Raw genomic sequence first — 55,235 nt, forward strand, 5'->3', positions numbered from 1 at the left:
AGCCGCTCCCGTGGTGCGCGTTCTCGCCGCCTCGCCCGGCATCTTCCTGGTGCCGGCGCCGGGCGAGACCTTCGGCCTCCTGTCCGGCCCCGGCCGCGGCATGGTCGTCCTGGCGGAGGCGGACGGCACCCTCGAACTTCAGGTGGCGGCGGCGATGCCCGGCGGCAGCCTTTCAGCCGAGGTCGAACTTGCCCGCGTCGAGGCGCCGCGCCCGCTGGTGGCGCGCGGCGGCCCGTCGCGCAGCGAGCTGCCGGAAGGCGGCGCCGAGTTCCTCATCCGCGCCCATGTCTCGCAGCGCGGCGACGTTTCCGCCGGCCGTGGCGCCTGGATCGGCGGCCCGGAGGCGCCGGGCCGGATCGAGGGCCTGGAGATCCGCCTCGTCGGCGGCGCGATGCCGCTCGAATATCAGGTGGCGACCGGCGGGCGCACCGGCGGCTGGTCGGGCTGGTTCCCGGACGGCGCCTATGCCGGCTCGCGCGGCAAGGCGGCGCCGCTGATCGGCCTACGCATCCGTCTGAAGGAGGAGGCGTCGCCCCGTCTCGCGCTCCAGGCGGAGGCGCTGTTTCTCGGCGCGGCGCCGCTCAAGCGGAGCGGGCGCGAGATCGAGCTCGTCGGCCCCTCGCCGCTCGACCCGCTGGTCGGCCTGCGGCTCGATCTGACGAGCGCCGCGACGGGTGCCGGCGAGGCGCCGCTTCCCGAAACGGCGGCCAGGACCGCCTCGCGCCTGCGCGTCTTCCGCCGCGCGCCCTCCGACGCCGAGGCGGCATGAGCGCCCGGGCGGCGCTGACCGCGCGCCATGGCTGAGATCTATTCGAGTTCCGACGGCGCGCCGCTCTCCTCGCTCTCGCAGGAGGCGATGGACCATATCAACCGCGTCCTCGCCGATCTCGGGCTCAACGGCACCGGCGAGCCCGGCATCCATGCGAGCGACGCCGCCAGCATCACCGCCGCCGACGGCGACAAGGCGATCGTCGCCGCGATCGGCGATGGCGGCCATGTGCATATCGACGATGGCGGCCATTCCGTCGCGGTGGTGCTCGGCAATGCGGGCACGGTCGAGCTCGCCGGCTCGGGCGACGACACGGTCTTCGCCAGCGACGCCGGCAATTCCATCACGGCCGGCGGCGGCACCGGCGCCCTCCATGGCGGCGCCGGCAACGACGTCCTGTCGGGCGGCACCGAGGGCGGCCATCACGCGTTCTTCGCCTCCGGCGGCATGGATACGCTCGTCGGCGGCAACGGCATGGACACGCTCTGGGGCAGCGGCTCCAGCGTCCTCGTCGGCGGCGCGAACGGCCATACCGAGATCCATGCCGGCATCGGCGGCGCCGACACGATCCGCGCCGAAGGCGGCTTCGACACGATCCATGGCGGCGGGGCAGAGATCACCGAGACCGGCGGCCATTCGCTGATCCAGACCGATGGCGACGTCGTGGTGGCGCGCGGCTCGCACGACACGATCGACGGCTCGGCCTCCGCCCATGCCGCGAAGATCGACGTCTACGGCACGCATTCGACCATCTATGGCGGCGCCGGCAACGACACGATCACGCTGCACGACCTGACCGGCGCCCCCGCCCAGGTCTTCGCCGGGGCCGGCGACGATTCGATCTTCGGCTCGATGGGCGGCCACGCCACCCTGTCCGGCGGGGCGGGCGACAACAGCTTCTTCACCTATGGCATGGGCGACAGCCTGGTCGGCGGCGACGGATCGGACATCTTCGCCATCGCCCATGGCGGCACCGGCCACGACACGGTGGATGGCGGCGGCGGCGACAACACCGTCAGCTTCGAGGACCGCTCCTTCGCCGACGCGCATTTCGCGACATCCGACCACTCGACAGTGGTGAGCTTCGACGACGGCTACAGCGCGACGCTGAGCAATGTCGAGCATCTGCATTTCAAGGACACGGTCTACAACATTTAACCTGCGGCGTTGCAGACTGACGCCGGACGGCAGGAACGGGTCGGCGGCGGATGGAGGCAGGAGCGAGCTTTGCGGAATGGCGGCGGCTGGGCCTGGCGGCGCGCCAGGACGGCCGGCGCGAGTCGGCGCTCGCCGCCTTCCGGGAGGCCACCCGGCTGGACGCGGCCGAGCGCTGGAACCGCAACGACATCGCCCTTGAACTCCTCGCCCTCGGCCGCATCGACGCGGCGGAAGGCGAGGCGCGCGACCTTCTCGACGCCGCGCCCGGCTTCGCGCCGGCCCATCGCACGCTCGGTCTTCTCGCGCGCCGGCGCGGCGAACGGGAGGCGGCGCTCGGCGCGTTCCGCACGGCGGCAACGGCCGATCCCCGCGACCTGTGGAACCGCCAGGACGCCGCCGCCGAATGCCAGGCGCTCGGCCGCCTGGACGAGGCGGAGGCGGACTATCGCGCTGTCGCGGCGGCGGGTCCCGGCGCCCATGCCCTGCGCGGCCTCGGCCAGATCGCCCGCCAGCGCGGCGCGGCCGAGGAGGCTCTCGTCTGGTTCGAGGCGGCGGCGCGGCTGCGCCCGGAAGACCCCTGGTTCGCGCTCGATCGCATCGCCGCCTTCCGCGCGCTCGGCCGCCTCGCCGAGGCGGGAGGAGCGGCGCGCGACCTCGCCACCCGCCATTCCGACTTCCTGCCGGGTCTCCTCGAACGCGCCGACATCCTGGAGGCTTCGGCCGAACGGGAAGCCGCCCGCACCCTCCTCGCCCGCCTTCTCGTCACCCGGCCGGATTGCGGCGAGGCCTATCGCCGCCTCGCGCGCCTCGCCCTTCACGACGGCGAGACGGCGACGGCGGAGCGTCACCTGCGCGCCGCGCTGGCGATCGGCGCCGGGGACGCGACGGGCGCGGTCGAAATCCGGCTCGAACTCCATCAGCTGCTGCGCCGGAGCCAGGGACCGGAAGCGGCGCGCCCCCTCCTCGCCGAGGCCGAGGCGACCCTGCCGGACCATCCGCGCCTCCTCCTCGCGCTCGGCGACGACCGGCGCGAGCGGGGACATCTCGCGGAGGCCGAGACCTTCTACGACCGGGCGCTCGCCGCGCGGCCGGGCTTTGCCTGGGCGCTGATCGGCAAGGCCGCCATCGCCCGCGAGCGGGGCGATGCCGAGCCGGCGCGCCGGCTCTATGCCGAGGCGATCCGCCTCGATCCGGCGGAGGGCTTCGCCCAGCTCGAACTCGCCGCGCTCCTGCGCGACGGCGGCGACTGGTCCGGGGCGCGCGAGGTGCTCGCGACGGTGCCGGACGCCTCGCCGCGCCTCCGGGCCGCGCGGATGGCGGAAGGCCTCGTCCGCCGGGCGGCGGGCGACTGGCCAGGGGCCGCCGCCGCCTTCGACGCGGTCGCCGCGCGCTTTCCAGACTTCGTCGAGGCGCTGGTCGAGGCTTCGGACGACTGGCTTCGGGCCGGCCGGGCGGAGGAAGCCGAGGCGCGTCTCGCCGAGGCGGAGCGGCGCGCGCCGGACCATCCGGCGCTTCTCGAAGCCCTGGCGCGGCGGGCGCTCCTTCGCGACGATCTGGCGGACGCGGAGCGCTGCCTCGCGCGGGTGACGAGCCTCGATCCGGCGCGGCTCTGGCCCTGGCTGGCGCTTGCCCGGCTGCGCGCCCTCGGCGGCGCGGCGGCTGCGGGCCTCGCGCTCTTCGACGGGGCGGAGGCGCGCTTCGGCCCGCGGCCCGAGATCGCCCTCGCCCGTGCCGAACTCCTGCGCCAGATCGGCGCGCCGGACGAGGCGCGCCAGGCGATCGAGCGCGCCCGCGCCGCCTTCCCGCATCATGTCGGCCTCCGTCTCGCCGAAGCCGGCGCGCGGATCGAGGCAGGCGAATGGCAGGCGGCCGAGGCACTTCTGGATGCCCCCCGCTCCGGCGACGGTCCGGCGGAGGGCCGCCGCCAGTTCCATCTGTCGCTTCTCGCGGCCCAGCGCTGGGACTTCGCGGAGGCGATCCGCCGGGGCGAGGCGGCGGTGGCCGCGCTGCCCGGCGACGGCTGGCCGCGCAACCGGCTCGTCCATGCCGCGCTGCTCGCCCTCGATCTCGACCGCGCCGCCCGCCACCTCGACGGTCTCGCCGCGCTCGAAGCCGGCGCGAGCGCCCTGAAGGGCAAGTCGGCGAACCGGTCGCAGAGCCATTACGGCCAGCTCCTCGACGAATTCCGCCTGGATGCCGAGGTGCTGGCGGACTTGCGGACGGCCCTCGCCCATCCGCCCGGCGAGCGCCTCGCGCGCCTTGCCGCGATCGTCCGCGCAGCGCCGGACAGCACGGCGGCGGCGGTGCAGTTCTTCATCGAGCGCCGGCGCGCGGCGCGTCCCGCCCGTCCCGCGCCCGTGGGCTCGGCGATCCCGCCGACGATCCACCAATATTGGGACGAAGCGGTGCCGCCGCCCGATCTCCAGGCCTATATCGCCTCCTGGCAAACCCTGAATGCAGGCTTCGAGCATCGCCTCTGGAACGCGGCGAGCGCGCGCGAGGTCTTGCACGGGAGCCCTGTTCCGGGGGCTCTCGCCGCCTTCGACCGGGCGCCCGAACCGGCGATGAAGGCCGATCTCTTCCGGCTCGCCCTCCTCTTCGCGGAAGGCGGCGTCTATGCCGACGCGGACGACCGGTGTCTGCGCGCCATCGCGCCGCTGGTCGGGCCGGAGCGCGGCTTCGTCGCCTATCAGGAGGATCTCGGCTCGCTCGGCAACAATTTCGTCGCGGCGACGCCCGGCCATCCGATTCTCGGCCGCGCGCTGGAACTGGCCGTCGCCGCCGTCAATCGGGGCGACGCGGACATTCTCTGGCTCGCCACCGGCCCCGGCCTCCTCACCCGCGCCGCCGCAGAGAGTCTGGCGACGCGGCCGGAGATCGAGGCCGGCTTCGTGCTTCTCGACCGGTCCGAATTCCTGCGCTTTTCCGCCATCCACTGCCTCGCGGCCTATAAGGCGACGGAGCGGCATTGGAGCCGCACCGCCTTCGGCCGCGCCCGGCCTCAGGCGACGAGGGCGCGCTCGGCCTGAGGCAACAGCGCCCGGCGCGCGGCAAGGCGCCGACGGATCGCGCCCGGCACCTGGCGGGCGGATTTCGCGCGCGGCAGGTCCATCTCGGCGATCGCCCGCGCGCCGTCCTCCAGCGCCTCGCGCTCCGCCCAATTGTCGAAGGCGAGCCGCTCGGGATTGTCGACGAAACTCTCGGCCGCCAGCCCCTCGGCCAGCACCAGCGCATGGCGGGGCAGTTCGATATGGAAATAGCGCAGCCGGGCCGGCCCGTCCCGTTCGCGCAGCACGGCGGTGCCGTCGACCAGCGCGCCGGCATGGATGAGGACGCCGTCGATGGCGACGGCATGATCCGGCGACAGGCGAAGGTCGCGCGCCGGCACGCCCGGCGCGATCGCCCCGGCGCGGATGCGGATCGGCAGGGTGCGGAGCGGATCGCCCGTTCCGGCCTCCACTGTCTGCCGGCCGATCCAGCGCACGGTCTCGGCGCCCCCGTCCGCGAGGCGGACCTGATCGCCGGGCCGCAGATCCTCCACCGCCACCGCGCCGGACGGCGTCGCGATCAGCGTGCCGGGGCAGAAGCAGACCGGCGTGACCGGGCTGAAGGCGTCGCCGCCCGACGTCGCGCCGATCGGGCTGGAGAGGATCGAGGCCGGACCATCCGCCGCGCCATGGGTCGTGGAGCCGGCCGAGAAGGGCGAAGCGCCGTTCGAGCCGGTGCCGCCGCCCGAAGCGGAGGCCGTGCCGATCGAGCCGGCCGAACCGCTGTCCGAGGACGAGCCGCCGGCACCGCCGCCATTCGCCGCCGCCGTCGCGGCGTCGCCGCTGCTCCCGCCGCCGCCAGAGGAGGTGGCACTCGAGGCGCCGCTCTCCCCTCCGCCACCCGAACCCGTGCCAGTCTCGCCGGTGCCGGAACCGGACCCTTCGCCGCCGGACGAACCGGAACCCGTGCCGCCGCCTTCGGACGAGGCCGAGGATGCCGATGCGCCCGAGCCTGTCCCCGCCGCGCCCGCCTCCCCGCCCCGGCCGCCGCTTTCGCCGCGTGCCGAGGCGCCGTTGCCGCCGGAAGAGTCGCGTGAGCCGATGCCGGTGCCGGTGCCGCCGGACAGCCCGCCGGCCGCCTGTTTCATCGTCGCGCCGCTGCCCGAGGCCGCCGCGCCGCCGCCGCCGCTCGCCGCCGTGTCGCCGGCGCCGTTGCCCTCGCCGCGCGCGGCGGAGGCGCCGTCGGCGCCGCGCTCGGCCGCGCCCGGTCCCTGCGCCGTGGCGGTTCCGCCCGCGGCGCTCTCGGCCTTCGCGTCGCTCGTGTTGGAGAGCGTCGAGCTGGCGGCAAGGCCGCCCGACATCAGAACGCCGGCCGCGCCGGAACCGCCCGACCGGTCCTTCGAATCGAGGGACTCGCTGTCGCCGGACGAAGACTGGTCCGTGTCCTTGCTGCTCATCGGCCGTCGGGGCTCCGGATCCTCGGCGTTTCGATCAAGGATGCCTCGGCAAGGGCCGGTCTCCAAGCGGAACCTCGAATCGTCGCAAGCAAAGCATGAACGCCGCCAGCCTTCGGAAAGCGACAGGCGTCATGCTGCGGTCGAACCACCACCGGACGGAACGACGGACGCGACTTGGAGACCCTGGCGGAGATCTGGCGAAGCCTGCCCTTCGGCGATTCCGCCCGGCATGCCGAGGCGCTGACGCTCGGCGCGACGCGCCTCCTGCGCGCCGGCCGGCCGGGCGACGCCTTCGAGCTGATCGACCGGCGCTGCCGCCTCGCCGAGCGGCCGCGCGCCGCCGATCTCGCCATTCGCGCCCTCGCCGCGCGGCTCTGCGGCCTGCCGGACGAGGCGGCGGCGGATCTGGCGCGGGCGGAAGCGGCCGACCCGCTCGACGGCTTCGTCGCGCTGACGGCCCTGCGCCTCGGGGCGGGCGACCCGGCGGCGCGGCGGATCGTCGAGGCGCCCGGCGCCTCGACCGAGGCCTTGCGCGCGGCGCTCTCCCATCTCGTCGGCAAGGGCGAGGCCGTCGCCGCGCTCGATTGTCTGGACGGCCGGCTGACCGGCTTCGCCGCCTGGCCGGCCGCCGCCACGGTGGACCTCGACTGCCTCGGCCCCGGCGGGCTCACGACGACGAGGCTCGTCGGCGATCCCCGCCTGCCTTTCCTTAGCGAAGGCGTCGCGGCCTGCCATGTCGACCTGCGCCCCGGCTTCGATCCCGAGCGCTTCCGTCTCCGGGAGGGCGAAGCGCTTCTTCTGGAGGACCGGCTCTGGCCGCGCCGCGCCCGCGCGCTCGGCGGCTCGCGTGCCGGTCCGCCGGCGACGCCCCCGGCCCGCGCCGGGCTCGGCATCGTCGTGCCGGTCCATGGCGACGCAGAGGCGACGCGCGCCTGCCTCGACGCCCTCCTCGCCGAGACGGCGGGCGTGCCGAACGCTGCCGTCGTCCTCGTCGACGACGCCTCGCCCGACCCGGATGTCGCGCGTCTCGCCGACGAGTTCGCGGCGGCGGGCCGCGTCCGCCTCGTGCGCAATCCGGCCAATCTCGGCTATGCCGGCGCGGTGCGGCGCGGGCTCGAAGCGCTGGGGCCGGCCCGAGACGTTCTCCTGCTCAATGCCGACGCGATCCTGCCGGAGGGCGCCCTCGCCCGGCTCGCCGAGGCGGCCTATTCGGCCCCCGATATCGGCTCGGTGACGCCCTTCTCCAACAATGGCGAATATGCGAGCTTTCCTCGCCATGCCGAAGCCGCGCCCGCCCCGACGCCGGCCGAGGCCCGGCGGATCGACGCGGCGGCGGCGCGCCTTCATGCCGGGCGGGTGGTCGATCTGCCGAACGGCACGGGCTTCTGCCTCTTCGTGCGCCACGACGCGCTGGCCGCCGCCGGCGGCATGCCGGAAGCCTATCGGCGCGGCTATTTCGAGGATGTCGAATTCTGCCTGCGGCTGCGCCGTGCCGGCTTCCGCAATGTCTGCGCGCCCGGCCTCTATGTCGTCCATCACGGCACGCGCTCCTTCGGCGCGGCGAAGCGAGCGCTCGCCGTGCGCAACCTCGCCCTGCTGCGCCAGCGCTTTCCGGGCTTCGAGGCGGAATGCGCCGCCTATGCGGCGGCCGATCCGCTGGGGCCGGCGCGGGCGGCGCTGGCGGCGGCGCTCGGCCTTCCGCCCTCCGCCGCGACTCCTCCGCACCTGCCATCCTCCGACCGCCCGCTGCCGCAGCGCCCGCCGACCCTCGGCGTCATCGCCGGCCCGCCCGCCCCGGCGACGGACCGCTTCCTGCGCGAGCTCTCCGCCCTGTTGCGCGAGCGCCGGCCCGAGGCGCGGCTCTGCGTCCTCGGCCGGACGATGGACGATCTGGCGCTTCTCGGGCGCGGCAATGTCTTCGTCACCGGGCCGCTCGCCGAAGCGGAGATCGGCCCGGCGGCGCGGCGCCACGGCGCCCTCGCGCTGACCGCTCCGCCGGAACTCGCCCGGCACGGCACCGCACTGGCCGCAAACGCCGGCCTTCCCTTCCTGGCCGCCTCCCCGGCCGACCCCATCCCGACCGATCCGAAGGCCCATGTCCGACACACCCTCCTCGCGCTCGTCGATCGGTTCGCTGATCGCCTCCCGCCGGCAGCGGCGCCAGGACGGCCCAACGCCCCAAGCCCGGCCCCGGCCTGAGACGGGCCGGCTCGTCCGCTTCGCCCGGACCGGCGCGACGGTGCTGGAAGGCCATGTCTTCGATCCCGCCGAGCCGGATCGCCGCTTCGTCGTCGAACTCCTGCTCGACGGTCTGCCGCTGGCCCTGGCCCGGGCGGAACTCTTCGTGCCGGACCTTTTCGGCCTCGGCGGCGACGGCTGCCACGGCTTCGCCTTCTCTCTCGATCCCGAAGCCCTGCCGGCCCTGTCGCAAGCCTCGGCGCGCGTCGCCAACACGCTGGAGCCGGTGGGCGAGGCGCTCGATCTCCAGGCGCCGGGCGGTTTCGCGGCCTCCGCCGCCCCGCTCGGCGCGGTCGAATGGCCGGGCGGATTGCGGCTCGCCGGCTGGGCGCGGCGCGACGCCTTCGCCTTTCCGCCGCTGATCGAAGCCTTCGCCGACGGCGCGCGGATCGCCGGGGCGCGGGCCGACCGCTGGCGGAGCATTGCCTTCGGCGCCCGCGAGACGCCGGAGCCCGGCTTCGAACTGACGTTGCCGCGCGAACTCGCCGATGGCCGGCCGCATCGCATCGACATCCTCTGCGAGGGCCGCGCCCTGCCCGGCAGTCCGGTCACGGTGATCGCCTTCGCCGATCCGCTGCGCGAGCACCTGTTCGGCCGCGCCGAAACGGAGGCCGAGAGCGAGGCGCTGCGCGGTGCCCTTTTCGACGCGAGCTTCCCGGACGCGGTGCCCTTCGCCGCCTTCGCGGAATGGGACCGCCGCTTTCCGCTCGCCGCGCCGGAGCGCAAGCCGGCCGGCCCCGCCGCCCTCGCCGTGATCGGCGAAGCGGGCGCCGAGGAGACGCTGTCCGGGCCGGGGCTCGACGTCGCCGGCGGCTGGATCGGCGCCGTTCTGCCGGCGGGAAGCGGGCCGACGCGCTTCGTCCCGGCCGATCTCCTGCGCTTTCTCGGCACGGAAGCGGAACAATGCCCGTTCCTCGTCCTCATTCCGGCCGGCGCCCGTCTCCGGCCAGCGGGGCTCGACCGGCTGCTTGCGGCGCTCGAAGCCGCTCCGACGGCGGTGATCGCCTATGGCGACCTCGCCTTCGCCGGCGAGGATGGCGAGCCGCACCTCCTGGCCTTGCCGGCCTTCGATTATGAGCGCGCCCTCGAACAGGGTCTCGGCGCCAGCCTCTTCGCCATCCGCCGCGCCGCCGCGCTGGAGGCCGCCCGGCAGGGCATCGACGAGCTCCACCGCCTGTTCCTCTTTCCGCTCGACCGGACCGGGCCGCGCGGCCGGGCGCATCTCCATATGCCGGGCTGCGGCTTCGTCCTGCCCGCGCCGGCGCCGGTCGTCGCGGAAGCGCTGGCGGCGGCGGCGCGCGATCATCTGGCGGCGCGCGGCCTTGCGGCGGAGGTGACGGCCCGGCCGGACGCCATGCTGCCGGCGGTCCGGGTCCGCCGCGCCGCGCCCGCCGCCTCGCTCGGACTGATCCTCGATCCCGGCTCCGATGCCGGCCTCGTTCCGCCCGCGCTGGAGGCGCTGGAGGTGACGCGCAAGCGCCATGGCCTTGCCGTTTTCGTCGCGGCGACGGGCCTCGACGCCGCTTTGCGCGACCGGCTGCGGCTCGACGGGGTCGAGACCGTGGAAAGCGACGCGAGCGCCTCGCCGGCCCGCCGGCTCGGCCGCGCCGTCGAAGCCGCCGGGAGCGAACTCGTCTGCCTGTTCGACGCGCGGCTGCGGCCAGACGATCCCGACTGGCTGGAAGAGCTTCTGTCCCGGCTCGCGGAAGGCGATTGCGGCGCCGTCGCGCCCCGGATCGTCGCCGCCTCCGGCCTCGTCACGGAGGCCGGCCGCGTGCTGCGCCCCGCCGGCGCGCCCGTTCCCGCCTTCGCCGACCGGCGCCAGGGCGATCCCGGCTATGGCGACGCTCTTCTCGTCGCGCGGCAGACGGCGGCGGCGGGACCCGCCTGCCTGTTGACGCGCCGCGCCGATTTCCTGGCGCTCGGCGGCTTCGATCCGGTGCTGTTTCCCGATCATCTCGGCGCCGAGGACTATTGCCTGAAGCTCCAGGCGCTCGGCCGGCGCGTGGTCGTCACGCCCGATGCCGTGCTGCGCCGCGCGCCCGGCGCCGACCCCGCCCCCCGCCCGGGCTCGCTCGCCCGCGAGGCGCGGCTTCTGGCGGCGCGCTGGGCGGGCGTCGTCGCGGGCGATCCGTTCTACAGCCCGCTTCTCGACCGCGGGCCGGCGCCCTTCGCCGGCCTTGCCTGGCCGCCGGGCGATCTCGCGCCGCGCCGGCCGGACGTGCCGCAGGCCCGCTTCCTGCCGCCCGGCTGGTAGGGCGCGCCGCCCGACGGGCAAACGCTCGTTTGGTGGGAAATTGCCCAACGGCCGAGCGAATGCCATTGACGGCGGGCGCGCCAGATGGTCCATCGAAACTCGGCCGGGCCGGCAGCGGCCCGTGGAGGAGGAGACCGCCATGACAGCCAAGCTTTCGCTCGCCGCCCTGCCCGCGCTCGGCAAGGTCGAGGTGCCGACCTACCGGCGCGAGGACCTTTCGCCCGGCATCGTGCATTTCGGCGTCGGCAATTTCCACCGCGCCCATCTCGCGGTCTATCTCCACGAACTGTTCCAGAAGGGCGAGAATCGCGACTGGGCGATCGTCGGGGCCGGCGTCCTGCCGTCCGATGCCGCGATGAAGGACCGTCTGGCGGCGCAGGACTATCTCTATACGGTGGTCGAGCAGGACCGCGACCGCAATGCCGCGACCGTCCTCGGCGTGATGGTCGACTTCCTGCCGCCCGGCGATCCGGCGACGACGATCGCGCGGCTGGCGACGCCCGAGATCCGCATCGTCTCGATGACCATCACCGAGGGCGGCTATTTCCTCGATCCGGCGAAGGGCGTCTTCGACCCGAACCATCCCGCCATGGTCGAGGATGGGCGGAACCCAGACGCGCCGAAGACCGTGTTCGGCCTGATCATCGCCGGCCTGAAGGCCCGCCGCGCCGCCGGCCTCGCGCCTTTCACCGTCATGTCCTGCGACAACATCCCGAGCAATGGCGAGGTGACGCGCGAGACGCTTTGCGGCCTCGCCAAGCTGTCCGATCCCGAATTCGCCCATTGGATCGAGGCGAATGTCGCCTTCCCGAACGCCATGGTCGATCGCATCACCCCGGCGACCAATCCCGGGCAGATCGAGTTCCTGAAGGCCGAGTTCGGGGTGGAGGACGCGGCGCCCGTCTTCTGCGAGGGCTTCCGCCAATGGGTGGTGGAGGACCATTTCCCGCTCGGCCGCCCCGCCTTCGAGACGGTCGGCGCGCAGTTCGTGCCGGATGTCGCCCCTTACGAGCACATGAAGATCCGCATCCTCAACGGCGGCCATGCGGCCATCGCCTATCCGGCGGCGCTGATGGACATTCCGCTCGTCCACGAGGCGATGGAGGAGCCGCTGGTCGACCGCTTCCTCGAGAAGCTGGAGACCGAGGAGATCATCCCGATCGTGCCGCCGGTGCCGGACACGGATCTGCGAGCCTATTTCGGCATCATTCGCGAACGCTTCTCCAATCCGAAGGTGCGCGACACCATTCCGCGCCTCGCGCTCGACGGCTCGAACCGACAGCCGAAATTCATCCTGCCCTCGACGCGCGACCGGCTGGCCGCCAACGAGGACGTCGTCGGCCTGTCGCTCGTCTCGGCGCTCTGGTGCCGCTATCTCGCCGGCACGACGGATTCCGGCGCGCCGATCGAGATCATGGACGTCAATCGCGACCGGCTGCACGCGGCGGCGGTCAAGGCCAAGGACGATCCGCAGGCCTTCCTGGAGCTGCGCGACATCTTCGGCGATCTCGCCGACGACCCGCGTTTCAAGGCGCGCTTCGCCCATGCGCTGAAGACGCTCGAGACGAAGGGCACGCGCGCGACGCTGGAAGCCTATCTCGGCGGCACCTTGGTCTGAGACCCGGCTCGGCCGCCGGCCTCAACCGGCGGCCCCTCAAGGGAGGGCGCATCGTCGCCGAAGGCGGCGCGCTCGCGGCGGACGAGATCGACGATCCCTTCCGCCACATGGCGCACCGGCGCTAGCGCCGCCGCGCTCTCATGCGTCACCAGCCAGTAGCTGCGCCGGATGGCGATCTCCGGCAGGATGCGCGTCAGCGCCGCCTCGCGCCGTGCGACGAAGCCGTGCAGGATGCCGATCCCGGCGCCTGCCGCCACCGCCTCAGCCTGGCCGAGGGCGGAGGAGACCTCGAAGGAGGCCACCCAGCCCGGCATCACGTCGCCGGCATAGTGAAGGGATTTCGTATAGACGAGATCCTCGACATGGCCGACGAGGCGATGGGCGGCGAGATCGCGCAACTCGCGCGGCCGGCCCTGCTGTTCCAGATAGTCGGCGCTGGCATAAAGGCCGAGCGTGTAGTCGGTGAGCTTGCGCGACACGAGGCGCCCCTGCGCCGGCCGCTCCAGCGTGATCGCCACATCCGCCTCCCGCTGCGACAGGGAGAAGCTGCGCGGCACGGGCACGAGCTGGATGACGAGATCGGGATGATCGACCGTCAGACGCCAGAGCCGCGCGGCGAGAAAGGCGGTGCCGAAGCCGTCCGGCGCCCCGACCCGCACGGTGCCGGCGAGGCGGATGTCCCGGTCGCCGAGCGCGCCGCGCGCCGCCAGCATCTCCGCCTCGATCCGCTCGGCCGAGGCGAGAAGCGCGACGCCGGCATCGGTCAGGCTGCAGCCCGTCGGCCGGCGCAGGAGCAGCTTGGCGTTGAGACCGGCCTCCAGGCTGTCGATGCGGCGCGCCACCGTCGCATGATTGACGCCGAGGCGCTGCGAGGCTGCCAGGATCTGGCCCGTCCGGGCGACGGCGAGAAAGAAGCGCAGATCGTCCCAGTTCATCGCCGCTCCGAGCGCTTCGATCCATGCACAACGGATGCGCGGAAGATGGCGTTGATTTCAAGTCCCTGCCGGTTCATCCCTGGACCGGACAAGAACGGGAGACGGCCATGACCGAGATCGGGCATTTCATCGACGGCGCGCGCGTCGCCGGCACCAGCGGACGCCATGCGGATGTCTTCAACCCGGCCACCGGCCAGGTGACGGCGCGCGTCGCGCTCGCCTCGAAGGACGAGCTGCAGCGCGCGGTCGACGGCGCCCGCGCCGCGCAGCCGAAATGGGCGGCGACCAATCCGCAGCGCCGCGCCCGCGTCTTCATGAAGTTCGTCGCGCTTCTCAACGAGAACATGCAGGAACTGGCCGAGCTTCTGTCGTCCGAACACGGCAAGACGGTCGAGGATTCCAAGGGCGACATCGTGCGCGGCATGGAAGTCGCCGAATTCGTCTGCGGCATCCCGCATCTCATCAAGAGCGAGTTCACCGAGGGCGCCGGCCCCGGCATCGACATGTATTCGATCCGCCAGCCGGTCGGCATCGGCGCCGGCATCACGCCCTTCAACTTCCCCGCCATGATCCCGATGTGGATGTTCGCGCCGGCCGTCGCCTGCGGCAACGCCTTCATCCTGAAGCCGTCCGAGCGCGATCCCTCCGTGCCGATGCGCCTCGCCGAGCTGATGATGGAAGCCGGCCTGCCGGCCGGCATCCTCCAGGTCGTCAACGGCGACAAGGAGGCCGTCGACGGCATCCTCCAGCATCCCGAGATCGGCGCCGTGTCCTTCGTCGGCTCCACCCCGATCGCCGCCTATGTCTATGCCGAGGCCGCGAAGCACGGCAAGCGCGCCCAGACCTTCGGCGGCGCCAAGAACCACATGATCATCATGCCGGACGCCGATCTCGACATGGCGGCCGACGCGCTGATCGGCGCCGGCTACGGCTCGGCCGGCGAGCGCTGCATGGCGATCTCGGTCGCCGTGCCCGTCGGGGAGCAGACGGCCGACGCCCTGATCCAGAAGCTCATCCCCAAGGTCGAGGCGCTGAAGATCGGCCCCTATACCGACAGCGCGGCCGATTACGGCCCGGTCGTCACCAAGGCCTCGAAGGACAAGATCCTGGCGCTGGTCGAGAAGGGCGTCGCGGAAGGCGCCGAGCTCGTGGTCGACGGGCGCGGCTTCAAGATGCAGGGCTACGAGGACGGCTTCTTCGTCGGCTCCTGCCTCTTCGACCGCGTCACGCCCGAGATGGACATCTATCGCCAGGAGATCTTCGGCCCGGTCCTGTCCGTCGTCCGCGCCAAGGATTACGAGGAGGCGCTGTCGCTGCCGACCCGCCACGAATATGGCAATGGCGTCGCGATCTATACGCGCGACGGCGACGCGGCCCGCGACTTCGCCAGCCGGGTGCCGATCGGCATGATCGGCATCAACGTGCCGATCCCGACGCCCCTCGCCTATCATTCCTTCGGCGGCTGGAAGCGTTCGGCCTTCGGCGATCTCAACCAGCACGGCCCGGATTCGATCAAGTTCTGGACCCGCACCAAGACCGTCACCTCGCGCTGGCCCTCCGGCATCAAGGCGGGTGCCGAGTTCTCGATGCCCGTGATGCGCTGACGCCCGAAGCGAAACGGCCGGCCGCTCCCGAACCGGGCGGCCGGCTTTTGGCATTCACCCTGCCGGCCTCGCCCCGATCCATGGGCGGCAAAATGTCCGGGGCCGACTGATCCTTCGCGCTCTCGCCCTAACTCGCCTTCCGTGCGCTGGAGACGACGCGGCCCCTTCCGAGGCCCGGCTCCGGCGCGTGGCGGAGGGACGATGGCCGAACTCAATTGCGACGTCGCCGTGATCGGCGCCGGAACCGCCGGCCGCGCCGCCGAGCGCAGCGCCCGCCGGCACGGTGCCCGCACCCTTCTCATCGACGACGGCTTCGCGGGCACGACCTGCGTGCGCATCGGCTGCATGCCCTCCAAGCTTCTGATCGCGGCGGCCGAGGCGGCCCATGCGGTGCGGCAGGCGCCGATCTTCGGCGTCGAGACCGTGCCGCCCCGGATCGACGGGCGGGCCGTGATGGCGCGTCTCCGCCGCGAGCGAGCCGCCTTTCTCGCCAGCGACCGGGAATCGATCGAGAGCCTGCCGGCGGGCGTCGCGCTGCGAGGCCGGGCGCGCTTCGCCGGCCCGAACCGCCTCGCCCTCGATGACGGCCGCACCGTCGCCGCGAAGGCCATCGTGATCGCCACCGGCTCGCATTCGGCGGTGCCGGAGAATTTCGCGTCCGTCGCCGACCGCGTCCTCACCACGGAGACGATCTTCGAGCGGGGCGACCTGCCCGGCTCGCTCGCGGTCGTCGGCGCGGGGCCGATCGGTCTCGAACTCGCCCAGGCCTTCGCCCGCCTCGGCACCGATGTCATGCTGTTCGACAAGAGCGGCGCGATCGCCGGGCTGAAGGATCGGATCGTGGAGGCCGATCTGCGTCGCATTCTCGCCCGCGAGTTTCCGATCGTCACCGGCGTCGACCTCACCGCCGAGCGCCATGGCGAGGCGGTGCGCATCGCCTGGCATGGCGAGGCGACGGGCACGCGCGACTTCGACCATGTCCTCGTCGCCGCCGGCCGGCCGCCCAATCTCGCCGGTCTCGATCTTTCCGCCGCCGGACTGAAGCTCGACAAGCACGGCGTGCCGGTCTTCGACGAGGCGACGCTGCAATGCGGCGCGGCACCCATCTTTATCGCCGGTGACGCCAATGCCGACCGCGCCGTGCTGCACGAGGCCTCCGACGAGGGCACGATCGCCGGGCGCAACGCCGCGAACTTCCCGCGGGTGCGGCCGGGCGAGCGCGGCGTGCCGTTCCAGCTCACCTTCACCGATCCGAACGTCGCGGTGCTCGGCGAGGTCGCGACGGAGGAAACGCCGGACGTGGTGATCGGCACCGCCTCCTATGCCGACCAGGGCCGCGCCAAGGTCATGGCCCGCAATGCCGGCACGGTCCGCTTCTATGCCGCGCGGCAGGGCGGCCGCCTTCTCGGCGCCACCATGGCGGGTCCGGGCGTCGAGCACATGGCGCATCTCGTCGCCTGGGCGATCGGCGACGGACGGACGGCCGCCGAATTGCTCGACCGGCCCTTCTATCATCCGACCTTCGAGGAAGGGCTGAAATCCGCGCTGCGCGCCATCTGCGCCACGAGCCGGACCACGGTCCCCTCGCGCGACGAGGCCCGCCCTTCGGCCGCGTGACGGCGATGCTCCGGCGGCCAGACGCCGGTGATCACGCGTCGATTCACGCCATCGTGCGACGAAATGCGACAGACAATCCTTTAGCCGTGCGTCTAAACTGTTCCGCAGGTGGAGGAATTCGTCTCGTCACGCGACGATGACGGAGTATTTTGGTTTCGTGAAGATCGGAACTTCGGGTGGGATCGACATGGGGGAAGCTGCCATGAACGGCGAACAGGAACGCCAGGCCGGGGCGGGAATGGTCGCGACCGGACTGGTGCCGCATCTCCTGTCCGTCGCCAAATCCGCCCGTCAGCTCATGCAGCTCGCCCTGGCCGATCTCGACGTGGCGGTCGGACAGGACTCTTTCCTCCTGGCCTTCGCCGGCCAGGAGGCGCGCTCGGTCATCGATCTCGCGGTCGCCCTTTCCGTCAGGCCGTCCACCGTCTCCAAGATGGTCGACATCCTGGAGAAGAAGGGCTGGGCGGCGCGCGGCCGCGACGAGCACGACCTGCGCAAGGTGCTGGTGAAGCTGACGCCGGAGGGTCTCGAAACCCGCTCGCAGGTCGTCAAGATCCGCTCGAGCCTGGAGACGCAGCTGCGCAAGATGGCCAATGGCGAGGACGCCATCGACCTGTCGGCGCTCCGGCGCCTGGACGAGACGCTGTCGAAGCGGCTGTCGCGCCGTCGCTGAGACGGCGCCGGCCTTCTCCGATCAGTCCTTCGAACGGTCGAAGGAGCGCTTGCCGCGCGGGCCGGAGCGGCCCGGCGGACCCCCATCCTGCGTCTTGCGGCGGAAGGGCTTGCCCCCGGCGGGCGGCCGGCTGTCGCGGCGGTCCCCGCCCCGGCCGGGTCCCGGCTTGGCATGGCCGCCGGCGCCGCCCGGCGTCGCCCGGCTGATGGTGATGCCGTCCTCGTCGGACCCCTCGGCGGCGCTGGCGAAGCGGGCGGCGGCCTCGGCCGAGACCTCGAACTTCGTTTCCTTGTCGAAGATCTTGATCGCGCCGATGTCCTGGCGCGTCACCTGGCCGCGCCGGCAGAGCAGCGGCAGGATCCATTTCGGATCGGCCTCGTTGCGCCGGCCGATATCGAGACGGAACCAGACGCCGGACTCGCCGCGCAGCGTCTCGCGCGGGCGCGGCTGCCGAGGCTCGGCGGAGCGGGGCGCGCCCGGCTCGCGGCGCGGCTTGGCATCCGGCGCGAAGCCCGGATCATAGACCTCTTCCGGCGCCGGCAGCCGGGCGCGGTAAAGGCGCGCGAGCGCGACGGCGATCGTCTCGGGCGAGCGGCTGGCGAGCAGCGCCCGGCCGGCGGCGAGTTCCTCCTCGCTCACCTCGCCGTCGAGAATCGGGTCGGACAGGAGCCGCTCCTCGTCCTGGCGGCGGATCTCCTCGGCGCTCGGCGCGCCGCTCCAGGTGGCCTGGACGCGCGCTTCGGCGAGCAGTCGCTCGGCCTTCTTGCGGCGCGCCATCGGCACGAGCAGCACGGAGACGCCCTTGCGCCCGGCGCGGCCGGTGCGGCCGCTGCGATGCTGCAGCGTCTCGGCATCGTTCGGCAGGTCGGCATTGATCACGAGGCCGAGGCTCGGCAGGTCGATGCCGCGCGCCGCGACATCGGTCGCGACGCAGACCCGCGCCCGTCCGTCGCGCAGCGCCTGCATGGTCTGGTTGCGCTCGGCCTGGCCGAGCTCGCCCGACAAGGAGACGGTCGAGAAGCCGCGTTCGAGCAGGTTCGAATGGAGATGGCGCACCGCCTCGCGCGTCTTGCAGAAGACGATGGCGCTCGGCGCGTCGGTGAAGCGCAGGATGTTGACCACCGCGTGCTCCATCTCGTTGGGCACGACGCGGATGGCGCGATATTCGATATCGGCATGGCCGGCGGCGCCGCGCGCCACCTCGATGCGCAGCGCGTCGCGCTGGTAGCGCTTGGCGAGCGCGATGATGTCCTTCGGCAGCGTCGCGGAAAAGAGCAGCGTGCGGCGCTCGGCCGGCGTCGCTTCCAAGAGGAATTCCAGATCCTCGCGGAAGCCGAGATTGAGCATCTCGTCCGCCTCGTCGAGGACGAGCGCCTTCAGGGCGCCGATGCGCAGCGCGCCGCGCTCCAGATGGTCGCGCAACCGGCCGGGCGTGCCGACGACGATATGGCAGCCCTCGTCCAGCCGGCGCTTCTCGGCGCGCGGGTCCATGCCGCCGACGCAGGTGACGATGCGCGCGCCGGTGCGGGCATAGAGCCAGGAGAATTCGGAGGCCACTTGGAGGGCGAGTTCGCGCGTCGGCGCGACGACCAGCGCCGCCGGCTCGCGGGTCGGGGCGAGGCGGTCCTCCTCGCCGAGCAGGGTCGGCGCGATGGCGATGCCGTAGGCGACGGTCTTGCCGGAGCCGGTCTGGGCGGAGACGAGGAGATCGCGCCCGTCGATCTCGGGATCGATCACCCGCTCCTGCACGGGCGTCGGTTCGGCGTAGCCGCGCTCGGCGAGAGCATCGGCGAGCGGGGGCCGCATGGAGCGGAAAGGCATGGTCGTTCCTACAAGATCGTCTGACGGAGCGCCCCCGATGGAAATTTCGTCGCAGCACGCGAAATTTCCCGCCCGGCCCTGCCTTGGCACGCGCTGACGCCGCGTTCAATAGCGCAGGAGACGGAGGGGCGATTTCCTGTCCGGACCCGGATCGGGCGGAAGGCGGAAGCGCGAACGGATACAGTCCCTTAACCATTTCCGCAACCCGTCGCCTCCTTCGAATGGATGGAGAAGAGGCGCGGGGTATCCCGGCCGACCGCTTCCCGCCTCGGCGGAACGGAGGGCGCTTCATCAAGCCTAGTGAGCTCTTTCCGATTGATAAAATTGGACAATCCGCCTGAACCGCATCGGAAGGCGCGGTTGGATAGAACGGTCGCCGCAAGGAGGCGACATGCAGAAAAAGACGACTGACGCGGAAATGTCCCCGCTGGTAAAGGCGGGCATCGTGGTGAGCGCGATCGCGCTCTTCCCCGCCCTCTACGTGGCATCGCAGCTCAACGACGACAGCGCGATCCGCGCCAAGGAACGGGCGGAGCGGACGGCGGCGCAGGAGGCGAAATACGAGAAGATCATGCATGAGGAGCTGAATCGCCGCCTCGGCAATCGCTGAGCGCCGGGCGCCGTCAGGCGGCCTCGCGCACGGCCACGCGGCGGAGCGCGCGCCCCGTCGCGTCGAAGACATGGCAGAGGGCGGGATCGACATCGAGGACAAGGCGCGCGCCGAGGCCCGTGCGGTCGTCGCCCTCGGCCTGGACGACGAGCATGCCGGCGCGGCCGAGATCGACATGGAGGATCGTCAGGCCGCCGAGATGCTCGATGATCGCCGCCTCGCCGGTGAAGGGGCCAGCGGCGGCGGGCTTCAGATGTTCCGGCCGGATGCCGAGCCGCGCCGTCTCGCCGGGGCGCAGGCCGGAACCGTCCACCGGCACCGTCAGGCCGCGCCCGTTGCCGAGCGCGAAGCGGAGGCCCTGCCGGTCGGCCGCCTCGACGGGAAGGTCCAGCATGTTCATCTTCGGCGAGCCGATGAAGGTGGCGACGAAGCTGTTGGCCGGGTTGCGATAGAGCTCCATCGGCGAGCCGACCTGCTCGATATGGCCGCCGTTCAGCACGACGATCTTGTTCGCCATGGTCATGGCTTCCGTCTGGTCGTGGGTGACGTAGATCATCGTCGCCTTCAGCTGCTGGTGCAGGCGCATCAGCTCCAGCCGCATGTTGACGCGCAGCGCCGCGTCGAGATTGGACAAGGGCTCGTCGAACAGGAAGACCTTCGGATTGCGCACGATGGCGCGGCCGATGGCGACGCGCTGGCGCTGGCCGCCGGACAGTTCCTTCGGCCGACGGTCGAGAAGATGGGCGAGCTGCAACACGTCGGCCGCCGCCTTCACCTTGGCCGCGCGTTCGGCGGCGGCCATGCCGCCGATCTTCAGCGCGAAGCCCATGTTCTCCGCCACCGTCATATGCGGATAGAGCGCATAGGACTGGAAGACCATGGCGAGGCCGCGATCGGACGGATCGACCTCGTTGGCGCGCTGGCCGTCGATGACGAGATCGCCGGCGGTGATCTTCTCCAGCCCGGCGATCATGCGCAGAAGGGTCGACTTGCCGCAGCCGGACGGCCCGACGAAGACGACGAAGTCGCGATCCGCCACGTCGAGATCGATGCCCTTGATCACCTCGACGGCGCCGTAGTTCTTGCGCAGGCCCCGCAGCGTCAGTCCGGCCATGTGCCTCCCCTTCCCTTCGTCGCGTCGCGTCGCGTCGGCTCAGGCGCCGAGGCCGCGCATGGTCTCGCGGTTGCGGCGCACCGCCGCCGCCGGGTCACTGGCCGCCGTGTCGGACTCCTCCTCCAGAACCAGCCAGCCGTTGAAGCGCGGCGCGGCGGCGACGAGCTCGATCACCGCCGCGTTCGGGCAGACGCCCTCGCCGAGCATCGCCCAGCGGCCTTCGGCGTCGACATCCTTCAGATGCAGGTAGCGGATGCGGTCGCGATAGGTGGCAAGCGTGTCGAGGATGTCGGGATGGCCGCGCAGGATATGGCCGGTATCCGGCACCCAGCCGACGAGATCGGCATCGAGCATGGCGAAGAGCCTGTCATAGTCCGGCCGGTCGAAGAGCAGCGTGTTGTGATGCGAGCTCGGATGGACCGCGACCTCGACGCCCGCCGCGCGCCCGATCTCGCCGGCGCGGTTGTAGATCTCGGCCGCGATGGCGAACTTGTCCTCGCGCGGCCCCTCGGAGACGACCGTCGCCGAGCCCATGGAGACGAGCGCGCCGGGAAAGCGGCCGGCGAAGTCGATCCAGCGCCGCACCCTGTCGAGATCGGCCTCGATCGCCTCCTTCAGCGTGTAGCCGCTCTTCGCGCCGCAGGCGAAGGAGACGAGCGTCAGGCCGTGCCCGGCGAGCGCCGCGGCGAAGGCGTCGGGGTCGTCAGCGTAGGCGCCGATCATCGTGTCGGTGATCTCGATGCCGGCATAGCCGCCGGCCGCGATCGCCGCGAGAAGATCGTCCGGCCCGCCCGTCCAGGCCAGGCCCAGCATTTCCCAGGTGAAGGTCTGGCAGCCGACCTTCAGCGCGTTCGCATGCATGCTCATTCCTTGACGCCCCCTTGCGTCAGCCCTTCGATGATGTGCCGCTGGAAGAAGAGAACCAGGATGATCAGGGGCACGGTCACCACGGCGGAGGCCGCGGCGATGTCGCCCCAGGGCACGTAATACTGGTTGGTGAAGTTCGCGATGCCGACCGGAATCGTCTGGCGGTTGATGTCGGAGGTGAAGGCCAGCGCGAAGAGGAACTCGTTCCAGGCGGTGATGAAGGCGAGAAGGCCGGTGGTGACGAGGCTCGGCAGCGACATCGGCAGGATGACGCGGAAGAGCAGGCCGAGCAGGCCGACGCCGTCCATCCGCGCCGCCTCGTCGATCTCGCGCGGCAGGGTCTCGAAATAGCCGAAGAGCACCCAGGTCACGAGCGGCAGGCCGAGCGCCAGATAGGTGATGACGAGGGCCGTATAGGTGTCCAGCAGGCCGAGATTGGAGGCGACGAGATAGAGCGGCCCGACGATGGCGATCTGCGGGAACATCGAGACCGACAGGATCACGACGAGGATGCCGAAGCGGCCCTTGATGTCGAGCCGCGACAGGGAGAAGGCCGCGAGCGAGCCGACGAGGAGGCAGAGCGCCGTCGTCGCCAGCGACACGACCAGCGAGTTCCAGACATAGCGGTGCAGCTGCTTGCCGACGAAGGCGTTGTAATAGTGCTCCAGCGTGAACGGGTCCGGCCAGAGACGCGGCGTCGCGGCGGTCAGCTCCCGGTCGAGCTGGAACGAGGTCGAGAACTGCCAGAGAAAGGGCGCGGCCGACCAGAAGAGGATCAGCACCGCCCCGACATAGAGGGCGAGGCTCTGGACGAGGGGGCGATCGCTCTTCATCCCGCCCTCCGGATCTGGCGCACGAGAAACAGGCAGAAGACGAGCGCGATGAGGCCCTCGGTGACGAACATCGCGGTCGAGACGGCCGAGCCGTAGCCGAAGGACAGCGTCGAGAAGAGCACCTTGTAGGACAGGGTCGACAGGGTTTCGGTGGAATCGGCCGGGCCGCCGCCCGTCAGCACATAGACGAGATCGAAGATGCGGAAGGCATCGAGCGCCCGGAACAGTCCGGCGATGAGCAGCGTCGGCATCAGCAGCGGCAGGCGGATATGCCAGAACACGGTCCAGGCCTTGGCGCCGTCCATGCGCGCCGCCTCGACCAGCGATTTCGGCACGGTCTGGAGCCCGGCGAGCAGGAGGAGCGCCATGAAGGGCGCGGTCTTCCAGACATCGGCGACGATGATCGTGGTGAGCGCGGTGTCGGGCGAGCCGTACCAGTTGACCTTCTGGTCGATCACGCCGAATTCGAGGAGAAGCCAGTTGACGATGCCGTGCTGCCCGTCGAACAGCCAGCCGAACATCTTGGACGTGACGACGGTCGGCATCGCCCAGGGCACCAGCATCGCGGCGCGCACGAAGCCGCGCCCGGTGAAGCCCTCGTAGAGGATCAGCGCCATGGCGAGGCCGATCAGCGTTTCCAGCGCCGTCGAGGCGAAGGTGAACCAGATCGTATGGCCCCAGGCGTTCCAGAACTGCGGATCGGCCCAGAGCTCGGCATAGTTCCGGAAGCCGACGAAATCCGATTCCTGCGTGATCAGCGAAGTGTTGGTCAGCGACAACCAGAGGCCGTTGAGGATCGGATAGAAGGAGACGGAGGCCAGCGAGACGAAGGCCGGCACGAGCAGAAGCCAGGGACCGAGGGCGCTGGACAGCGCCCTCGCGGCCGGTTTCGGCCGTTCCCCGGGGAGGACCGCGATGTCGGTCATCCGCCGACGATCGTGTTCACGCGATCGGCGACGGCGTCGAGTTCCTTCTTCACCTCGCCCGACAGGAGCGCCTTGGAGAGGCCGGACTGGAGCGCCAGCGTCACCTTGGCGTAGTCCGGCGTCACCGGGCGCGGCGTCGCGCCGGAGAAGACCGGCTCCAGCCCCGCCATGAACGGGTTCTCGGAGGCGATCTTCTGGTCCTTGTAGAGGGCGGGGCGCGTCGGCCCGAGGCCGAAATTGATGGCGATGCGGCGCTGCGTCTCGGCCGAGGACAGCCAGGTCAGGAAGTCGATCGCCGCCTCGCGCTTCTTGGAATTGGCGTTGACGCCGAGCTGGTAGCCGCCGAGGCAGGCCGAGGACTTGCCGCCGGCGAAGGCCGGCAGCGGCGCGACGCCCACCTTGCCGGCGATCTGCGAGACCTTCGCGTCCTGCGAGATCGGATAGGCATAGGACCAGTTGCGCATGAACATCGACTGGCCGGCGGTGAAGGGCTGGCGCGAGGGCTCCTCGTCCCAGGACAGGACGTCCTTCGGCGAGATCTTCGTCTTGTTGATCGTGTCGTGGAGGAACTGGATCGCCGCGACGCCTTCGGGGCTGTTGATCGTGCAGGACTTGCCGTCGGGGCTGAGGATCGCGCCCTTGTTCGAGCCGATCACCTCCACCGCGTCGCAGATCAGGACCTCGGCCTGCTTGCCCTGCCAGACATAGCCGAACTCGACCTCCTTCGCCTTCTGGGCGGCGCTCGCCATCTCGGTCAGCTCGTCCCAGGTCGTCGGCGCCTTGCCGCCATGCTTGTCGACCAGATCCTTGCGGTAATAGAGCATGCCCGTGTCGAGGAACCAGGGCAGCGCCGTCAGCTTGCCGCCATAGGTGCAGGCGGCGATCGTGCCGGGGAAATAGTCGCCGCGCTTGTCGGCCGGGAAATATTCGTCGAGCGGCAGCGCCCAGCCGGCGGCGGCGAAGCCGGCGATCCAGATCACGTCCTGGCTGAAGACGTCCGGCGTGCCGGTGCGGCGGGCGAGCTGCTGGACGAGGCCCTGATAGACCTCGGTCGAGGAGCTGGGCGGCGGCAGGTTGATATAGGTGACCTTCACCCGGTCCTGCGCCTCGTTATAGGCCTTGGCGAGATCGCCGAAGGTCTCGCTGCCGAAGAAGGCGGCGCTGGCGAAGGAGATCTCCGCCCGCTCCTGCGCCCGCACCCGTCGCGTGCCGAGGCCGACGGCCGCCGCGGCGCCGAGCGCCGCCGAGCCGAGCAGGAATGCGCGGCGATCGGCCAGCGTCACATGGCCGACGATCCTCGGGTTCCGGCCGGACCCGTTCCTCATATCCGTCATGGTCATCCTCCCCAGGCCGGCAGCCTCCCCGCCGCCTTTTGCCTTCGCGCAGGTTTCCGAAAATCTTGTCGCGCGTCAAGCTTCAAAATGCTTTAGATGGGCGGTCGGAGGCGGCGCGGAGCGAGGCGCCCTTCGGGCGGAGAGGCCGGCCGGCAGGGTCGGCCGCTGGGAATCCGGGTGGGGGAAAGAATGGGCAGGATCGGCATCGGCGTCGTCGGCTGCGGCAATATCGCGATGACCTACATGCGCAACGCGGCGCTCTTCGGCGGCATCGAACTCAAGGGCTGCGCCGATCTTTCGGCCGAGATGGCGGCGACGCGGGCGCGCGAATACGGCATCCGCGCCATGAGCGTCGACGAGCTCTACGCGTCGCCGGAGATCGACCTCGTCCTCAACCTGACGATCCCCGCCGCCCATTACGACGTGACCATGTCGGCGCTCTCGGCCGGCAAGCATGTCTTCACCGAGAAGCCGCTCGGCGTGACGGCGGCGGAAGGGCGCAAGATCGTCGCGGAGGCGAAGGCGCGCGGCTTGAGGCTCGGATCGGCGCCCGACACGTTTCTCGGCGCCGCCGGGCGCCGCGCCCGCCGCCTGATGGACGAGGGTGCGATCGGCAAGCCGGTCGCCGGCACGGCCTTCATGCTGGGCCGGGGCATGGAGCACTGGCACCCGAACCCGCAATTCTACTACCAGCCGGGCGGCGGCCCGGTGCTCGACATGGGGCCCTACTATCTCACCATGCTCGTCAATCTGCTCGGGCCGGTGCGCCGCGTCATGGCGCTGGCGACGCGCGGCGAGGACGAGCGGCTGATCACGGCGGAAGGGCCGTTCCGGAACACGCGCTTCAAGGTGGGCACGCCGACCACCGTCCTGTCGCTCCTCGAATTCGCCTCCGGCGCGGCGGTGACCTTCGGCGCCTCCTGGGACGTCTTCCGCCATTCCAACCATCCGATCGAACTGCATGGCACGGAAGGCTCGCTGCGCCTGCCCGATCCCGACACGTTCGGCGGCACGGTCTCCTTGTCGGAGCGCGGCGCGGACTGGCGCGACTTCCCGAGCGAGGACGAACTCTACGGCGCGATCAACTGGCCCTATGCCGAGCCGAGCCGCGCCAATTACCGCATGCTCGGCGTCTGCGACCTCGTCCGCTCCATCGCGACGGGCGCGGCGCCCCGCGCCTCCGGCGATCTCGCGCTGCATGTCCTGGAAGTGATGGAGGCGGCGCTGCGCTCGGGCGAGACGGGCGAGGGTGTGGCGATCGCCGGCACGGCGGCGCAGCCCGCCCCGCTCGGCGAGGACGAGGCGCGCTCGCTCCTCGCCGAGGCGGAGCTCGCGGCATGACGGCGGCGATCGATCCCGGCGCCGCGCGCGTCCTCCAGCTCGGCGCCGAGGCCGGCGGCAAAGCCTTCGAGGAGGGAACGCCGGACGAGGCGCGCCGCGCCTATCGCGCCTCCTATCTCGTCCTCCAGGGCGAGAAGGAGCCCGTCGCCGCCATCGAGGCGCGGGTGATCGACGGGCCGCGCGGCCCCATTCCGGCGCGGCTCTATCGCGGCACCGGCGCGCCGGAGCGCGACGCCCCTGCCCTTCTCTATGTCCATGGCGGCGGCTGGGTGATCGGCGATCTCGATTCGCATGACGACATCTGCCGCTGGTTCGCCAATCTCGGGCAATGCGTCGTTCTCTGCCCGGACTACCGCCTCGCGCCGGAACATCCCTTTCCGACGGCTCTCGACGACTGTCTCGCGGCGCTGCGCTTCCTCGGGGCGGCGACGGAGGAGCTCGGGATCGACCCCGCCCGGATCGCGGTCGCCGGCGATAGCGCCGGCGGCAATCTCGCCACCGTCCTCGCCCTGCATCACGGCCGGGACGGGTTGCCGCGCCTCGCCGCGCAGCTTCTCATCTATCCGAACACCGACGCGCGTCAGGGCGCCGACAGCTATCGCCGCTACGGCGAGGGCTACGGTCTCACCGCCCGGACCATGGCCTGGTTCCGCGACCACTATCTGACGACGCCGGAGGAGGCCGCCGACTGGCGCGTCTCGCCGCTCCTCGCCGACAATCTGGCGGAGGCGCCACCGGCCTTCGTGGCCCTGGCCGGTCTCGACATCCTGCATGACGAGGGCGACGCCTATGTCGAGCGGCTGCGGGCGGCCGGCGTCCCGCTCGCCGTCTCGCGCCTGCCGGACCAGATCCACGGCTTCGCTTCGGCCGGCCGCTTCATCCCGCAGGCCCGCGAACTGATCGTCGAGGCGGTGGCGGCCTGGCGCCGGTTCGAGGCTTACGAACAGCCGCCGATCGAATGAGATCGGGCCGACCGCGAGCGAGGGAGAAGAAAGGCCAAAGCTGCGTCATTTCTCCTTGAGGGCAAGATCAGAATAGTCGCAGACGATGGCGCGCGGCATCGCAGCGGCAGCCGCTGCTTCCTCAAGCCGACTGCCGCATCACGAGCCGCGCTTCGAGGATCACGCGGCTTTCGGTCGGCGTTTCGCCGTTGATCGCGGCGAAGAGGAGGCCGGTGCTTCGGCCGACCATGCCTTCGATGTCCTGCGCCATGGTGGTGAGCGCCGGGCAGGTGTAGCGGCTGAGGGGGTGGTCGTCGTGGCCGGCGATCCTCAGATCCGCCTTCCGGTCGCGGCCGATGCGCAGGCCCCGCGCGAAGGCGGCGGCCATGACGCCGAAGGCGATACGATCATTGGCGCAGAGAATGCTGCGCGGGAGCAGCCTGCCGGGCGCCAGGAGATCCTCCATCGCCTCGAAGCCGAAGCGCTCGAAATCCCAGGCCTTCCACCCTTCCGCCTGCGTGCCGAGGAAGCGCGGCTCGTGGCCGAGCTCCTCCATCGCGCGGGCATAGAGCGCGTGGCGCTCGCGCGAATTGTGGTTCACCGCCGGCATGTCGAAGAAGGCGGGCGGCTCGCCGGTGCGGCAGAGATAGTTGACGATGGTGGCGAGACTCTGCCGGTTGTCGTTGCCGACGAAGGGCGCCGGGAACTCCACCGCATTGTCGAAGAGGACGAGCGGGATCTCCTGCGCCAGCACCTCCATCATGTGGTCGCCGCGCGGCGTGCCGAGCGAGCCGGCGAGGACGCCGGCCACCTTCTGCGCCAGGAAGACCTCGAAGGCGCGCGCCTCCAGCTCCGCCGAGCCCTGCGAGGACATGACCAGCGGCCAGTAGCCCTCCGCCATGCAGCGCGTCTCGATCTGGCTGACGATCTCGGCATAGAAGGGATCGGTGAGCGAGGGCACGAGCAGGCCGATCGTGCGCGTGCGCTTGCGGTTGAGATTGCGCGCGAAGGGGTTCGGCCGATAGTCGGAGAGGCGCAGCGCCGCCTCGATGCGCTCGCGGGTCGAGCGCCGCACGCTGTCGGGATCGTCGAAATATTTCGAAAGGGTCGGACGCGAGATGCCGCTCGCCCGCGCCAGATCGTCCATCGTGCGATGCCGCTGCCGCGCCACCGACACGGGCTCCGTTTCGGACTCTCCGTCAAAAGCCCGCGCCATGACCGCTCTTCGCCTTCCGCTCCATGCCTTTCCTTCTGGCAAAGAACCGTGCGGATGAAAAGATTTCGGCTTTACGCGCGTAAAGGATTTCGGCGTTTCGCACCGGTTTCACCCGTGTTCCCTTGACGCGGGGCGCCCCGGCGCGCAGAGCCGGCGCCGATCGGACGCCCCGCTTTCGGCAGGCGGCCGCCCCTTTCCCGTCTCGCGAAGGTTCGCCGAAGGATGACCATGGCGGAGGAGCGTTTCGATCGTGCCACGGCGCCCTCGACGCGGCTGAGAAGCGCGCGCCGGATCCGCCATGTCCTCGGCGCCGCCTGCGGCGCGGTCATCGCCCTTCTCCTTGTCGAAGTCCTCGTCTCCGTCGCCATGCGCTACCTGTTCGGCAGCGCCCTGTTCGGCGCGGACGAGGCGGCGCTCTGGCTGTTCCAGCTCCTCGTCGCGCTTGGCTGCCCGCTCGCCGTGGAGGGAGCGCTGGCGATGCGCTTCGACTTCGTCACGGAACGCCTGCCGCCCGCCGGCCGCCGCCTCGCGGCGCTGGTCGCGGACGCCTTCGTGCTCGCCGCCGCCGCGACGCTCCTTGGCGGCGGCGCGCTGGCGGCGCGGGCGATCGGCGGCCTGTCGCCCGCGCTCGGCCTGCCCGAATGGCTGCGGCCGGCACTGATGGCGGCGGGCGGCGCGACGACCCTTCTCCTTCTCGTCCTGGAACGCTCGGCCGCCGGCCGCTTGCCGCGCCTTCTCGCCTCGGCGCTCATGGTTGCGGGGATGGCCGGTCTCGCCTTCGGCCTCGGCCCGTCGGCCGGGCTCGCCCCGAGCCTCGCGGCGGGGCTGCTGGCGCTTCTCGGCCTTCTCGCCGGGGCGCCGCTGCCGCATCTCCTCCTCGCTTCGGCCGCCTTCGCCGATGGTTTCGGCGGCGCCCTGCCGCCGCCGGCGCTCGTCGCCACCACCCTGTCCGGCGTCGCGAAGTTCCTGCTCCTCGCCGTGCCCTTCTTTCTCCTCGTCGGCAGCCTGCTCTCGGATTCCGGCGCCGCCGGTGCGCTGGTGCGCTTCGCGGCCGCGCTGGTCGGTCACCGTCGCGGCGGCCTCGCCCAGACGACGCTTCTGACGAGCGTCCTCTTCTCGGGCGCCTCCGGCTCCTCCATCGCCAATGCCGCCTTCGGCGCCCGCACCTTCGCGCCGCAGCTCGCCGCGCGCGGCTATGCCCCGGCGGAGGCCGCCGCCATCGTCGCCGCGACCTCGACGCTCGACAATGTCATTCCGCCCTCGATCGCCTTCCTGCTGCTCGCCGCCGCGACGGACCTGCCGATCGGCCGGCTGCTCGCCCTCGGCTTCGTCGCCGGCGGCGTGATGGCGGCGATGCTCGCCGTCGCCATCGCGCTGCGGGCGCGCGAGGGCGACCGCCAGCCGCGCGCCGATGCGGGGGAGCGCCGCGCCGCGTTTCTCGGCGCGCTGCCGGCCTTCGGTCTCGGCGCGATCGTCGTCGCCGGCATCCGCTTCGGCATCGTCACGGTGACGGAAGCCGCGGCGCTCGCCGCCGGCTACACGCTGCTCCTCGCCCTTGGCGGGCGCATCGGCTGGCGGGCGCTCGGCGAGGCCTTCACGGAGGCCGGCACGGGGGCGGCGGCGATCGGCCTCCTCATCGGCGCCTCGGCCCCCTTCGCCTTTCTTCTCGCGGTGGACGACGCGGCGGGGGCCGCGGGGGCGCTCGCCTCGAGCTTCGGCGACGGCGCCTGGCAGGTGCTCCTCGCCGCCAATCTGGTGCTGCTCGTCGCCGGCCTCGTTCTCGATATCGGCGTCGCGATCCTGCTCCTCGGGCCGATCCTCGTGCCGGTCGTCGCGGCGGCGGGGATCGATCCGGTGCATTTCGGCGTGCTCCTGGTCGTCAATCTGATGACGCACGGGCTGATGCCGCCGATCGGCATCCTGATCTATGTTGTGGCGGCGGTGACGAAGCTGCCGCCCGCCGCCCTGTTCCGCGCCGTCCTGCCCTATCTCGGCGCGCTTCTCGTGGCGCTGCTCATCCTCTCGGTCGGCGCCCTGCTCGTCGCGGCCTGATCAGGCCGCCGCGATCGCCTCGATCCGGTCCAGGCCGCCGACCGCGCCGGCGAAGGCCGGCCAGACGCTCCGCCCGATCCGCTGCCATTCGCCGAGATCCTCCGGCTGGACGAGACTGCCGCCGGCCTCCTGCGCCTTCCGCATCGCCGCCGCCGCGTCCGTTTCGACGAGATCGTCGAAATAGGTCGCGCCCTCCGTCACCGCCGCCGCCAGCGCGGCGCGCTTCTCGGCTTCGAGACCGTCCCAGAAGGGGGCCGAGAAGGCCGCGACGCCGGAGGCCCAGATATGGCGCGTCTCGGTCGTCACCGGCACCACCTCGTAGAGGCGGAAGCCGGCATAGGCCGACTTGGTGAAGTCCATCATGTCGACGACGCCGTTCTGGAGGGCGTTGTAGGTCTCGGGGATGGGAATGGCGGTCGGATAGGCGCCGAAGGCCTGCCAGAGCGCCGCGTGGACCGGGCTCTGCAACACGCGGATGCGATGGCCGCGCACCGCTTCCGGCCGCAGCATCGGCGCCTTGGCGATGAGGTTGCGCGCCCCGTAATTGACGAAGGCGGGCACGGCGAAGCGCTCGGCCGCCAGCCGCGCCTTGATCACCGTGCCGAGATCGCCGGAGACGACCCGCTTCAGATGGGCGGGATCGCGGAACAGGAAGGGCAGGTCGAGGATCTGCGTGTCCGGGGCCCAGGCCGAGAGCGAGGCGACGGTGAGAAGGCTCGCCTGGATCGAGCCGAGCCGCAGGCCCTCCGCCACCTCGCGCTCGGCGCCGAGCGCGGCATTGGGCACGATGTTGAAGGCGAAGGCGCCGGGCAGCGCCGCCTCGACCTTTTCGGCGACATGGCGCCAGATCAGCGTTTCCGGCTTGTCGCGGCCGAGCAGCGAGGCGACGGTGAGCCGCGTCGCGGCGCGGGCCGGACGGGCGATCGCCGGCATGGCGAGAAGGCCGAGACCGGCGAGAACGGTGCGGCGCGTGGTCATGGTTCGTCCTTTGCTGCGGCGTCGAGCGCCATCTGCCAGAAGCCCGCCTCGAGATCGCAGGCCTTGGCGAAGAGCCGTTCCAGTTGGCGAAGGCGCGGGGGCGATAGCGCGCCCTCGGCGAGGCGGCCGAGCTCGGCCCGCGCTGCCTCCGCCACGGCCTGATAGGCCTCGCCGGCATAGTCCTCGACCCAGGCGCCCTGCGGATGGCCCGGCCGAGCCCGTACCTCCAACGCGATCCGCGCCGCGATCTCGGCATAGCCGAGGACGCAAGGGGCGAGCGCGACGCGCAGGTCGAGAAGATCGCCCGCCATGCCGGCATCGAGCACGAAGCGCGTATAGGCGACGGTCGCCGCATGTTCCGGCGCGCTTTCGAGATCGGCTGGCGTCAGGCCCCATTCGGCGGCGAGCCGCACATGGAGGCCAAGCTCGACATCGAGGATCGCGGCGAGCGCGCTCTTCGAGGCCCGCATCTCGGCCAGCGTCCGCCCCTTGTAGACGGCGAGCGCCTGGGCCCGGGCGAACTGGATCAGGAACAGATAGTCCTGCGCCAGATAGAAGCGGAAGGCCGCGTTCGGCAGCCGCCCGGCCGCGAGGCGCCGGACGAAATCGTGCTCGACATAGGCCTGCCAGTGCGGGTGCGCCGCCTCCTTCAGCCGCGCGAAGAGATCGGCGCTCATGCCGGCCACCAGCCATGGAAATGATGGACCGGGCCACGCCCGGATCCGACCTTCAAAGCCTCCGCCGCCCGCAGCGCGGCGGTGAGATAGGCCTTGGCCTCGCCGACCGCCGCCTCGAGGCCGAGCCCCTTGGCAAGGCCCGCCGCGATCGCCGCCGAGAGCGTACAGCCGGTGCCGTGGTCATGCGTCGTCGCAAGGCGCGGCGCCTCGAAGCGCAGGAGCCTGTCGCCGTCGAAGAGAAGATCGGTGCTCGTCGCGCCCCGGCCGTGGCCGCCCTTCATCAGGACGGCTTTCGGCCCGGCTTCCAGAATGCGTTCGGCCTGGAGGCGCATCGCCGCCTCGTCCTCGGCCAGCGGCAGATCCGAAAGGATCGCGGCCTCCGGCAGGTTGGGCGTCACGAGATCGGCGAGCGGCAGGAGCTCGCTGCGCAGCGCCGCCACCGCGTCGGCGCGCAGCAGCCGGTCGCCCGAGGTCGCCACCATGACGGGATCGAGCACGGCGCGGCGCCCGTGGCGCCGCAGCCCGTCCGCGATGGCCCGCGCCGTCTCGGCCCGCGAGACCATGCCGATCTTGATCGCGCCGACGGCGAGATCGGACAAGACCGCATCGATCTGCGCGCCGACCATCGCCGGCGACAGGTCCTCGACCAAAGTGACGCCGCGCGTGTTCTGCGCCGTGACGGCAGTGATCGCGCTGGCGCCGAAGACGCCGAGCGCGGAGAAGGTCTTCAGATCCGCCTGGATGCCGGCACCGCCTCCGCTGTCGGACCCGGCGATGGTGAGCGCGATCGCCGTCATGCCGCGCGCTCCTTGAATGCCGCATCCACGGCGGCGCGCAGGTCCCTCGCCCGGCCCGCGACGTCGTCCGCGCCGAACAGGGCGGAGATGACCGCGACGCCGTCCGCCCCCGCCGCGATCACCGGCGCCACGCGGGCGAGATCGATGCCGGCGATGGCGCCGACCGGCAGATGGGGTGCGAGATCCCGCAGCCGGGCGCGCAATTCGGAGAGACCGACGAGGCCGACCGGCGGATCGGGATTGACCTTGGACAGGGTCTCGAAGACGCCGCCGATACAGGCATAGTCGACGGGCGCCCGGCCCGCTTCCGCCGCGTCCGCGGCGTTCTTGACGGTGAGGCCGAGAATCGCGCCGGGGCCGAGAAGCGCGCGGGCATCCGCCGCCCGCATGTCCTCGCGCCCGAGATGGACGCCCGCCGCGCCGCCGGCCAGCGCGACGTCCAGCCGGTCGTTGATCAGAAGCGGCACGCCGCTGCCGGCGAGCGCCGCGCCGATCGCCCGGGCGCATTCGACCATCTGCCGGGTGCCGGCCTGCTTGTCGCGATATTGCACGAGCGTCGCACCGCCCGCGACCGCCCGCCGGGCGAGTTCCGGCAGGCGCTCGCGGCCGAGCGCGGCATCGACGAGCGCGTAAAGGCGAAGGTCAGGCACCGGCATGATCGATCCTCAGAGATTGGTGGAGATCGGCGGGTTCGAGCAGGGCCAGCGCATCGAGCAGCTCGACGGCGAAGCTGCCGGGGCCGCGCGCCCGTTCCGCCGCCCGCTCGGCGGCGATGCCGAGGACCGCGAGCCCCGCCGCCCCGGCGGCCAGCGGGTCCGCCTCCACGGCCGCGAAGCCGGCGACGAGCGCGCCGGCGAGACAGCCCGTGCCCGTCACCGCCGCGAGCCAGGGATGGCCGTTGTGTAGGGTGAGCGCCCGATCCCCGAGGCGCAGGCGATCCGCCGCGCCGGTCTCGATCATCGCGGTTTCGTCCAGCGCCTCGATCACGGCTCGCTCCGCCTCGTTCGCCTTCACGATCGTCGGCCGCTCCGCGAGAAGCTTCCGGGCGAAGGCGAGCCGCACCGCCGAGACGTCGCATTTCACCGGATCGAGCACCCAAGGCCGGCCCGCCGCGCGCGCCGCCTGGACGCCCGTCTCCGTCGCCTGCCGCCGCTCCGCCGTCAGCGTGCCGAGATTGACGAGCAGCGCATCGGCGCGGGCGGCGAATTCCGCCACCTCTTCCGGGCTCGACGTCATGGAGGGCACGGCGCCGAGCGCCGTCAGCCCATCGGCGACGCGCTCCTGCACCACCGTGTTGAGCAGGCAGTGGACGCGGGGCTTCCGCGCCCGCAGCCGGGCGAGGAGATCCGCGAGGCGCGCGGCGTCGATCGCACCGTTCATCGCGGCAGCGCCACGGCGATGTCGGCGAGCACCGGCACCGCCGGGATCAGGCCGGACTCCTTCATGAAGGCGCCGAAGCGCTCGTAGCGCCCGGCATCCAGCGCCGCCGGCCGCTTGGCGAGACGCGGTAGCGTATCGCGCCAGGCCTGCCGGTTCAGCTCGTCGTCGAGATCGGGATGGGCCTTCACGAACATGGCCCAGGCCTCGTCCGGATGGTTGGTGATGAACAGCGCCGCCTCTTCCACCGCCGCGAGGAAGCGCGGCAGGCGGGCATCGCCGAGGAGATCCTTGCGGGTGACGAAGATCAGCTCGTCATAGGCCGGCACGCCGTGCTCCTCGGGATAGAAGGCGCGGCCCTCGTGCCCGGCGAGACGCATCTGCGTCAGCTCGAAGTTGCGGAAGCCCCCGACATTGGCCTCGACGCTGCCGGCGATCAGCGAGGGCGACAGCGAGAAATTGACGTTGATCAGCTCGACATCGGTCTTCTTCAGCCCGGCGCTTTCGAGAATCCGGCCGAGCATCGCATCCTCGAAGCCCGAGACCGAATAGCCGACGCGCTTGCCCTTGAGGTCGGCCAGCGTCTTGATCGGCCCGTCGGCGAGAACGGTGATCGTGTTGAGCGGCGTTTCCACCAGCGTGCCGAAGCGCACCAGCGGCAGGCCGGCGGCGACATCGAGATAGAGGTTCGGCTGGTAATGCACCGCGACATCCGCCTGGCCCGCCGCGACGAGGCGCGGCGGCGCCGAGGGATCGGCCGGCGGGATCAGCTCCACGTCGAGCCCTTGCTTGGCGAAGAGGCCCATTTCCTGGGCAACGACCAGCGGCGCGTGGTCCGGGTTCACGAACCATTCGAGCAGCACGGACAGTTTCTCGGCGGCGCCCGCCGGCGCGGTGGTCGCAAGGCTGGCAAGAACCAGGCCGGCGGCGAAAAGAAGTCTCAGCATCGGACCATTCTTCGGGTGGGTTATCGGGTTTCGGGCGCCCAGGGCGCGAGGCGCCGCCCCAGCGCATCGGCGAGGACCCGCAGGAGAAGCGTGACGGTGGCGAGGATCGCGAGCGCCGCGAAGACGAGGTCGGTCTGCATCCGGGCATTGGCCTGGAGCATCACGAAGCCGAGCCCGCCGGAAGCGCCGACCCATTCGCCGATGACGGCGCCGAGCGGGGCGAGCGGCGCGGCGACGCGCAGGCCCGTGACGAGCGCGGGCAGCGCCAGCGGCACCCGCACGTGCCAGAGCGCCTGGAAGGGCGTCGCCTCGGTGAGCGCGGTCGCGTCGAGAAGATCGGGATCGGTGCGCCGCAGCCCGTCCGCGAAGGCGGAGGCGACGGGAAAGAAGATGATCAGCGCCGCCATCGTCACCTTCGAGGCAAGGCCGAAGCCGAACCAGAGGACGAGAAGCGGGGCGAGCGCGAAGACCGGCATGGCCTGGATCACCAGGAGCAGCGGCCAGACCAGCGACCCGAAGCGCGGCAGCGCCACGGTGGCGAGCGCGAGGAGAAGGCCCGCCCCCGCGCCGCAGCCGAGCCCGAGGGCGATCTCGACCAGCGTCGTGCCGGTTTCGCGCAGCAGGAAGGCATGCCGCGCCAGCAAGGTGGCCGCGACATCGAGCGGCGACGGCAGCATGAAGCGCGGCGGCCGGACGACGAGGATGGCGGCCTGCCAGAGAAGGAGCACGGCGAGGACCGCGCGGCCGGTGCGGCCGACGACCTGGAACGCCGGCGCGAGGCCCCGCATGCCCCGCGCGGCAAGGCCCGCCCGACGCGGCACCCGGCCGGTGGCGATGCGACGATCGCCCGCGAGACGGCGCGACACCGCCGAAAGAGTTGGAAAGCCAGCCACCCGATTCCCGTTCCTACGCCGGCATGACCCGGTTCAGGTTCAAGGGTACTGGCTCGCCGCCATCTCAGCCCGGAAAGAAGGGCGCCCCTCGGAATGGAGACATGCTTTAACCGCCGCCGCGGCCAAGTCAACGGTCGGCGCCTGCCGAAACGCGGCCGCCGATTGCGCCGCGCCGCCGCGGCCCGCCGGGCGTCAGGCGTTTTCCAGGCGGTAGCGAAGGCATATCGCGCCGCCTTCCAGCACCTCGCTCCTTTCCAGCCGCATGGCGGCGAGCGGGGCCGGCGCGCCCGCCTCGTCCTCCGGCGAATCGAAAAGACTCGGCGCGCCCTTCGAGCCGTCGACGGCCGGACAGACGACGAGATTGAGCTCGTCGATCAAGCCCGCGCGCAGGAACGAGCCGTTGAGACCGCCGCCGCCTTCGAGAAGCAGCCGCTCGATGCCGAGCTCGCGGTTCAGCTTGTCCAGAAGCAGGGCGAAGTCGATCCGGTCCTTGCCGGCGAAGACATAGGAGACGCCGTCGGCCCGAAGGCCCGCCAGATGCGCGTCGGAGACCTTTTCCGTCAGCGCCACGACGATCGGATCGCCGCCGATCTCGGCCCGGCCCCAGGCGATCTTGCCCTCGGCATCGATCACGACGCCATAGGTCTCCGCCTCGCGGTCGAGAATATGGTCCGCCCGCTCGAAGCGCTCGCCCGTCTGCGGCGGATAGCTCGCCGCCTTGGCGAATTCCTGGCCGGTGACGCGCCCGACGATCCAGGCATCGCCGCCGAGCTCGTCATGCAGCTTTTCGAAGAGCTTCGAGGACTCGATGCCTTGCGGGCGCCAGCGGTCGCCGAGAATGCGGCCGTCGACACTGGTGAGCATGTGGCAGATGACATGAGGCTTCATGAAAGGATCGCTCTGGACAAAGACGGGCGGCGGCACGGGTGCGCCGCGACACAACCCGCGCCCTGCCCGCCGCGTTCCTCGACAGCGGTGCCGGTGAGACTTCGTTAGGGTTTGCGTGTTTTGATAGCGATCAGGCGCCGGGACGTGTTGCGTTCAGTCCCGGTGCTTCGCCAAACCGGCGCGATCGAGAAGGGTCTCGTCCCAGCCGAAATCGCGATAGCCCCCCGCGATGACCGAGAGATAGGCCGGCACCGGCGGGCGATAGCCCTCTTCCAGCATCCGATAGGAAAAGGCCGCGATCGGGCTCCGCCCTTCGCCCTCCTCGCGTGGCACGAGTTCGACATCGACATCGACGGGGCGATAGAGGCCGCGCTCCACCTCCTCGTAGCGGTCGAGCGCCGCGCGGCAGGCGGGTGTGACGCGCCAGAGCCCGCCCGGCACGCATTCCCCTGGCGCCGGCTCGATGTCGGCGAAGCCCCGGAAGACGAGCCGGTAGCCGACGAGCCGCGCCGGCCCGACCAGCCCCGCCGCCGGGCAGAGCGCCGAAAAATGCCGGCGGCAGAGATTGGAGCCATAGGCGAAATAGAACATGCGAGGATCGCTTCCGGCAGGAAAACGGGACACGCCTCGCTTAGTGACAAATCACCGGCCGAGCCAGACGGCGGAAACACGGCTGAGACGCCGCGTCGCCGCTCGGCATGGAAAGCCGGGCTTCGCGACGGATGGATTTCTCCAAGCGAAACATGCCCTCGCGTGGGGCGGCGACGCAGGTCCTCAACCTTGGCGATCTGCCCGGCGAGTTTGGCTCCACGCCCCGCGTGGAGGGCGACGATCTCCTCCAGCATCGGCACGAGCTTCAGGACGCTGTTTCGACCCACACCCCCCGCGTGGAGGGCGACAGACGCCGGGCGGAAACTATCTGCCGTTCTCGCAGTTTCGACCCACGCCCCCGCGTGGAGGGCCACAGGTGCGTTGCACTGCTTGGCCGCTGCCATTCTGGTTTCGACCCACGCCCCCGCGTGGAGGGCGACGGAAGCGCAGGCGTGGGTCCGCGACAACGCCGAGTTTCGACCCACGCCCCCGCGTGGAGGGCGACCCACGACGTCGATCACCGACGTCTTCTTCGTCCAGTTTCGACCCACGCCCCCGCGTGGAGGGCGACCCGTCGCCTACGGCCCGACGATCAACGCTTGCGAGTTTCGACCCACGCCCCCGCGTGGAGGGCGACCCGGCAAGGCGAGGTAAACCCGGTCGCCCTTATTGTTTCGACCCACGCCCCCGCGTGGAGGGCGACGAGCGTCGACTTCCCGTTCTTCTTGGAGATGCAGAGGTTTCGACCCACGCCCCGTCCAGAATGACGATGCTATTGGCGATATTGTGCAATTTGCGCGTCCGCGACGTGCGGGAGGCGAACAGGCTCTCGAAAAGCTGGACGTGGGTGGTCACCACGACGGGAGCCGCCCAGTCCTCCATGGCGAGGCGCATCTTATCCTTCGTCGCCCAGCGGCTGTCGGCCTCGACACTGGAAGAAGCCTGCGGCTTTTCCTCCTCGGTCTCGAAGCCGGAATGATGTTCCAAGACGAGATCCTCGCCCAGCACCTCGCGGAACACGGCCGCCGTCTGCTCGGTGACGGAGGTGAAGGGGATGGCGGTGATGATGCGGCGGAAGCGCTCCGCGCCGGCCGCCGCGTTGTGGAAGGCGGCATGGTCGAGGGCGAAGCCGAGCGAGGCCAGCGTCTTGCCGCCGCCGGTCGGCACGTTCAGCGTGAAGAGGCCGGGCGGCATCGCGGCCTTGGCCCGCACATGCGCGAGGATGCGGGCGCGCAGGACGGCGAGCTCGCCCTCCGGCTCGCCGAAGCCGGCGATCTTCGCCCCGAAGCCGTCCCGGAAGGCCGGCAGGCAGGCGGCGAGGCTCGGCCAGTCGCGATCCGGCTCCGGGCCGCCGCCGGTCAGGACATTGAAACGTTCCGTCGCCTTGCGGTCGGCATCGACCAGGGCGCTGAACAGCATGCGGCCGAGCAGGGCCAGCTGGAACGGGAAGAAATCCCGCTGCGGCGACAGGCGGAAGCCTTGCGGAAACAGATCCGTCAGGTCGAGCGGCAACACCATGCGCCAGGCGGGATCGAGCCGTTCGACGAGACTGTAGCCCGCGACGCGGGCCGCAAGATTGGCCTCGTCCGCGCCGCGATGGTCCGGCAGGCCGGCATGGTGACCGGCCACCACCGATGCCATCAGCTGCGCCATGACCCCGTCCTTGTGCCGGCTGGACATGGTGAGCGCGCTTTCGGCTTCCGCCATCAGCAGGGCAGCGCCGGCCGTCGAATGGTCGACCCGGATCCTGTCATCCGTCAGCCGTAGCTGAAACCTCGGATCGAACTTGCCGAGATCGTGCAGCAGCCCGACGAGACAGGCCGCCTTGGCGAGGCCGAAAGAACGGGCGAAACGCTCGGCGAAGATCGCGACGGCCGCCAGATGATCAGGAAGAAATTCCCAGTCGGCCTTATCTTGCCGCTCGGTCGAATGGGCGTAGAACGGCGGAACGGTCTTGCCTTCAGACATGACGAACCTTTCTCGCCGCGTGTCGACGGTTTCCGTAGGGAGACCGATTCCCTCCATGGTTGCAAGTCGCGTCGAGCGTGGCGGCAGCGACGCCTGTGCCAAGGTCCCCGATCCGCGCCCCCGCCGCCGGCCATGCCCCGCCCCGCTGTCGCCCCTCGGCACGACGGCCTTCCGCCTTTTCAGGATGCACGCCAGACGAGAATGGCGCATCCTCGGCCTGACGGGCAGCGAGTCGCCGGCGGGAGGCCGCCGGCGAACGAGAATACGGGGGAGGTAAGGCATGACGCTCGTAAGGGCGAAGGCGCAGCCCATGCGGCTGCTGGCATGGGGCGGCGTCGCGCTGCTCGGCGCGGCGGCGCTCGGCACGGTCGCGCTGGCGCGCGGCGAAACGATCAACGCGCTCTGGATCGTCACGGCGGCGGTCTGCACCTATCTCGTCGCCTATCGTTTCTACGGCCTGTTCATCGCCCGCCGGGTCCTCGCGGTCGATCCGAAGCGGCCGACGCCGGCGGTGCGGCGCAATGACGGGCTGGACTACGTGCCGACCAACCGCAACGTGCTCTTCGGCCATCATTTCGCGGCGATCGCCGGGGCGGGTCCTCTGGTCGGGCCGGTGCTGGCGGCGCAGATGGGCTATCTGCCCGGCACGCTCTGGCTGCTCGTCGGCGCCGTCTTCGCCGGCGCGGTGCAGGATTTCCTGATCCTCTTCTTCTCCACCCGGCGCGACGCGCGTTCGCTCGGCGACATGGTGCGCAGCGAGATGGGGCGGGTGCCCGGCACGATCGCCCTCGTCGGCGTGCTGATGATCATGGTCATCATTCTCGCCGTCCTCGCCCTCGTCGTCGTGAAAGCGCTGGCCGGCAGTCCCTGGGGCACGTTCACGGTGATCGCCACCATGCCGATCGCCGTCTTCATGGGCCTCTATGGCCGCTATGTCCGGCCCGGCCGCATCGGCGAGGTCTCGGCCATCGGCTTCGTGCTGCTGATGCTCGCCATCGTGCTCGGCCAGCCGGTGGCCCATTCCGCGACGCTCGCGCCGCTCTTCACCTATCGCGGCGAGACCCTGGCGCTGCTCCTCATGGCCTATGGCTTCGTCGCCTCGGTCATCCCGGTCTGGCTGCTGCTGGCGCCGCGCGACTATCTCTCGACCTTCCTGAAGATCGGCACGATCATCGGCCTCGCGCTCGGCATCCTCATCGTGCGGCCGGATCTGCAGATGCCGGCCCTCACCCGCTTCGTCGACGGCACGGGCCCGGCCTTTTCCGGCGCGCTCTTTCCCTTCCTCTTCATCACCATCGCCTGCGGCGCCGTCTCCGGCTTCCACTCGCTGATCGCCAGCGGCACGACGCCGAAGATGGTGGAGAACGAGAACGACCTCTGCCTCATCGGTTACGGCGCGATGCTGACGGAAAGCTTCGTCGCCATCATGGCGCTGATCGCGGCCTGCGTGCTCCAGCCCGGCATCTATTTCGCCATGAACAGCCCGGCGGCGCTGATCGGCACGACGAGCGTGGAGGCGGCGGCGAAGATCGCGAGTTGGGGCTTCGCCGTCACGCCGGATCTTCTCGACCAGATGGCGCGCGATGTCGGCGAGGCGACGATCCTGTCGCGGGCCGGCGGCGCCCCGACGCTCGCGGTCGGCATGGCCCATATCCTCAGCCAGGTGATCGGCGGCCAGACGATGATGGCCTTCTGGTATCACTTCGCCATCCTGTTCGAGGCGCTGTTCATCCTGACCACGGTCGATGCCGGCACGCGCGTCGCCCGCTTCATGATCCAGGATCTCATGGGCGCCTTCGTGCCGGCGATGAAGGAAACGCAGAAGCTCGGCCCCAGTCTCGCGGCGACGGCGCTGGCCGTCGCGGCCTGGGGCTATTTCCTCTACAAGGGCGTGACGGATCCGCTCGGCGGCATCAACACGCTCTGGCCGCTCTTCGGCATCTCCAATCAGATGCTGGCGGCGATCGCCCTCATCCTCGCGACGGTGCTGCTCTTCAAGATGAAGCGCCAGCGATATGCCTTCGTCACCATCCTGCCGACGGCCTGGCTCCTGATCTGCACCCTGACGGCGGGCGTTCAGAAGATGTTCCACCCGAATGCGAAGATCGGCTTCCTCGCCCATGCCGAGACGTTCCGCGCCGCGCTCGCCGAAGGGCAACTGCTCGCCCCCGCCAAGACGCCGGCCGAGATGGGGCAGATCGTCTTCAACGACTATGTCGACGCCGCGCTCTGCGCCTTCTTCATGATCGTGATCGTCGCGATGCTGTTCTACGCCGCCACCGCCATCCGCGCGGCACTGGCCAGCGAGCGGCCGAGCACCAAGGAGGTCTATGATGGCGTTCCTGTGTAAGGCGGTGGAGGTGATCGACGCGATCGCCCGCACGGGCAATCTGATGGTCGGCGTGCCGGACTACGACACCTACGTCCGGCATCACGAGGCGCAGCATCCCGGCGAGCCGGTGATGAGTCTCGCCGAATTCCATCGGAACCGCCTGGAACACCGCTATGGCGGCGGCCCGAACCGGATCGCCCGCTGCTGCTGAACCGGGCAGCGACGCCACCCCGCCGTCAGGCGGCGGCGAGCGCTTCGGCGACGGCCGTTTCCAGGGGCGTGCGCGGCTCCTCGCCGATCAGCTCGACCAGCCGGCGATTGTCGAAGGCCAGCGCGTGCCGCCAGAAGGGCCGCACCTCCATCACCTCGCGCGGGAAGCCGCCGAAGGGCGCCAGAAGCCGCATGAGCCACCAGGGAAAGCGGCGCTCGGGAAGGTCCGGCCGGTTCACCGCCCGCCGGATCGCCGCCGCCATCTGCCGGCCGTCGCCGTCCCAGATGCCGGCGAACTGCACCCGCTCCGCCGGCTGCAGGTGGCCGGACGGCAGTTCGAGCAGCCGCGCCATCGCCTCCGCCAGATCCGGGAGATAGGCCCAGGCATGGCCGATCCCCGGGCGGCCGGGATTGAGGATGCGTGTCAGCGGCGTCTTGGCGAGGCTCTGGGCGAACCAACTCTGCCGCACGCCGGGACCGAAGAAGTCGCCCGCCCGGACGACGAGGCTCGGCACGTCCGGCGCCGCCGCCAGGAGACGCCGTTCGAGCTCGACACGGATCGCGCCCTTGCGGCTGGCGGGTTCCTGCGGCGCCGTCTCGTCCACGAGGGACAAGGCGGCGGGGTCGTAATTGTACACTGTGCCGGGCAGGAGGATCCGCGCGCCGCCGGCGCTTCTCGCGGCGGCGATCGTGTTGTCGATCATCGGCAGGACCAGTCGGTCCCAATCGCTGTAGCCGGGCGGATTCACGCCATGCAGGATGACGGAGGCGCCGGCGGCGGCCTCGCTCACGTCGTCCCGCCGCATCGCGTCGCCGCGCCGCCAGTCCGGTCCGGGCGCGGCGCCCCAGGCGGCGGCGGCCTTCACCGGATCGCGCGCCAGCGCCCGCACCGTCCAGCCGCGCCGCAAAAGGACACGCGCGACGGCGCCGCCGACGCCGCCCGTCGCGCCGAGAATGAGGATCGTCTTCGTCATCGCGCCTCTCCTTGACGTTTCGACGAGAGATGCGCCCGGATCGACATGAAATGAATTGACGGGAAGCGCTCGACCGCTCATCGAAAATCCATGAGCGAGCCCGTCATCGACTGGAACGATCAGCGCGCCTTCCTGGCCGTGCTCGACACCGGCAGCCTGTCGGCGGCGGCGCGGGCGCTCGGCCTCACGCAGCCGACCGTGCGGCACCGGATCGAGGCGCTGGAACGGGCCGTCGGCCAGCCGCTCTTCACGCGCGGCGTCAACGGTCTCCAGCCGACCGAGGAGGCGCGCGGCCTCGCCGATCCCGTGCGCCGGATGGCCTTCGCCTCGGAGGCCTTTCGCCGCGCCGTCGCAAGCGAAGCGCGGGAGATCGCCGGCACGGTGCGGATCAGCGTCGCCGACTTCGTGGGGATCGAGGTGCTGCCGCCGATGCTGGCCGGCTTGCGGGAGCGCCATCCGCGCCTTTCGATCGAACTGGCGCTCAGCAATGTCAGCGCCGATCTTCTCCATCAGGAAGCCGACCTTGCCATCCGCATGGTGGCGCCGCGCCAGGACGCGCTGGTCGCCCGGCATGTCGGCCGCATCGCGCTCGGCTTCTTCGCGGCGCCCGCCTATGCCGAGCGGCATGGCCTGCCGGCGACGCTCGCCGAACTGTCCGACCACGCTCTCATCGGGCCGGACCGGGCCATGGCCGATCTCGCCTTCGTCGAGGCCCTGGCCGCGACGACCGGCCAGCCGTTTCGCTTCACGCTGCGCACCGACAGCCATCCGGCCCAGCTCGCCGCCGTTCGCGCCGGGCTCGGCATCGGCATCGCGCACATTCGGATCGGCAGCCGCGACCTACGGCGCGTCCTGCCGGATTTCGTGCTCCACCATCTCGATACCTGGATCGTGGCCCACGAGGATCTGCGACGCAGCCGCCGCGTCGATGCGGTCTTCCGGCATCTCGTGGCGGCCTTCCAGGCCTATTGCGGCCCCGCGCCTTACCAGCCGTAGCTGAAGGTGGCCCCGCTGCCGCCATTGCCGTTCTGGACGATATCGTCCGAGGCGCGGCGGCCGAACTGGAACAGGCCATAGGCATTGTCGTCGCCGGTCTGGCGCAGCGTTCCCTGGTGGCCGTCGCCGCGCTGCTGTATGAGGCCGAGATTGCCGCGCCCGTTCTGGGCGAGGCCGGCGCTGTTATTGCGGCCTTGCTGCCGGATGCTGCCGTCGCGCAGGCCCTGATAGAGCGAGTAGAGCCGGAGACCCGTGCCGAGCACCGTCGCCTCGTCGCGCTCGGACGGGGCGTAGGTCCAGGACAGGCGTCCGCCGGCCTGCGCCGACGGCGCCAGCGCCGCCTGGCCGAGAAGGCCGGCGAGGAGCACGGCGGCAAGGGTCTTGAGCGAGAAGCGGGTCATCGGAAGCTCCGTCATCCGGCCCGATCGGCCGATGCTTCGGTTCTCGCATCCCGCGGCTGAATGCGGCCGGAACCGGTCGTTCAACTGCCGTTCAGTGAATGGCTGGACGCACAAACGAAAGGGGCGCCGACCGGGCGCCCCTTACCAACCGCGCAAGCCGCTCAGAGGGCCCCGCCGACGCGCTCCGTGCAGGAGATCGTTCGGCCGCCGACCGTCACGTCGAGCGTCGCGTCATAGACCGCGCCATCGGCGCCGAGCGTGACGCGGCCGAGCCGGGCCGTCTCTCCCGCCGCCGCCCGGAAGGCGCCGCCCTGATGGATGTCGGTGCCGCCGCCCCGTCCGGCGCTCGTCACTTGGAAGGCATAGCTGCCGCCGACGCTCCGGTCGGAACGGGCGAGCGCTTCGAGCGCCACCATGCCGCCGCTCGGCACCGCGCGGATCTCGCAGCGCAGCGGCCCGGCGGAGGCGCCCGCATCGCCGATCGTCGCCAGCGCCCCGGCGGGAAGAAGAACGAGCGCGAGAGCGAGGACCGCCCGGCGCGGCTGGTTGAGAATGCGAAACATGGCAGGATTCTCCTTGGAACTCGCGCGACGTCGGATGATCGGTGGCGCGATCAGTCGCAGGCCTGGACGAAGGCGGCGACATTGCCGCTGCCGCCCTGCGCGACATTGGCCTGGCAGCCGCGCCCGACCTGCACGCCGGCGGCGATATTGCCGTTGCCGTCCTGGGTGAGGATCGTCGTATGGTTAGAGCCGAACTGGCCGATGCCGGCGACGTTGCGCTCGCCGCTCTGATAGGTGGCGCCGTAATTGTCCGAGCCCTGCTGGCCGACGGCCGATAGATTGTGCCGGCCGCGCTGCTGGCCGGTCATCGTGTTGTACCGGCCGTCCTGATAGACCCGCATCCGGTTGCGATAGCCGTTCTGGGCGCCGCCGGCGGAATTGGCCCAGCCATACTGGTCGATACGCACGTCGTTGGCGGAGGCGGGCGCGACGGCGGCGAAGCCGACGAGGACGGCGAACGCGGCGCTGGCGAAGCTGATGCGGGTCATGGACGTCTCCGGAAGGGACTGGCCGCAGCCAGGAAAGAAGGACGCCCCTGTTTTGCGCCTGTCCGCCGGAACCCTGCCTGAAGGCCTCGTTCACTTGGGGTTCACGGAGCTCGTCGCGGCGCGGACCGAGACGACTTGACGGCGGGGCCGCGCCGTGGAAATTGATGCATATGCATCACTCATCCGCTCCCTGCGCCTGCACCTCCCTGCGCAAGGCCTCGCGGGCCCTGACCCGTCTCTATGACGAGCAGCTCGCCGCCCATGGCATGACGACCACGCAATTCGCCATCCTGCGCCATCTCGCGCGGGACGGCGAGCTCGGGCTCAGCCGGCTGGCCGAGCGTCTCGTCATGGACCGGACGTCGCTCTACCGCACGCTCGCGCCGATCGAGCGGGCGGGCTGGGTGCGGATCGAGACGGCCGACCGACGCTCGAAGGCGGCGCGACTGACGGATGCGGGCGCGGCGGCGCTCCATGCGGCCGAGGGAAGCTGGGCGGCGGCGCAGGACCGGGTGCTCGCAGAACTGGAAGGTGGAGAATGGCAGGCCTTGATCACCACGTTGAACCGTCTCACCGAGCTGGCGCCGACATGACCTCCTCCACGGCCCTGCGCCGCGCCTCGGTGGTCGTCGCGGTCACCTTCCTGGCGCTCCTCGTCGCGGCGGGCCTGCGCTCCGCCCCGAGCGTCCTCATGCTGCCGCTCGAGCAGAATTTCGGCTGGGACCGCGCGACGATCAGCTTCACCTCCGCCATCGGCATCTTCCTCTACGGCCTCGTCGGCCCCTTCGCCGCCGCGCTGATGCTGTCCTTCGGCATCCGGCGGGTGATGATGACGGGCCTCGCCCTGATGGCGGGCGCCACCTTCCTCAGCCAGTGGATGACGCAGAGCTGGCACTATCTCCTGACCTGGGGCGTATTGTCGGGCATCGGCAGCGGCGCCATCGCCTCCGTGCTCGGCGCCGCCGTGGTCAACCGCTGGTTCGCCACCCGCCAGGGCCTCGTCATGGGCCTTCTCAGCGCCAGCACCGCCACCGGCGCGCTTGTCTTCCTGCCGGTGCTCGCCTGGCTCACCCGCGACGGCGACTGGCGCCCGGTGGTCCTCGCCGTCAGCCTCGCCTGTCTGGCGCTGGTGCCGCTCGTCGCGCTCTTCGTTCCCGAACATCCGGGCGATGTCGGCACGACGCGCTTCGGCGAGACGCCGGAAAGCGCCCCGCCGCGCCTGAAGCAGGCGGCGACGCCCGGCCTTGCCCTGACGGCACTGGCGCGGGCCTCGCGCAGCCCGACCTTCTGGCTGCTCTTCGGCACGTTCTTCGTCTGCGGCCTGACCACCAACGGGCTCGTCGGCACCCATCTCATCGCCTATTGCGGCGATCACGGCATCGCGCCGCTCGCGGCGGCAGGCCTGCTTTCGACCATGGGCCTGTTCGATCTCGTCGGCACCACCGGCTCCGGCTGGCTGACCGACCGCTACGATCCGCGCCGTCTGCTCTTCATGTATTACGGGCTGCGCGGCCTGTCGCTGCTCGCCCTGCCCTTCCTCGATTTCGGGCCGGCGAGCCTCGCGGTCTTCGCCGTGTTCTACGGCCTCGACTGGATCGCCACCGTGCCGCCGACCGTGGCGCTGACCAATCGCGCCTTCGGCGAGCGCGAGGCGCCGATCGTCTTCGGCTGGATTCTGGTCGGCCATCAGCTCGGCGCGGCGACGGCGGCCTTCGGCGCCGGGCTCATCCGCGAAAGCGCCGGCACCTATGCCCCCGCCTTTCTCGTCGCCGGCTTCACGGCGCTCGCCGCCGCCCTCGCCTCGCTGGAGACTGGCCGTCATGCGCAGCGGAAGGGCGTCGCGGAAGCCGGCTGACCTTCGCGACTCAGTCGCCGATCCGGCCCCGGTCGCGCTTCACGCCGGAGCGCAGCTTCTTCGCCGCCAGCCGCCGCTCGACCGCGCCCTTGGAGGGCCGGGTCTTGCGGCGCGGCGGCGGGGGCGGCACGAGGGCCTGCCGCAGGAGCTCGGCAAGGCGCTCGCGCGCATCCTCGCGATTGCGCTCCTGGGTGCGGAAGCGCGAGGCCTCGATCAGCACCTCGCCCTCCTTCGTGGCGCGGCTGCCGGCGAGCTTCAGGAAGCGCTCCAGCACATCGGGCCGCAGGACCTGCGAGGCGCTGGCCAGAAAGCGCAGCTGCACGGCCGTCGCCACCTTGTTGACATTCTGCCCGCCCGGTCCGCTGGCGCGGATGAAGCTTTCCTCCAGCGCCGAGGCGGGGATCGTCAGGCGCGCGGTGACGACGAGATCGCGATCCTCCCCCGCCATGCCTTCGTCCTTTCCGCCCTGCCGCCGACCGATGCGCAAGAAGGGACGCCGGAGCCCCGCCGTCAAGCCGCTTGGCGAAACGAAGGCGGCCGTCGTCGCGGCTGGAGCAAGGAAAGCGGGACCTCGAAGCTGCGATCCCCACTCGGATAGCAAAAATCCGCGGACGACGCGGCCCGGAAACGAAACGGCCCGCCATCCTCGCGGATGGCGGGCCGGGAAAGCCTCGTGAAAGGCGTTCAGTTATTCCGCCGCGACGGGAAAGCCCGGGAGGACCTGCCGCACCTCCTCGTCGACATGCGCCTCGAACTTGGCGAAATTCGCCCGGAACATGCCGACGAGCCGCTCCGCCTGCCGGTCATAGGCGGGTTTGTCGTTCCAAGTCGAACGCGGGTCGAGAATGGCGCCGTCGACGCCGGCGACCGCCACCGGCACCTCGAAGCCGAAATTCGGATCGGTGCGGAACTCCGCCTGGTCGAGCGAGCCGTTGAGGGCGGCGGCGAGCAGCGCCCGCGTCGCCTTGATCGGCATGCGCTTGCCCGTGCCGTAGGCGCCGCCGGTCCAGCCGGTCGAGACGAGCCAGACGGAAACGTCGTGGCGCGCCGCGAGATCGCGCAGGAGATTGCCGTATTCCGCCGGATGGCGCGGCATGAAGGGCGCGCCGAAGCAGGTGGAGAAGGTCGCTTCGGGCTCGGTCACGCCCTTCTCGGTGCCCGCCACCTTCGCCGTATAGCCGGACAGGAAGTGGTACATGGCCTCGGCCGGCGAGAGCCTGGCGATCGGCGGCAGCACGCCGAAGGCATCGGCCGTCAGCATGATGATGGTCTTCGGATGGGGCGCGCGGCCCGTGGCGCTGGCATTGGGGATGACGTCCAGCGGATAGGCGGCGCGCGTGTTCTCGGTCAGGCGGCCGTCGTCGAGATCGGGCACGCGCCGCTCGTCGAGGATGACGTTCTCCAGCACCGTGCCGAAGGAGCGCGTCGCGGCGAAGATCTCCGGCTCGGCCTCGGCCGACAGGCGGATCGTCTTGGCATAGCAGCCGCCCTCGAAGTTGAAGACGCCGTCCGGCCCCCAGCCATGCTCGTCGTCGCCGATCAGCGTGCGCGTCGGATCGGCCGAAAGGGTCGTCTTGCCGGTGCCGGACAGGCCGAAGAAGACCGCCGTGTCGCCCGCCTCGCCGACATTGGCCGAACAGTGCATCGGCAAGGTGCCGCGCTCCGGCAGGAGATAGTTGAGGACGGTGAAGACCGCCTTCTTCATCTCGCCGGCATAGGACGTGCCGCCGATGAGGACGATGCGGCGGACAAGATCGACGGCAATCACCGTCTCGCCGCGACAGCCGTGCCGGGCCGGATCGGCGCGGAAGGACGGCAGGTCGATGATGGTCAGGTCCGGCTCGAACTGGCGCACCGCCTCGCGGCTCGGCCGGATCATCAGGTTGCGGATGAAGAGCGAGTGCCAGGCATATTCGGTGACGACGCGGGTGGGCAGCGCGCTGTCGGCGTCGGCGCCGCCGACGAGATCCTGCACGAAGAGATCGCGGCCGATCACATGCGCCTTGAAGTCGGCATGGAGGCGGTCGAAGGCCTCCGGCGACATCGCCTGGTTGTTGTCCCACCAGATGCGGTTCTCGGTCTCGCCGTCGCGGACGACGAACTTGTCCTTCGGCGAACGGCCGGTGTGCTGGCCGGTGGTGACGGCGAGAGCGCCATGGGCGGTCAGGAGACCCTCGCCGCGCCGGACGCTCAGTTCGACGAGCGCCGCCGCATCGAGGTTCCAGGCCACGGAGGCAGGCTCGGCAAAGCCCATGGTCTCCAGACCGCGATAGGGATTGCAGACTCCGCTCTCGTTCGTTCGGCTCACCGGCGGCACTCCTTAACGGATGGTTGCGATGGAAGTGGATGATAGACGCAAAACACCGTCAAGCAAGTCAAATTGAAGTATTCTATAATATTAAACGATTGAAATATCTTCCTCTATAGTCAAATCGGTTTAAAGACGGATTTCAATCGTTTCTTATCGGCGGAGCGCGCCATCGCGGCCGTGGCCCCGGGCGGTTTCGGCGGGCACTTTTGCGATTCTCGTGCGTTTGAGGTCGGCGGGCGCGCGGCGAGCGCGCGCCGTGGTTAAGAGATCGAACGGAGGTGGCCGGCGATGGCCGAAACGGCGAGCGACAAGTTCTGGGACATGGTCGAGGACTTCGACACCTGCATGGTGGTGACGCAGGCCGGCGACGGGCTGCGCGCCCGGCCGATGGCGCCCTATATCTCCGAGGAGCGGCGCGAGATCCTGTTTCTCACCGAACGCGACACCCACAAGGTGGACGAGGTGGAAGCCGAGGAGCAGGTCGCCCTCACCTTCTCCAAGCACGGCAAATACGTCTCGGTCAGCGGCCGGGCGCGGATCTCGGCCGATCGCGCCCTGATCGAGCGCCTGTGGAGCCCGGATGCCGAAGCTTGGCTGCCGCAGGGCAAGGACGATCCCTCCGTCGCCGTCCTGGTGGTCGATCCCGACATGGCCGAACTCTGGGACGTGAAGGCCAACAAGATCACGCAGGCTTGGGAATTCGCCAAGGCCTATCTCGGCGACAAGGATCGGCCCGACACGACCGAATATCGCAAGGTCAAGCTTTGACGGAACGCCCGGCCTGATCGTTCATCTTTCTTCGCCGGGCGAAGCGGGGCGGTGAAATGCGCCCCGTTCTTGCGGAACAGCGATTTCTTCTTGCGCCACATGGCGCTTTGCGGGAAAGAAGGAGATTGGCGTTCCACCTGGGGATGCCATGGTCCGGCGCCACCGCTGCCACAATTCTCTCGGGAGCGGGGTCTAGACGTCGGCGTCAGACGAAGCGCTAGGGGCGCTCCGCCCGATCGGGGGCGGGCCGCCCAGCCGGCCGGGAGGTGTCTCTTCCCGCCGGCCTTACGGGAGAAACGGGAATGCCCACCATCGCCCTGGTTGACGACGACCGGAACATCCTGACCTCGGTGTCGATCGCGCTGGAGAACGAGGGCTATCGGGTGGAGACCTATACGGACGGCGCCTCGGCCCTCGAAGGGCTCCAGAGCCGGCCGCCGCATCTGGCGATCTTCGACATCAAGATGCCGCGCATGGACGGCATGGAACTCCTGCGCCGCCTGCGCCAGAAGTCGGACCTGCCGGTGATCTTCCTCACTTCCAAGGACGAGGAGATCGACGAGCTCTTCGGCCTCAAGATGGGCGCCGACGACTATATCCGCAAACCCTTCTCCCAGCGCCTCCTGGTCGAGCGGGTGCGCGCGGTGCTGCGGCGTGGCGCGGCGGCGAAGGAAGGCGTCAAGCTCGTTCCCTCGCCGGAAGCCTCGCTGGAGCGCGGCCAGCTGGTGATGGACCAGGAGCGCCACACCTGCACCTGGAAGGGCCAGCCGGTGACGCTGACCGTCACCGAGTTCCTGATCCTCCATTCGCTCGCCCAACGCCCCGGCGTCGTGAAGAGCCGCGACGCGCTGATGGACGCCGCCTATGACGAGCAGGTCTATGTGGACGACCGCACGATCGACAGCCACATCAAGCGGCTGCGCAAGAAGTTCAAGGCGATCGACGACGATTTCGACATGATCGAGACGCTCTACGGCGTCGGCTATCGCTTCCGGGAAATCTGAGGGTTCCAACCCTCCGCAAGCCATGGTCGCCGGCACCGACATCGACACTTCCCGCGACCGCGCCGCCATGCGCCGTCGCCGCCGGCAGGCCGTGGCGCGGGCGCGCATCCGGCGGCTGCCGGTGGTCGGCCGCCTGTTTTTCGGCACCCAGCGCCTGCTCGACCATTCCCTCTTCTCCTCGCTGACGCGGCGCATCGTCTTTCTCAATCTCGTCGCGCTGATCGTCCTCGTCTCGGGCATCCTCTATCTCAACCAGTTCCGCGCCGGCCTCATCGACGCGCGGGTGGAGAGCCTGCTGACGCAGGGCGAGATCATCGCCAGCGCCATCGCCTCCTCGGCGACGGTGGACACGAACTCGATCACGCTCGACCCGGAAAAGCTCCTGGAACTCCAGGCCGGCGCGACCCTGCAGCCGAATGCCGAAAGCGCCGACAGCCTCGACTTCCCGATCAATCCCGAGCGCGTCGCGCCACTCCTGCGGCGCCTGATCTCGCCGACCCGCACCCGGGCCCGGCTCTACGACCGCGACGCCAACCTGATCCTCGATTCGCGCCATCTCTATTCGCGCGGCCAGATCCTGCGCTACGACCTGCCGCCCGTCGCCGACGAGGAATCGAGCGCCGCCGACCGCGCGCTCGACTGGGTGCGGCGGCTGTTCCAGCGCGGCGACCTGCCGCTCTATTCCGAAACGCCCGGCGGCTCCGGCTCCAGCTATCCCGAAGTCGTCAACGCGCTGACCGGCAGTCCGGCGACGATCGTGCGCGTCACCGACAAGGGCGAGCTGATCGTCTCCGTCGCGGTGCCGATCCAGCGCTTCCGCGCGATCCTCGGCGTCCTCCTCCTGTCGACGCAGGGCAGCGACATCGACAAGATCGTCCAGGCCGAGCGCATGGCGATCGTGCGCGTCTTCGCCGTCGCCTCGCTCGTCACCATCGTCCTGTCGACGCTTCTCGCCTCGACCATCGCGACGCCGCTGCGCCGCCTTTCGGCGGCCGCCATCCGCGTCAAGCGCTCGGTCAAGGCGCGCGAGGAGATCCCCGATTTCGGCGACCGCTCGGACGAGGTCGGCAATCTCGCCTCGGCGCTGCGCGAGATGACGGAGGCGCTCTACAAGCGGCTCGACGCGATCGAGAGCTTCGCCGCCGATGTCAGCCACGAGCTGAAGAACCCGCTCACCTCGCTGCGCAGCGCCGTCGAGACCCTGCCGCTCGCCCGTAACGAGACCTCCAAGGCCCGCCTCCTGGAAGTGATCGCGCATGACGTGCGCCGGCTCGACCGCCTGATCACCGACATTTCCGACGCCTCGCGCCTCGATGCCGAGCTGGCGCGGGAGGATTCCGCGCGCATCGACCTAGCCGCCCTTCTCGGCTCGGTGGTCGACGGCGCGCGCAGCCATACGAAGGAGGGCTGGGACACCCGCATCGACCTCGAAGTCGTGCCGCCGCCGCAGGGGCTCGACTACATGATCTCCGGCCACGACCTGCGCCTGACTCAGGTCTTCACCAATCTCGTCGACAATGCCCGCTCCTTCGTGCCGATGGCGGGCGGGCGCATCCTGGTGCGCCTCCGCCATTCGGCGGGCGGCCTCGTGGTGACGGTGGAGGACAACGGGCCGGGCATTCAGCCGGAGGCCGTCGAGCGGATCTTCGAGCGCTTCTATACCGACCGGCCGGCCGGCGAGGCCTTCGGCCAGAATTCCGGCCTCGGCCTTTCGATCTCGCGCCAGATCGTCGAAGCCCATGGCGGCACGATCGCCGCCGAGAACATGCCGGCCGACGATCCTTCGGGCCTTGCCGGCGCGCGCTTCATCGTCCGGCTGCCGGCCGAATGAGCGAGGCGCCGACGAATTTCCACGGCACCGCCATCGTCGTCGGCAAGACCGGTGTCCTGATCCGCGGCCGCTCGCGCTCCGGCAAGTCGGCCCTCGCCCTTTCCACCCTGCGCCGGGCGGAGCTCCTCGGCCTTTCCGCCCGGCTCGTCGCCGACGACCAGGTGCTGCTCAGCCTCCAGGAGGGCCGTGTCCTCGCCACCGCGCCGAGCACCATTGCCGGCCGCATCGAGATTTCCGGCGTCGGCATCGTCACGGAGGACTGGACGGGAACGGCGACGATCGGCTTCGTCGTGGAACTGCGCGAGCCGGCCGAGTTCGAGCGCATGCCGATCGAGGAGCGCGTGGTGATTCTGGGCGTCGCGCTGCGCCGAATCGTCCTGCCGGCGCGCGAGGCGGCCTTCGGCGCCGACGTCCTGCACACGCTCGCGATGCGCTGAACCTTGCCAAACGGCCATCGTCGTTAACGAAGAGTTGACAAACCCCAGGCAGAATCACGCCAAACCCCGCCGAAACCGCGTTCGGCGTTGCGAAACCCGCCGATCTTGGGGCATCATCCGGCCCTGCCGGGACGGAATGGCGCAACGTCGCGGTCTCGCGAAACGATCGAGGCGTCGCCATCTGCATGAACGGGCCGAAACGTGATGGGCGATCGGCCGAGACAATCCATCGGAAGGCCGCATGGCTCACGACGATCGGCGCTCCCGCCGGCTTGAGGACGACCTGTTTTTCCGCATGAATCCTTCCCTTCGCGAAGAAGCGGTCGCGCGTCGATGATCGGCATCGTTCTCGTCACGCATGGACGCCTGGCCGACGAGTTCCGTCACGCCGTGGAGCATGTCGTCGGCCCGCAGGAGGCCTTCGAGACGATCTCGATCGGCCCGGAGGACGACATGGAGCAGCGGCGCAGCGACATCATCGCCGCCGTGAACCGGGCCGAGCGCGGCCAGGGCGTGGTGATCGTCACCGACATGTTCGGCGGCACCCCCTCCAATCTCGCAATTTCCGTGATGGAGGCCGGGCGCGTCGACGTGCTGGCCGGCATGAACCTGCCGATGCTGATCAAACTCGCCAGCATCCGCAACGATCGCGGCCTCGACGAGGTTCTCCAGCACGCCCAGGAAGCCGGCCGCAAATATATCAATGTCGCGAGCCGCATCCTCAGCGGGCAATAGACTTCACCGGGACCAGACGAGCCTTGCCGGACGATCATCAGGACAATGCGGAGGAGCGGCGCTCGCGGACGCTGCCCATCGTCAACCGGCGCGGCCTCCATGCCCGCGCCTCGGCGAAGTTCGTGCAGGTCGCCGAACGCTTCGACGCCGAGGTCACGGTCTCGCGCGACGGCATGAGCGTCGGCGGCCAGTCGATCATGGGCCTGATGATGCTCGCCGCCGGCATCGGCACGACGATCGAGGTCTCGGCCGAGGGGCCGCAGGCGCGCGAGGCGCTGGATGCCATTGAGCGCCTCGTCGCCGACCGCTTCGGCGAGGAGGCCTGAGACCGGCCGGCCCTTCGCGGGCGAATAGAAACATATAAAGAAGTCTTTATATCCCTTGCCCGGCCGAGCATCGGCTGCTACTCGTCCGCCGGATGCTTCCGGGCGGCCGGTTTGGCGGCGCCCGCCTTTCGGGATGATGCCGATGTCTGACAACCGGACCCCAGCCGGGCAGGACTATGCGATCCAGGACGCCGCGCTGGCCGATTGGGGCCGCAAGGAAATCCAGATCGCCGAAACCGAGATGCCGGGCCTGATGGCCTGCCGCGCCGAGTTCGGCGCCGACCAGCCGCTGGCCGGCGCGCGGATCACCGGCTCGCTGCACATGACGATCCAGACCGCTGTCCTCATCGAGACGCTGCAGGCGCTGGGCGCCAAGGTCCGCTGGGCCTCCTGCAACATCTTCTCGACCCAGGACCATGCCGCCGCCGCGATCGCCGCGACTGGCACGCCGGTCTTCGCCATCAAGGGCGAGAGCCTGGAGGACTACTGGACCTATACCGACCGCATCTTCCAGTGGCCG

At 70.7% G+C, this 55,235-nt stretch carries 49 protein-coding genes, 2 pseudogenes, 1 CRISPR repeat array and 1 riboswitch (2 of these 53 only partly in view); of the genes and pseudogenes, 26 read left to right on the forward strand and 25 right to left on the reverse strand.

Going from position 1 to position 55,235, the window contains the following annotated elements:
• The 3 genes in view from IEY14_RS18885 to IEY14_RS18895 are tightly spaced (at most 50 nt apart) and all read left to right on the forward strand, a layout consistent with a single transcriptional unit that may run on beyond the window.
• Window positions 1–769, forward strand: the 3' portion of a protein-coding gene (locus tag IEY14_RS18885; RefSeq protein WP_188911289.1) for a hypothetical protein. Its footprint begins 116 nt before the window's first position; 769 of the gene's 885 nt are visible here — the last part of the coding sequence; its start codon lies beyond the left edge, outside the window; the stop codon is at window positions 767–769.
• Window positions 770–796: 27 nt separating this feature from the next.
• Window positions 797–1,927 (forward strand): calcium-binding protein, encoded by a 1,131-nt coding sequence (locus tag IEY14_RS18890; protein ID WP_188911291.1) that lies wholly within the window; start codon window positions 797–799, stop codon window positions 1,925–1,927.
• Between the two features lie 50 nt (window positions 1,928–1,977).
• Window positions 1,978–4,956 carry a tetratricopeptide repeat protein gene (locus IEY14_RS18895; RefSeq protein WP_188911293.1) on the forward strand — a complete coding sequence of 993 codons (2,979 nt, stop codon included), beginning with the start codon at window positions 1,978–1,980 and terminating at the stop codon, window positions 4,954–4,956.
• Here the strand turns inward: IEY14_RS18895 and IEY14_RS18900 are convergent.
• Complete coding sequence (locus IEY14_RS18900; RefSeq protein ID WP_188911295.1) at window positions 4,929–6,371, reverse strand: Hint domain-containing protein; 1,443 nt, start codon at window positions 6,369–6,371, stop codon at window positions 4,929–4,931. The genes IEY14_RS18895 and IEY14_RS18900 overlap by 28 nt on opposite strands.
• 174 nt (window positions 6,372–6,545) lie before the next feature.
• On the opposite strand from IEY14_RS18900, the gene IEY14_RS18905 reads away from it, so the two are divergent.
• From IEY14_RS18905 to IEY14_RS18915, 3 genes are all read left to right on the forward strand, one after another.
• Window positions 6,546–8,570 carry a glycosyltransferase family 2 protein gene (locus IEY14_RS18905; RefSeq protein ID WP_188911297.1) on the forward strand — a complete coding sequence of 675 codons (2,025 nt, stop codon included), beginning with the start codon at window positions 6,546–6,548 and terminating at the stop codon, window positions 8,568–8,570.
• Window positions 8,467–10,866: a glycosyltransferase family protein gene (locus tag IEY14_RS18910; RefSeq protein ID WP_188911299.1), complete on the forward strand. Its 2,400-nt coding sequence runs from the start codon at window positions 8,467–8,469 to the stop codon at window positions 10,864–10,866. The genes IEY14_RS18905 and IEY14_RS18910 overlap by 104 nt, the downstream gene beginning before the upstream one ends.
• 139 nt (window positions 10,867–11,005) lie before the next feature.
• Complete coding sequence (locus IEY14_RS18915) at window positions 11,006–12,484, forward strand: mannitol dehydrogenase family protein (RefSeq protein WP_188911302.1); 1,479 nt, start codon at window positions 11,006–11,008, stop codon at window positions 12,482–12,484.
• A gap of 59 nt (window positions 12,485–12,543) precedes the next feature.
• Here the strand turns inward: IEY14_RS18915 and IEY14_RS18920 are convergent.
• A pseudogene (locus IEY14_RS18920) lies at window positions 12,544–13,419 on the reverse strand (LysR family transcriptional regulator); the annotation flags it as partial.
• A gap of 107 nt (window positions 13,420–13,526) precedes the next feature.
• Here IEY14_RS18920 and IEY14_RS18925 point away from each other — a divergent pair.
• The 3 genes from IEY14_RS18925 to IEY14_RS18935 all read left to right on the forward strand — a co-directional run bounded on the left by IEY14_RS18925 (window position 13,527) and on the right by IEY14_RS18935 (window position 17,313).
• Entirely contained in the window at window positions 13,527–15,023 is a 1,497-nt protein-coding gene (locus IEY14_RS18925; protein ID WP_188911306.1) for a CoA-acylating methylmalonate-semialdehyde dehydrogenase, read from the forward strand.
• Window positions 15,024–15,224: 201 nt separating this feature from the next.
• A complete protein-coding gene (locus tag IEY14_RS18930) occupies window positions 15,225–16,640 on the forward strand; it encodes a dihydrolipoyl dehydrogenase (RefSeq protein WP_188911308.1) in 1,416 nt (471 codons plus the stop codon).
• A gap of 202 nt (window positions 16,641–16,842) precedes the next feature.
• Complete coding sequence (locus IEY14_RS18935; RefSeq protein ID WP_188911309.1) at window positions 16,843–17,313, forward strand: MarR family winged helix-turn-helix transcriptional regulator; 471 nt, start codon at window positions 16,843–16,845, stop codon at window positions 17,311–17,313.
• 21 nt (window positions 17,314–17,334) lie between these two features.
• Here IEY14_RS18935 and IEY14_RS18940 read toward each other — a convergent pair whose 3' ends face one another.
• Complete coding sequence (locus IEY14_RS18940) at window positions 17,335–19,134, reverse strand: DEAD/DEAH box helicase (RefSeq protein ID WP_188911311.1); 1,800 nt, start codon at window positions 19,132–19,134, stop codon at window positions 17,335–17,337.
• Between the two features lie 391 nt (window positions 19,135–19,525).
• Here IEY14_RS18940 and IEY14_RS18945 point away from each other — a divergent pair, with 391 nt between their 5' ends.
• Window positions 19,526–19,744: a hypothetical protein gene (locus tag IEY14_RS18945; RefSeq protein WP_188911313.1), complete on the forward strand. Its 219-nt coding sequence runs from the start codon at window positions 19,526–19,528 to the stop codon at window positions 19,742–19,744.
• A gap of 13 nt (window positions 19,745–19,757) precedes the next feature.
• Here IEY14_RS18945 and IEY14_RS18950 read toward each other — a convergent pair whose 3' ends face one another.
• From IEY14_RS18950 to IEY14_RS18970, 5 genes are read right to left on the reverse strand one after another with little or no spacing between them, the layout of a single operon-like run.
• Window positions 19,758–20,858 (reverse strand): ABC transporter ATP-binding protein, encoded by a 1,101-nt coding sequence (locus IEY14_RS18950; RefSeq protein ID WP_188911315.1) that lies wholly within the window; start codon window positions 20,856–20,858, stop codon window positions 19,758–19,760.
• Window positions 20,859–20,897: 39 nt separating this feature from the next.
• Window positions 20,898–21,719 carry a sugar phosphate isomerase/epimerase family protein gene (locus tag IEY14_RS18955; protein ID WP_188911317.1) on the reverse strand — a complete coding sequence of 274 codons (822 nt, stop codon included), beginning with the start codon at window positions 21,717–21,719 and terminating at the stop codon, window positions 20,898–20,900.
• Between the two features lie 2 nt (window positions 21,720–21,721).
• The gene (locus tag IEY14_RS18960) at window positions 21,722–22,558 is read right to left on the reverse strand and encodes a carbohydrate ABC transporter permease (RefSeq protein ID WP_188911319.1); all 837 of its coding nucleotides are present in this window, start codon (window positions 22,556–22,558) and stop codon (window positions 21,722–21,724) included.
• Window positions 22,555–23,484, reverse strand: coding sequence for a carbohydrate ABC transporter permease (locus IEY14_RS18965; RefSeq protein ID WP_188911321.1), 930 nt, complete (start codon window positions 23,482–23,484; stop codon window positions 22,555–22,557). Before IEY14_RS18965 ends, IEY14_RS18960 begins: the two co-directional genes overlap by 4 nt.
• On the reverse strand, window positions 23,481–24,818 hold the full coding sequence (locus tag IEY14_RS18970; protein WP_188911324.1) for an ABC transporter substrate-binding protein: 1,338 nt from the start codon (window positions 24,816–24,818) through the stop codon (window positions 23,481–23,483). Before IEY14_RS18970 ends, IEY14_RS18965 begins: the two co-directional genes overlap by 4 nt.
• Window positions 24,819–25,007: 189 nt before the next feature.
• Between IEY14_RS18970 and IEY14_RS18975 the strand changes: the two genes are divergently transcribed.
• A complete protein-coding gene (locus IEY14_RS18975) occupies window positions 25,008–26,159 on the forward strand; it encodes a Gfo/Idh/MocA family protein (RefSeq protein ID WP_373289011.1) in 1,152 nt (383 codons plus the stop codon).
• Complete coding sequence (locus tag IEY14_RS18980) at window positions 26,156–27,121, forward strand: alpha/beta hydrolase (protein WP_188911328.1); 966 nt, start codon at window positions 26,156–26,158, stop codon at window positions 27,119–27,121. Before IEY14_RS18975 ends, IEY14_RS18980 begins: the two co-directional genes overlap by 4 nt.
• Window positions 27,122–27,242: 121 nt before the next feature.
• Here the strand turns inward: IEY14_RS18980 and IEY14_RS18985 are convergent, their stop codons facing one another.
• Entirely contained in the window at window positions 27,243–28,271 is a 1,029-nt protein-coding gene (locus IEY14_RS18985; RefSeq protein ID WP_188911330.1) for a LacI family DNA-binding transcriptional regulator, read from the reverse strand.
• A gap of 267 nt (window positions 28,272–28,538) precedes the next feature.
• Here IEY14_RS18985 and IEY14_RS18990 point away from each other — a divergent pair, with 267 nt between their 5' ends.
• Window positions 28,539–30,368 carry a TRAP transporter large permease gene (locus tag IEY14_RS18990; protein WP_188911332.1) on the forward strand — a complete coding sequence of 610 codons (1,830 nt, stop codon included), beginning with the start codon at window positions 28,539–28,541 and terminating at the stop codon, window positions 30,366–30,368.
• Here the strand turns inward: IEY14_RS18990 and IEY14_RS18995 are convergent, their stop codons facing one another.
• The 9 genes from IEY14_RS18995 to IEY14_RS19035 all read right to left on the reverse strand — a co-directional run bounded on the left by IEY14_RS18995 (window position 30,369) and on the right by IEY14_RS19035 (window position 37,516).
• Window positions 30,369–31,346 carry a TRAP transporter substrate-binding protein gene (locus tag IEY14_RS18995; protein ID WP_188911334.1) on the reverse strand — a complete coding sequence of 326 codons (978 nt, stop codon included), beginning with the start codon at window positions 31,344–31,346 and terminating at the stop codon, window positions 30,369–30,371.
• Window positions 31,343–32,023: a thiaminase II gene (gene tenA / locus IEY14_RS19000; RefSeq protein ID WP_188911336.1), complete on the reverse strand. Its 681-nt coding sequence runs from the start codon at window positions 32,021–32,023 to the stop codon at window positions 31,343–31,345. The genes IEY14_RS18995 and tenA overlap by 4 nt, the downstream gene beginning before the upstream one ends.
• Window positions 32,020–32,820, reverse strand: coding sequence for a bifunctional hydroxymethylpyrimidine kinase/phosphomethylpyrimidine kinase (thiD, locus tag IEY14_RS19005; protein ID WP_188911339.1), 801 nt, complete (start codon window positions 32,818–32,820; stop codon window positions 32,020–32,022). The genes tenA and thiD overlap by 4 nt, the downstream gene beginning before the upstream one ends.
• On the reverse strand, window positions 32,817–33,476 hold the full coding sequence (gene thiE / locus IEY14_RS19010) for a thiamine phosphate synthase (protein WP_188911341.1): 660 nt from the start codon (window positions 33,474–33,476) through the stop codon (window positions 32,817–32,819). Before thiE ends, thiD begins: the two co-directional genes overlap by 4 nt.
• Window positions 33,463–34,200, reverse strand: a complete 738-nt coding sequence (locus IEY14_RS19015) for a hydroxyethylthiazole kinase (RefSeq protein ID WP_188911343.1) — start codon at window positions 34,198–34,200, stop codon at window positions 33,463–33,465. The genes thiE and IEY14_RS19015 overlap by 14 nt, the downstream gene beginning before the upstream one ends.
• Window positions 34,197–35,144: an ABC transporter substrate-binding protein gene (locus IEY14_RS19020; RefSeq protein WP_188911345.1), complete on the reverse strand. Its 948-nt coding sequence runs from the start codon at window positions 35,142–35,144 to the stop codon at window positions 34,197–34,199. The genes IEY14_RS19015 and IEY14_RS19020 overlap by 4 nt, the downstream gene beginning before the upstream one ends.
• A 20-nt stretch (window positions 35,145–35,164) precedes the next feature.
• Window positions 35,165–35,932, reverse strand: coding sequence for an ABC transporter permease (locus IEY14_RS19025; protein WP_188911452.1), 768 nt, complete (start codon window positions 35,930–35,932; stop codon window positions 35,165–35,167).
• Window positions 35,933–36,030: 98 nt separating this feature from the next.
• Window positions 36,031–36,136, reverse strand: a riboswitch (TPP riboswitch).
• A gap of 93 nt (window positions 36,137–36,229) precedes the next feature.
• Window positions 36,230–36,925 (reverse strand): dihydrofolate reductase family protein, encoded by a 696-nt coding sequence (locus IEY14_RS19030; protein ID WP_188911347.1) that lies wholly within the window; start codon window positions 36,923–36,925, stop codon window positions 36,230–36,232.
• Window positions 36,926–37,078: 153 nt separating this feature from the next.
• Window positions 37,079–37,516, reverse strand: coding sequence for a gamma-glutamylcyclotransferase family protein (locus tag IEY14_RS19035; RefSeq protein ID WP_188911349.1), 438 nt, complete (start codon window positions 37,514–37,516; stop codon window positions 37,079–37,081).
• Between the two features lie 342 nt (window positions 37,517–37,858).
• A CRISPR array of direct repeats spans window positions 37,859–38,219; the repeat unit is 32 nt; unit sequence GTTTCGACCCACGCCCCCGCGTGGAGGGCGAC.
• A 144-nt stretch (window positions 38,220–38,363) separates the two neighbouring features.
• Here IEY14_RS19035 and IEY14_RS26190 point away from each other — a divergent pair.
• Entirely contained in the window at window positions 38,364–38,495 is a 132-nt protein-coding gene (locus tag IEY14_RS26190; protein WP_280515055.1) for a hypothetical protein, read from the forward strand.
• Window positions 38,496–38,953: 458 nt separating this feature from the next.
• On the opposite strand, the pseudogene IEY14_RS26320 reads toward IEY14_RS26190, so the two are convergent.
• Window positions 38,954–39,796 (reverse strand): annotated as a pseudogene (locus tag IEY14_RS26320) (CRISPR-associated endonuclease Cas3''); the annotation flags it as partial.
• On the opposite strand from IEY14_RS26320, the gene IEY14_RS19045 reads away from it, so the two are divergent.
• Together IEY14_RS19045 and IEY14_RS19050 are read left to right on the forward strand one after the other, a co-directional pair.
• Window positions 39,765–41,834: a carbon starvation CstA family protein gene (locus IEY14_RS19045; protein ID WP_280515056.1), complete on the forward strand. Its 2,070-nt coding sequence runs from the start codon at window positions 39,765–39,767 to the stop codon at window positions 41,832–41,834. The pseudogene IEY14_RS26320 and the gene IEY14_RS19045 overlap by 32 nt on opposite strands.
• Window positions 41,818–42,027, forward strand: coding sequence for a YbdD/YjiX family protein (locus tag IEY14_RS19050; RefSeq protein WP_188911351.1), 210 nt, complete (start codon window positions 41,818–41,820; stop codon window positions 42,025–42,027). The genes IEY14_RS19045 and IEY14_RS19050 overlap by 17 nt, the downstream gene beginning before the upstream one ends.
• A 25-nt stretch (window positions 42,028–42,052) precedes the next feature.
• Here IEY14_RS19050 and IEY14_RS19055 read toward each other — a convergent pair whose 3' ends face one another.
• Window positions 42,053–43,000, reverse strand: coding sequence for an NAD(P)H-binding protein (locus tag IEY14_RS19055; protein WP_188911353.1), 948 nt, complete (start codon window positions 42,998–43,000; stop codon window positions 42,053–42,055).
• A 90-nt stretch (window positions 43,001–43,090) separates the two neighbouring features.
• On the opposite strand from IEY14_RS19055, the gene IEY14_RS19060 reads away from it, so the two are divergent.
• Window positions 43,091–43,996, forward strand: a complete 906-nt coding sequence (locus IEY14_RS19060) for a LysR family transcriptional regulator (protein WP_188911355.1) — start codon at window positions 43,091–43,093, stop codon at window positions 43,994–43,996.
• On the opposite strand, the gene IEY14_RS19065 is transcribed toward IEY14_RS19060, so the two are convergent.
• The 3 genes from IEY14_RS19065 to IEY14_RS19075 all read right to left on the reverse strand — a co-directional run bounded on the left by IEY14_RS19065 (window position 43,984) and on the right by IEY14_RS19075 (window position 45,448).
• Complete coding sequence (locus IEY14_RS19065; protein ID WP_188911357.1) at window positions 43,984–44,397, reverse strand: curlin; 414 nt, start codon at window positions 44,395–44,397, stop codon at window positions 43,984–43,986. The two genes, IEY14_RS19060 and IEY14_RS19065, sit on opposite strands and share 13 nt — an antisense overlap.
• A gap of 161 nt (window positions 44,398–44,558) precedes the next feature.
• The gene (gene csgH / locus IEY14_RS19070; protein ID WP_188911360.1) at window positions 44,559–44,960 is read right to left on the reverse strand and encodes a curli-like amyloid fiber formation chaperone CsgH; all 402 of its coding nucleotides are present in this window, start codon (window positions 44,958–44,960) and stop codon (window positions 44,559–44,561) included.
• A gap of 50 nt (window positions 44,961–45,010) precedes the next feature.
• Complete coding sequence (locus IEY14_RS19075; RefSeq protein ID WP_188911362.1) at window positions 45,011–45,448, reverse strand: curlin; 438 nt, start codon at window positions 45,446–45,448, stop codon at window positions 45,011–45,013.
• A gap of 170 nt (window positions 45,449–45,618) precedes the next feature.
• On the opposite strand from IEY14_RS19075, the gene IEY14_RS19080 reads away from it, so the two are divergent.
• Both IEY14_RS19080 and IEY14_RS19085 read left to right on the forward strand, forming a co-directional pair.
• On the forward strand, window positions 45,619–46,041 hold the full coding sequence (locus IEY14_RS19080) for a MarR family winged helix-turn-helix transcriptional regulator (RefSeq protein ID WP_210318494.1): 423 nt from the start codon (window positions 45,619–45,621) through the stop codon (window positions 46,039–46,041).
• Window positions 46,038–47,303 carry an MFS transporter gene (locus IEY14_RS19085; RefSeq protein ID WP_188911363.1) on the forward strand — a complete coding sequence of 422 codons (1,266 nt, stop codon included), beginning with the start codon at window positions 46,038–46,040 and terminating at the stop codon, window positions 47,301–47,303. Before IEY14_RS19080 ends, IEY14_RS19085 begins: the two co-directional genes overlap by 4 nt.
• Window positions 47,304–47,313: 10 nt before the next feature.
• Here IEY14_RS19085 and arfB read toward each other — a convergent pair whose 3' ends face one another.
• A complete protein-coding gene (gene arfB, locus IEY14_RS19090; protein WP_188911366.1) occupies window positions 47,314–47,751 on the reverse strand; it encodes an alternative ribosome rescue aminoacyl-tRNA hydrolase ArfB in 438 nt (145 codons plus the stop codon).
• A gap of 240 nt (window positions 47,752–47,991) precedes the next feature.
• Window positions 47,992–49,557: a phosphoenolpyruvate carboxykinase gene (locus IEY14_RS19095; RefSeq protein WP_188911458.1), complete on the reverse strand. Its 1,566-nt coding sequence runs from the start codon at window positions 49,555–49,557 to the stop codon at window positions 47,992–47,994.
• Between the two features lie 345 nt (window positions 49,558–49,902).
• Here IEY14_RS19095 and IEY14_RS19100 point away from each other — a divergent pair, with 345 nt between their 5' ends.
• The 7 genes from IEY14_RS19100 to ahcY form a co-directional block, all read left to right on the forward strand.
• Window positions 49,903–50,382, forward strand: a complete 480-nt coding sequence (locus tag IEY14_RS19100; protein ID WP_188911367.1) for a pyridoxamine 5'-phosphate oxidase family protein — start codon at window positions 49,903–49,905, stop codon at window positions 50,380–50,382.
• A 302-nt stretch (window positions 50,383–50,684) separates the two neighbouring features.
• The gene (locus tag IEY14_RS19105; protein WP_188911370.1) at window positions 50,685–51,386 is read left to right on the forward strand and encodes a response regulator transcription factor; all 702 of its coding nucleotides are present in this window, start codon (window positions 50,685–50,687) and stop codon (window positions 51,384–51,386) included.
• 22 nt (window positions 51,387–51,408) lie between these two features.
• A complete protein-coding gene (locus tag IEY14_RS19110) occupies window positions 51,409–53,217 on the forward strand; it encodes a sensor histidine kinase (protein WP_188911372.1) in 1,809 nt (602 codons plus the stop codon).
• Window positions 53,214–53,654 carry an HPr kinase/phosphorylase gene (locus IEY14_RS19115; RefSeq protein WP_188911374.1) on the forward strand — a complete coding sequence of 147 codons (441 nt, stop codon included), beginning with the start codon at window positions 53,214–53,216 and terminating at the stop codon, window positions 53,652–53,654. The genes IEY14_RS19110 and IEY14_RS19115 overlap by 4 nt, the downstream gene beginning before the upstream one ends.
• 333 nt (window positions 53,655–53,987) lie before the next feature.
• Window positions 53,988–54,389 carry a PTS sugar transporter subunit IIA gene (locus IEY14_RS19120; RefSeq protein WP_188911376.1) on the forward strand — a complete coding sequence of 134 codons (402 nt, stop codon included), beginning with the start codon at window positions 53,988–53,990 and terminating at the stop codon, window positions 54,387–54,389.
• A gap of 23 nt (window positions 54,390–54,412) precedes the next feature.
• A complete protein-coding gene (locus IEY14_RS19125) occupies window positions 54,413–54,715 on the forward strand; it encodes an HPr family phosphocarrier protein (RefSeq protein ID WP_188911378.1) in 303 nt (100 codons plus the stop codon).
• Window positions 54,716–54,857: 142 nt separating this feature from the next.
• On the forward strand, window positions 54,858–55,235 hold the 5' end (the start) of the coding sequence (gene ahcY, locus IEY14_RS19130; protein WP_188911380.1) for an adenosylhomocysteinase. 1,038 nt of this gene lie beyond the right edge of the window; only the first 378 of its 1,416 coding nucleotides appear in the window; it begins with the start codon at window positions 54,858–54,860; its stop codon lies off the right edge, out of view.

Source organism: Aureimonas endophytica (genome assembly GCF_014642635.1).
GTDB classification, from domain to species: Bacteria; Pseudomonadota; Alphaproteobacteria; order Rhizobiales; family Rhizobiaceae; genus Plantimonas; species Plantimonas endophytica.

Bases quoted from the DNA above. Each gene is read 5' to 3' on its own strand.
- IEY14_RS19065 (WP_188911357.1), bottom strand. From the start codon at position 44,397: ATGACCCGCTTCTCGCTCAAGACCCTTGCCGCCGTGCTCCTCGCCGGC.
- IEY14_RS18945 (WP_188911313.1), top strand. From the start codon at position 19,526: ATGCAGAAAAAGACGACTGACGCGGAAATGTCCCCGCTGGTAAAGGCG.
- IEY14_RS18895 (WP_188911293.1), top strand. From the start codon at position 1,978: ATGGAGGCAGGAGCGAGCTTTGCGGAATGGCGGCGGCTGGGCCTGGCG.
- IEY14_RS19015 (WP_188911343.1), bottom strand. From the start codon at position 34,200: ATGAACGGTGCGATCGACGCCGCGCGCCTCGCGGATCTCCTCGCCCGG.
- IEY14_RS18970 (WP_188911324.1), bottom strand. From the start codon at position 24,818: ATGACGGATATGAGGAACGGGTCCGGCCGGAACCCGAGGATCGTCGGC.
- thiE (WP_188911341.1), bottom strand. From the start codon at position 33,476: ATGCCGGTGCCTGACCTTCGCCTTTACGCGCTCGTCGATGCCGCGCTC.
- IEY14_RS18890 (WP_188911291.1), top strand. From the start codon at position 797: ATGGCTGAGATCTATTCGAGTTCCGACGGCGCGCCGCTCTCCTCGCTC.
- IEY14_RS18925 (WP_188911306.1), top strand. From the start codon at position 13,527: ATGACCGAGATCGGGCATTTCATCGACGGCGCGCGCGTCGCCGGCACC.
- IEY14_RS18975 (WP_373289011.1), top strand. From the start codon at position 25,008: ATGGGCAGGATCGGCATCGGCGTCGTCGGCTGCGGCAATATCGCGATG.
- IEY14_RS18940 (WP_188911311.1), bottom strand. From the start codon at position 19,134: ATGCCTTTCCGCTCCATGCGGCCCCCGCTCGCCGATGCTCTCGCCGAG.
- IEY14_RS18915 (WP_188911302.1), top strand. From the start codon at position 11,006: ATGACAGCCAAGCTTTCGCTCGCCGCCCTGCCCGCGCTCGGCAAGGTC.
- IEY14_RS19100 (WP_188911367.1), top strand. From the start codon at position 49,903: ATGGCCGAAACGGCGAGCGACAAGTTCTGGGACATGGTCGAGGACTTC.
- IEY14_RS19120 (WP_188911376.1), top strand. From the start codon at position 53,988: ATGATCGGCATCGTTCTCGTCACGCATGGACGCCTGGCCGACGAGTTC.
- IEY14_RS19080 (WP_210318494.1), top strand. From the start codon at position 45,619: ATGCATCACTCATCCGCTCCCTGCGCCTGCACCTCCCTGCGCAAGGCC.
- IEY14_RS18955 (WP_188911317.1), bottom strand. From the start codon at position 21,719: ATGCATGCGAACGCGCTGAAGGTCGGCTGCCAGACCTTCACCTGGGAA.
- IEY14_RS18995 (WP_188911334.1), bottom strand. From the start codon at position 31,346: ATGACCACGCGCCGCACCGTTCTCGCCGGTCTCGGCCTTCTCGCCATG.
- IEY14_RS19020 (WP_188911345.1), bottom strand. From the start codon at position 35,144: ATGCTGAGACTTCTTTTCGCCGCCGGCCTGGTTCTTGCCAGCCTTGCG.
- IEY14_RS19050 (WP_188911351.1), top strand. From the start codon at position 41,818: ATGGCGTTCCTGTGTAAGGCGGTGGAGGTGATCGACGCGATCGCCCGC.
- IEY14_RS19115 (WP_188911374.1), top strand. From the start codon at position 53,214: ATGAGCGAGGCGCCGACGAATTTCCACGGCACCGCCATCGTCGTCGGC.
- IEY14_RS19045 (WP_280515056.1), top strand. From the start codon at position 39,765: ATGACGCTCGTAAGGGCGAAGGCGCAGCCCATGCGGCTGCTGGCATGG.
- IEY14_RS19075 (WP_188911362.1), bottom strand. From the start codon at position 45,448: ATGACCCGCATCAGCTTCGCCAGCGCCGCGTTCGCCGTCCTCGTCGGC.
- IEY14_RS18960 (WP_188911319.1), bottom strand. From the start codon at position 22,558: ATGAAGAGCGATCGCCCCCTCGTCCAGAGCCTCGCCCTCTATGTCGGG.
- IEY14_RS18930 (WP_188911308.1), top strand. From the start codon at position 15,225: ATGGCCGAACTCAATTGCGACGTCGCCGTGATCGGCGCCGGAACCGCC.
- IEY14_RS18965 (WP_188911321.1), bottom strand. From the start codon at position 23,484: ATGACCGACATCGCGGTCCTCCCCGGGGAACGGCCGAAACCGGCCGCG.
- IEY14_RS19060 (WP_188911355.1), top strand. From the start codon at position 43,091: ATGAGCGAGCCCGTCATCGACTGGAACGATCAGCGCGCCTTCCTGGCC.
- IEY14_RS18935 (WP_188911309.1), top strand. From the start codon at position 16,843: ATGAACGGCGAACAGGAACGCCAGGCCGGGGCGGGAATGGTCGCGACC.
- IEY14_RS18980 (WP_188911328.1), top strand. From the start codon at position 26,156: ATGACGGCGGCGATCGATCCCGGCGCCGCGCGCGTCCTCCAGCTCGGC.
- IEY14_RS19110 (WP_188911372.1), top strand. From the start codon at position 51,409: ATGGTCGCCGGCACCGACATCGACACTTCCCGCGACCGCGCCGCCATG.
- IEY14_RS19035 (WP_188911349.1), bottom strand. From the start codon at position 37,516: ATGTTCTATTTCGCCTATGGCTCCAATCTCTGCCGCCGGCATTTTTCG.
- IEY14_RS19095 (WP_188911458.1), bottom strand. From the start codon at position 49,557: ATGGGCTTTGCCGAGCCTGCCTCCGTGGCCTGGAACCTCGATGCGGCG.
- IEY14_RS19085 (WP_188911363.1), top strand. From the start codon at position 46,038: ATGACCTCCTCCACGGCCCTGCGCCGCGCCTCGGTGGTCGTCGCGGTC.
- IEY14_RS19055 (WP_188911353.1), bottom strand. From the start codon at position 43,000: ATGACGAAGACGATCCTCATTCTCGGCGCGACGGGCGGCGTCGGCGGC.
- IEY14_RS18900 (WP_188911295.1), bottom strand. From the start codon at position 6,371: ATGAGCAGCAAGGACACGGACCAGTCTTCGTCCGGCGACAGCGAGTCC.
- arfB (WP_188911366.1), bottom strand. From the start codon at position 47,751: ATGGCGGGGGAGGATCGCGATCTCGTCGTCACCGCGCGCCTGACGATC.
- IEY14_RS19105 (WP_188911370.1), top strand. From the start codon at position 50,685: ATGCCCACCATCGCCCTGGTTGACGACGACCGGAACATCCTGACCTCG.
- tenA (WP_188911336.1), bottom strand. From the start codon at position 32,023: ATGAGCGCCGATCTCTTCGCGCGGCTGAAGGAGGCGGCGCACCCGCAC.
- IEY14_RS19025 (WP_188911452.1), bottom strand. From the start codon at position 35,932: ATGCGGGGCCTCGCGCCGGCGTTCCAGGTCGTCGGCCGCACCGGCCGC.
- IEY14_RS18910 (WP_188911299.1), top strand. From the start codon at position 8,467: ATGTCCGACACACCCTCCTCGCGCTCGTCGATCGGTTCGCTGATCGCC.
- IEY14_RS19030 (WP_188911347.1), bottom strand. From the start codon at position 36,925: ATGAAGCCTCATGTCATCTGCCACATGCTCACCAGTGTCGACGGCCGC.
- IEY14_RS18990 (WP_188911332.1), top strand. From the start codon at position 28,539: ATGACCATGGCGGAGGAGCGTTTCGATCGTGCCACGGCGCCCTCGACG.
- IEY14_RS18950 (WP_188911315.1), bottom strand. From the start codon at position 20,858: ATGGCCGGACTGACGCTGCGGGGCCTGCGCAAGAACTACGGCGCCGTC.
- csgH (WP_188911360.1), bottom strand. From the start codon at position 44,960: ATGTTTCGCATTCTCAACCAGCCGCGCCGGGCGGTCCTCGCTCTCGCG.
- thiD (WP_188911339.1), bottom strand. From the start codon at position 32,820: ATGACGGCGATCGCGCTCACCATCGCCGGGTCCGACAGCGGAGGCGGT.